The following is a 55,057-nucleotide window of genomic DNA, read 5'->3' as shown; positions in this document are numbered from 1 at the left end:
AGGCCGTGTTCACCTTTGTGGCCATTGACGAGGCAGGCAAGCCGAGGGTTGTGCCAGAGGCGTAAGGCGCGGCGGGCAAGGCCGTCAACGCAGCAGTCTCTCACCACAGCAAACCACCATTCGGGTGCACAATCTGACCGCGCCCGAACCGACGGGGCTCTTGGGGTGCGACCATCGTCGCGCCCGCCCCGTGGGGGCGGTTCGGGCGCGGTCAGATTTGCTTTGGGCAAATCTGACGGGGCGTCGCGATATAAAGCATCTGGCCTTACTGTGGCTTCACCTGAATCAATCCACCCGCCATTGCAGAGACCGTGCCAACGCCCCCCCAATCGCGGTTCGCAAACATCACAGTGGCATTCGAGAGAAAGACAGCCGCGCCAGTAAGATGGTTGGCGGACTAAACTGGCACTTTCGAAACAAGGGGCAGGTTGGAGTTATTGGCGTCACACTCTTCTTCCAAAAGGAAAAACGACAAAATCAAAAGCCGCGCGCGACTTTCGGATACGTTCAACCTTGGTTCCGATATGCGTGACGCCAGTCCCCCTTAGCGGCTAAACCGCTTATACTTCGCGCGCTTTGGCTCCAAGGCATCTGGGCCCAGACGGCGGATTTTGTCTTGCTCATAGGCTTCAAAGTTGCCCTCGAACCATTCGACATGGGCGTCGCCTTCAAAGGCCAGCATATGGGTGCAGAGCCGGTCGAGGAAAAAGCGGTCGTGGCTGATGATGATCGCGCAGCCAGCGAAATCTTCGATCGCACTTTCCAGCGCTTGCAGGGTTTCGACGTCCAGATCGTTGGTCGGCTCGTCGAGCAGCAGCACATTGCCGCCCGAGCGCAGCAGTTTCGCCATATGCACGCGGTTGCGTTCGCCGCCCGACAACAGCCCGACCTTTTTCTGCTGGTCGGTGCCTTTGAAGTTGAACGCGCCGGTATAGACCCGGCTGTTCATCTGCATGTCGCCCAGCTGGATGATCTCGGATCCGCCCGAGATTTCTTCCCAGACGTTTTTCGCAGGGTCCAGCGCGTCGCGCGACTGATCAACAAACGACAGTTGCACCGTGTTGCCCATGGTGATGGTGCCCTCGTCCGGCTGTTCTTGGCCGACGATCATCCGGAACAGCGTCGATTTGCCCGCGCCATTTGGCCCGATCACACCGACAATCGCCCCCGGTGGAATGGTGAAGGACAGATCTTCGATCAACAGCTTGTCGCCCATGGCTTTTTTCAGCCCGACGACCTCGATCACCTTATTGCCCAGACGTTCGCCGTTGGGGATGATGATCTGCGCCGAGGACGAGCGTTCCAGCACAGTCTGGCCCGCCATCTCGTTATAGCGCGCAATACGGGCCTTGCCCTTGGATTGACGCGCCTTGGCACCCGAACGGATCCACTCGAGTTCTTTTTCCAGCGCTTTCTGCTTGGATTTGTCTTCGCGCGATTCCTGCTGCATCCGCTTGGCCTTTTGGTCCAGCCAAGCCGAATAGTTGCCCTCGTAAGGGATGCCACGGCCGCGGTCCAATTCCAGAATCCAAGAGGTGATGTCATCAAGGAAATAGCGGTCGTGGGTGACGATCAGGATGGTGCCCTTATAGGCGATCAGGTGCTTTTGCAGCCAAGCGATGGATTCCGCGTCCAAGTGGTTGGTCGGTTCGTCCAGCAGCAGCATATCGGGGGCTTCAAGCAACAGCTTGCACAGCGCCACGCGGCGACGCTCGCCGCCCGAAAGGTCTTCAACCATGGCGTCATCGGGCGGGCAGCGCAGCGCGTCCATCGCGACGCCAACGCTGGCTTCCAGCTCCCACAGATTGCCCGCGTCGATCTGGTCTTGCAGATTTGCCATCTCGTCGGCGGTCTCGTCCGAGTAGTTCATCGCCAATTCGTTATAACGCTCGAGAATCGCGGTTTTATCCGCCACGCCCAGCATGACGTTTTCTTTCACCGTCAAGGCAGGGTCCAGATGCGGTTCTTGCGCCAGATAGCCCACCTTGGCGCCCTTGGCTGCCCAAGCCTCGCCTTTGAAATCCTTGTCCATACCGGCCATGATTTTGAGCAGGGTCGATTTGCCCGCACCATTGACGCCAACGACGCCGATTTTCACGCCGGGCAGAAAGTTCAGGTGGATATTCTCAAAGCATTTCTTCCCGCCCGGATAGGTCTTGGAAACGCCTTCCATGTGGTAGACATATTGATACGAGGCCATGTGGATGCTCCTGCGGGTGGGAATAGGGTTGCGGGCTATGTAGCGATAAGGGCGCTTGGCCGCAACTATGCCAGCGACTTTGACATCCAGATATCGGCTGGAAAGCTGGTGTAGGGCGCGCAATCTGCCCAGCCTGTGGCGCGATAAAGCTCGATGGCAGGGGTCAGGCTGGAATTGCTGTCAAGTTTCAGCTGGGCAAAGCCCATGCTGCGGGCGCGGGATTCGATTTCTGCCATCAGGCGGCGGGCAAGACCGCGGCCACGGGCATGGGGGGCCACCCAGAGCCGTTTGACCTCGGCCGTCGTGGCGTCAAGGCGGCGCAAGGAAACGCAGCCGATGGCGTCACCTGCCGCCCAAGCGAGCAGAAAAGCCCCTTCGGGCGCGCGGTATGTGCCGGCCTCTGGCAGCGGCAGGGCCAGCATCTGCGGCGTAAGACCCGCGATGTTTTCCAGCAGCAGATCGTAATAGGCACTCAGGCAGGCAAGGGATTGCGCGGCATCTGGGTCAGCATCGGTGATGGTGATTTGCATGATCAGCCTTGGTGGTGGCGCAAAATTGCGGCCTGAGGGGGTTCTAAGCCATTGTATCGGCGACAGGCATGGGGTCAATTGGCGTGACAACGCGGGAGGCCATGGTGAGCAAAGGCGGATATGTGCAAGGATCTGACCGCGCCGCTTTGGCGGAGTTTTGAGCCATGCGCGCGGGTTTCCCCATTGCAAGCAAGGGCATGGTGATTGGCCTTTTGGGCGGGTCGTTTGATCCTGCACATGAGGGGCATGTGCATCTGACGCGGCAGGCTTTGGCGCGGATGGGGTTGGACCGGGTTTGGTGGCTGGTGACACCGGGAAATCCGCTGAAAGCGCGGCAGCCGGCTCCGATGGCTGCGCGGCTGGCCCGCGCCCGGGCGCTGATGACGGACCCACGCGTCAAGATCACCGATCTAGAGGCGAAGTTGGGCACGCGGGCCACGATAGACACGCTCGAGCGGTTGCAGGCGATCTATCCCGGCGTGCATTTTGTTTGGCTGATGGGGGCGGATAACCTTGTGCAATTTCACAAATGGAGCCGCTGGCGCGATATTTTGCGCGCGGTGCCGGTGGGGGTCTTGGCGCGGCCGGGGCTTGGGTTGGCTGCGCGCACCAGCGTCGCGGCGCGGGCTTTTGGTGTGAACCAGATCGCGCGGGGCGAGAATTTGCGCGGCAAGGCAGCGCCGGCGTGGTGTTTTGTCAATATGCCGATGAAGGCGGCCTCGAGCAGCGCCATTCGGGCGCGCGGGGCATGGAAGCGGTAGGATATTTGGCCGGCGGCGCAAGGGGGGCTTTCTGCCCCCCAAGCTGCGATTGCATCGCAGCCCCCCCGAGGATATTTTGACCAAGATGAACGGGAGGGGCGGGTTTGGGTCAGCTGACACGACGCGGCGTTTTGGCGGGGCTTTTGGCGGGGGCGGCGGGTGCTGCCTGGGCCGAGGCGCCGCTGGTGTCGTTGCGACCAAGGCCGCGCGGGGCCGTCACGCCGGATGCGGCGGCTGCGGCTTTGGTCAAGGCGGCGAAGCTGGGGGGGCGTCTGGGCTATATCGTTGCTGATGCAGCGACGGGGCGGGTGCTGGAGGCAGTGGAAGAGACGGTCGAACTGCCGCCTGCTTCGGTCACCAAAGTGATGACGGCCCTGTTTGCCTTGGAAAAGCTGGGGGCGGGGCATCGCTTTGCGACGCGGGTGATGTATCGCGGCAGCTTTGCACAGGGGCGGCTGGAGGGCGATCTGATTTTGGCGGGCGGCGGTGATCCGGAATTGGACACCGACGCTTTGGCCGAACTGGTGGCAGCGCTTGCGGCGGCGGGGCTGCGTGAGGTGACAGGGCAATTTCTTGTTTACACCGGCGCTTTGCCAGAGCGAGAGAGGATTGCCAGCGATCAGCCCGATTATGTTGGCTATAACCCTTCGGTTTCGGGAATGATGTTGAATTTTAATCGCGTCAATTTCGGCTGGAAGCAGGCGGGCGCGGGTTATGACATGGCAATGACGGCCGAAGGCGCGCGGGTTGCCCCGCCTGTGCGCATGGCGACGATGACACTGGCCGAGCGGGATCTGCCGGTCTTTGCCTATAAGGCAGCGGCGGCGGCGGATCACTGGAGTGTGGCACGCGGGGCTTTGGGCAAGGCGGGTGGACGTTGGTTACCGGTGCGCCATCCGGGGATTTATGCCGGCGAGGTGTTTGCTTGGCTGGCCGCGGCGCAGGGCATTGCGCTTGGCCCGCCGCAGCTGCGCCGCGATTTGCCCGCAGGTGCGGTGGTGCTGGTACAACGCGAGGGTGCGCCCTTGCCAGAGCTGCTGCGCCGGATGTTGAAATTCTCGACCAATCTGACGGCAGAGGCGGTTGGCTTGGCCGCATCAGCTGCGACATCGCAGGAAGCCTCGGGGGCTGCGATGACGGCTTGGGCGCGGGCGCGCTTTGGCGTGAGCGGGCGCTTTGGTGATCATTCCGGACTTGGGCCGATGACACGGCTTTCGGCGGCCGAGATGGTCTCGGTGCTGATCCAAGCGCGACAGGATCCGACTGGCGTACAGCTGTTGGGGTTGTTGCGCGAGGCCGGAGTGCCCGATGCGACAGGCAAGCCGCAAAGCAAGGCTGCCATGCGGGTGCAGGCCAAAAGCGGGACGATGAACTTTGTCTCGAATCTGGCTGGTTATGTGACAGCGGCCAATGGCAAGACATTGGTGTTTGCGATTTTTGCCGCCGATGTAGCGCGGCGCGAGGCGGTGCCGGTTGCCCAGCGCGACCAGCCCAAGGGCAATAAGGCTTGGGTTGGCCGCGCGCATCGGCTGCAAGGGCAGTTGCTGCACCGCTGGGCGGGCTTGTATCTCTAACGGGTTGCGCCGCTTACAGCGTCAAATGCCGCACCCTTGCGCCCCATTCGATGGCGGCGGCGTGCAGGCGGTCGATGTTCAGCTCTTCGCGGACCTCTTCCAGCATGCGCAGCTCGACCTCGCGCAGGTTGCCATCGGCGGCGGCGACGTCGCAGGCCAGCGCATAGGCGGTTTCGTGCAGCTGTTCGGGCAGCGCATCGCGGATCAGACCAAAAAGCGCGTCCAGCCCGTCTTCTTCCTCGAACAAATCAAAAACGGTATTGGCCACCACGCCGATGCGGTCGGCATCATAGCCGCCAAACACCGGCATATAATTCACCGTCTGCTGGATCGCGACCAGTTCCGAGGTACGCATATTCTCATCCGAGGCGGACACCGCGATCATCACGGCAACCAACGCGTCTTGGGGGGAAAGCGAGGCGGGGGTATCTTGCACGAGAGCACTCCTGTTGTTGCAGCGCAGAATATTGACCTAAGCCCGCTTGAGCAATAGAGGAAGGGGTCGGCGCGAATATAGGGTTTGCGCCAGAAGGAGACGACGCGATGACTGCTTTGCGCGATGCTGGAATGAAATCCAAGGCTTGGCCCTTTGAAGAAGCGCGCGCGCTGCTGAAACGCTATGAAAAAAAGGCGCCTGAAAAGGGCTATGTGCTGTTTGAAACCGGCTATGGCCCCTCGGGTTTGCCGCATATCGGCACCTTTGGCGAGGTTGCCCGCACCACGATGATCCGCCGCGCCTTTGAGGCGATCTCGGATATTCCGACACGGCTGATCTGTTTTTCCGATGATGTTGATGGCATGCGCAAAGTGCCCGAAAACGTGCCGCAGCAAGAGATGCTGCGCAACCACATGCAGCAGCCGCTGACCACTGTGCCCGACCCCTACGGGCTTTATGACAGCTTTGGTGCGCATAACAACGCCATGTTGCGGCGGTTTTTGGATACCTTTGGCTTTGAGTATGAATTCATCTCGGCCACTGAATTCTATAAATCGGGCAAGTTCGACGACACCCTGAAACTGGCCACCGAACGCTATGATGCGATCATGAAGATCATGCTGGCCTCCTTGCGTGAAGAGCGTCAGCAGACCTATTCCTGCTTTTTGCCGATCCACCCCGAGACCGGCCGCGTGATGTATGTGCCGATGAAGCATGTCGATGCGGTCAATCACACCATCACCTTTGACGACGAAGATGGCCGCGAATGGACCCTGCCGGTCACCGGCGGCAATGTGAAATTGCAGTGGAAGCCCGACTTTGGCGCCCGCTGGGCGGCGCTGGACGTTGATTTCGAGATGTATGGCAAGGACCACTCGACCAACACGCCGATCTATGACGGCATTTGCGAAGTGCTGGGCGGCAAAAAGCCCAACCACATGAGCTATGAGCTGTTCTTGGACGATCAGGGGCAGAAAATCTCGAAGTCCAAGGGCAATGGCCTGACCATCGATGAATGGCTGACCTATGCCTCGGCCGAAAGCCTGTCGTATTTCATGTATCAAAAGCCCAAGACCGCCAAGCGGATGCATTTTGATGTGATCCCGCGGGCGATGGATGAATATCACCAACAGCTGCGCGCCTATCCGACCCAAGATATTGATCAGCAAGTGAATAACCCGGTTTGGCATATTCACCAAGGCAACCCGCCTGCGTCGAAAATGGTGGTGCCTTTCTCGATGTTGCTGAACCTTGCCAGCGTCTCGGCGGCGCAAGACGCCAAGGGGCTTTGGGGCTTTATCAAGCGCTATGCCCCCGATGCCTCGCCCGAGGCCAATCCTGATCTGGATGCGGCAGCGGGCTTTGCGGTGCGCTATTTCGCCGACCGGATTGCGCCCACGCGCAGCTTCCGCCTGCCAAGCGATCAGGAACGCACTGCAATGGAAGATCTGCGTGCGCGTCTGGCGGTTTGGGACGGTGGTTTGGACGACGAGGCGCTGCAATCCATGGTCTTTGCTGTCGGCAAAGATCACGGCTTTGAACCGCTGCGCGATTGGTTCAAAGCCCTGTACGAGGTGCTTTTGGGCGCCAGCGACGGCCCGCGCTTTGGCGGCTTTATCGCACTTTATGGCGTCGAAGAAACCATCGCGCTGCTGGACCGTGGCCTTGGCGGGGCGCTTGTCGGCTAGGCGCGCGCGCTCCTCAAAACCCCAAAAGCGGGCGGCAGCCTGTCGCCCGCTTCACGCTAAGAAAAACCCATCCACCTGCCGCCAATAGGTCAGCAGATCGTGACAGGTTGCACAGCGCAGGCCGCGCAGCTGCATCATATGCAGATCAACGCTTAACAGCGCAGCCGCCCGCCAGCTTTCCACCGCAAGACGCTCCATCTGCGGGCCTGAAAAGGTTTCCTCAATGCCAGAAGCGGTGATCGACAGCAAAAACACCACTTCAAGCGGTGGGCTCTGCGGCATTTTCTGAGCAAGCTGCACGGCAAGCTGACGCGATGTCCCATGCCCCGAGAGCAGGAAGTTCACGGCAAACTCACTCAGATCCTCAACACTCATCAAAACATCAACTGCTGTGCAACAAGACTTCATGAAGCGGTGCAGCAGTATTTGTCACGCAATTCTTCAACACAATTGTATTAATTAAAGTTAACGTGCGGAGAATCCGCAGCACATTTCAACCCATGGCTGAAAAACCTTGGCGCAGGACCCACTTCGCCGGCCCAGCGGCTTTAGCAGATCACTTCAATTACATAGGGACCCTTGCGCGCCAGACCTGCGGCAAAGGCTGCGTTGAACTGATCGGTATCGGTGACGCGAACGGCCTCGACACCATGACCTTTCGCAAGCGCCACCCAATCCAGACTGGGTTCAACCACATCAAACATCCGCACCGCGTTGCGGCCGACATCTGTTACCCCCACATTCGCCAATTCGCCGCGCAAAATCTGATAGCCGCGGTTTGATAGCACCACGATCAGCACATCCAGCCCTTCGCGCGCCATCGTCCACAGCGATTGCAAGGTATACATGCCCGAACCGTCACCCTCGAGGCAAACCACCTTGCGGTCTGGGCAGGCCACCGCCGCCCCCACGGCGGCAGGCAAGCCGTAGCCAATCGCGCCGCCCGTGACCGCAAGCCAGTCATGCCCACGCGCAGCCGCACTGGCCGCGATGAAATAGCGCGAAGATGAGATCGCCTCATCCACCACCACCGCGTCTTCGGGCAACAGCGCTGCAAAGGATTGGCCGATTTTCGCAAGGCTCATGCTGCCCGTGGCGCATGGCGGCAGATCCAACGCGATGCCTTCCACCGCCAGATCCTCGGCAATGCCCAGTTCGGCGGCAAGGGCCTGCAAGCTCCAGCCATAATCGCCGCCAATATCGCCCAGATGCAGGATGCGGCAATCAGGCGGCGTTGGCAGGCTGGGCTTGTTGGGATAGGCGAAAAAGCTGGTCGGATCTTGCGTGCCACACAGCACAAGCGCGGTGACGCCCGCCAGCACCGCGACGTTTTCTTCCACCACATAGGCCAGCCGTTCAAAGTCAACTGCCCCCGCGCCGCGCCGCACCCGTGCCGCCAGACAGGGCGCCAGCAATCGGCAGCCCGTCGCCTTGGCAATCCGCGCCGCAATCTGCCCAAGCGGGCCGTGCAGCGCCGTGCCATCAACCAAAAGTGCCGCACCTTTTGTGCGCAAGGCCGCCGCCGCCGCCTGCACCTGCCCCAGATTTGGCCGCGCAAGCGCCGCAGGGGCCTCGGCAATCTGCGGGCCAACCGCGCTGTCCCAAGCGGTATCGGCGGGCAAGATCAGCGTGGCGATTTGGCCGTTTTTCGAGCGTGCCGCGCGAATGGCCTCGGCACCATCGCGCGCAACCGAGCCTGCATCGCTGGCGGTGCGGGTCCAATGCGACACCGTGCGGCTGATGCCTTCGGTATCGCCCTTCAAGGGGGCCTCGTATTGCAAATGATAGCTGGCGTGTTCGCCCATCACATTGACAACGCCCGACTGCGCCTTGCGGGCATTGTGCAGATTGGCAAAGGCATTGCCAAAACCGGGGGCCAAATGCAGCAGCGTGGCCGCCACCCGCCCCGACATGCGGTAATAGCCATCCGCCGCCCCTGTGGCCCCGCCTTCAAACAGACACAGGATGCAGCGCATCTCGGGGTGGCTATCAAGGGCGGCAACGAAATGCATCTCTGACGTACCCGGATTGGCAAAACACACCTCGACACCCGAAGCCAGCATGGTTTTTACCAAAGTTTCCGCACCATTCATCGCATGCCCTTTCAATGACTTACACTTAAGCTTGCCCCCCTAAGGCCGCCAAGACAAGGGCCGAAGCCCGCCACAGAGCCCAGAGATCAATCCCTGCGGCGCACCTCAAGACTGTTGCCGCCGCCTTGGCGCAGCTCGAACGCCTCTGAGCGTTTCAGCATATCCGACAGCTTGGCACTGCCATAGGTGCGCGGGTCGAAATCGGGGTTTTCGCGTTGGATGAACTGGCCCAAGGGCCCCAGCGAATACCACTCGCCATCAGGATCGATGGTGTTCATCGCTTTGCGCACCAGCGGCATGACATTGGCCAAAGCCAGCCTTTCGCGCGCCGCCGCAGGCTTGGCCACGGGCAGATCTTGCGGCTTGGGCGCTGGCTTGCCCGCCACCTCTGGCGCATCGGTTTCGCGCAGGATGTTTTCGATAAACACAAAGCGATTGCAGACATTGCGCAGCGCCGGCGGGGTTTTTTCCTCGCCGATGCCGATCACCTCTAGTCCGTCTTCGCGGATCCGGCTGGCCAGACGGGTGAAATCGCTGTCTGACGACACCAAGACAAAGCCGTCAAACTTGCCACCATGCAAGATATCCATCGCATCAATCACCAGACCAATATCCGAGGCATTCTTGCCCTTGGTATTGGCCGATTGCTGATGCATCACCAGCCCCAGATCAAGCGCGACCTTTTTCCAAGCCGCAAGCGCTTGGCTGGACCAATCGCCATAAACCCGCCGCAAGCTTGGCTCGCCATAAGCGGTAATCTCGCGCAGAATCGCCTCGGCCGCATGGGCCGAGACATTGTCCGCATCAATCAAAACTGCCAGAAGTTTCGTGCCTTCACGCGGCATCAATACACCACAACGGCGCGGATGCTTTCGCCCGAATGCATCAGCTCAAAGCCTTTATTGATGTCTTCCAGCTTCAGCACATGGGTGATCATGCTGTCGATCTCGATCTTGCCGTCCATATACCAATCGACAATCGTTGGCACATCGGTGCGACCGCGCGCGCCGCCAAAGGCAGTGCCTTTCCAGATCCGGCCCGTGACCAATTGGAAGGGGCGGGTTTCAATGACAGCACCTGCGGGGGCGACGCCGATGATGATGGATTGGCCCCAGCCGCGGTGGGTGCATTCCAACGCGTCGCGCATCACCTTGACGTTGCCAGTGCAATCAAAAGAATAATCCGCGCCGCCGATCTGATCGAAGGGCGTTTTGGTCAGATCGACAATCGCTTGCACCACCGAGCCTTCGATTTCCTTAGGGTTGACAAAGTGGGTCATGCCGAATTTCTCGCCCCACTCTGCCTTGCTGTTGTTCAGATCGACACCGATGATCATATCGGCCCCCGCCATCTTCAGGCCCTGAATAACGTTCAGCCCGATGCCGCCCAGACCAAAGACCACGGCCTTGGCGCCGATCTCGACCTTTGCGGTGTTCAAAACCGCACCGATGCCAGTGGTGACCCCGCAGCCGATGTAGCAAATCTTCTCAAACGGCGCGTCCTTGCGCACTTTGGCCAGCGCGATTTCGGGCACCACCGTGTGGTTGGCAAAGGTCGAGCAGCCCATATAGTGATAGATCGGCGTGCCATCCAGCATCGAGAACCGCGTCGTGCCATCGGGCAGCAGGCCCTGGCCTTGGGTAGAGCGAATGGCGGTGCAAAGGTTGGTTTTGCGCGACAGGCAGGACGGGCATTCGCGGCATTCGGGCGTGTAGAGCGGGATAACGTGATCGCCGACCTTCAGGCTTTTGACACCGGGCCCAACGGCAATCACCACGCCCGCGCCCTCATGCCCCAAGATCGCCGGGAACAGCCCCTCGGGATCCGCGCCTGAAAGGGTGAACTCATCCGTGTGACAAATACCCGTGGCCTTGATTTCAACCAGAACCTCGCCTTCTTTGGGGTCAGCCAGATTGACCTCCATGATTTCAAGCGGTTTTCCGGGGGCAATGGCGACGGCGGCACGGGTGCGCATGAGATATCCTTTCAAAATAATTTGCCCAGAACCTGCGACAGCAACGGGTAAATTGCAACGCGGGAAACGCCCCTTAGCGACGAATTGGCGGCGCAAAACGGTTTTGCAATTGCGCGGCAGGCGGGCTCGGGCCAGAGTAACGTCAAAGCTGTGTTTAAAGAGTGTGATGCCGCGTGCGTTTACAGATGGGGATGGGGCTGCGGCAGGGCGCGGCACAGGCGGCTTTGCTGCTCACGCTTTTGGGCTGCGTGGCCGCGCGCGGCACCCAGCTCGGGCCAGTCAGCCGAATGATCCCTCCGCAGCCAGACCATTGCGGCGCCAAAGCGCTTGGCGCGCTACAAGGCCAAACTTTTGTGCTTCTGGCCGATGAAAATCTGATCGGGCAATTGCGGGTGATCTGGCCACGCCAAGAGGTCAGCGGTGATCTTGTCGCCACAAGGCTGAACGCACAGGTAAGCGATACAGGCCGCATCACGCGGTTGTTTTGCGGCTAAAGCCAAAGCCTGCGGCAGTTGCGTGCCACGGCTTTGGCCAAAGGCGGTGGCGGATTACTTCAACCGATACAGCGTGTGGCAATCCTTGCAGCTGCCGCCAATCGCACCCATTCCGGCACCGATGGTTTCGGCTGACGCAAGATCAAGGCTGGCCGCAGCATCGCCCAGCGCCTTACCCTTTGCCAAGAAATCATCCCAGTTTTTCCAGACATCAGGGCTGGTTTTATCGGCCGGATCCATGGTCGGAGCAGCAAAGGTAGCGGCGATTTCGGCCGCACCCGAGATCAAGGCCGCCTTTGCCGTCTCTGCGGCAGCAGCGTCATAGGCGGTCTTGCCTCCCGCCATTTCACCCAGAGTCTTGGCCGCACCACCAAAACTCTTCATCAGATTTTCGCGCGCAATTGCTGCGGGATCGGTAGGCTCGGTCTCGGCAAAAGCAGCGCCGGCGCAAAGGGCCATACCAAGGACAATTGCTTTGGTCATCATCGACATCTCAAAACTCCTCATGGGGTCAATAGAGATCAGCTTACCGCAAGCCAGCATTCTGCATAGCCCTGCGCTGGGCTTTGCCTGCCCGTTCACGCAAATGTCATCGCCCAGATCAGCAGGCCGCGGCAGCGCCGTTTTGCGGGGCTCGATGCCCCGCAAAACGGCCCCCGCGTCTATGTCAGGGTCAGAGTCAGGGCAGGCGCAGCGCCTCTAGCACCGGCAGGCAAGGATAGCCATCGACCAGACCACCGCCGCTGCGCTGAAACGCCTTGACCGCCGCCACTGTCAGCGGCCCGATCTTGCCATCTGCCGCGCCCGACATCATGCCGCGCGCCAAAAGCCGCTGCTGCATCTCGATCTTCTCGGGCAGGGTCAGCGCACGCAGATCGCGCGGCCAGGCCTGTACAAAGCCAGCCCCTCCGCGCAAGCGGTCCGACAAATGCCCCACCGCAATCACATAGGCATCAGCTTTGTTATAGCTCTCAATCGCGGCGAAATTGTCATAGACCATAAAGGCCGGCCCGCGCGCGCCAGCCGGCAAGATCACCGCGCCCCAATTGGCCTCGGGCAGTGCCGCACCCTCTGCTGCCACCACCCCCAGCCCCCGCCAAAACGCCATCGGCCTTTGAGTGCGGCTGCCTGCCAGATCATAGTCAAACCCCGCCGGCAAGCGCAGCTCTTGCCCCCAGGCCTGCCCCGGCCTCCAGCCCGCATCCGCCAGATAAGCGGCGGTCGAGGCCAGCGCGTCGGTCGGGTCGTCATCCCAAATATTGCGGCTGCCATCGCCGTTAAAATCCACCGCAAGCCGTTCATAAGAGGATGGCATGAACTGCGTATGCCCCATCGCCCCCGCCCAAGACCCGCGCAACTGCGCAGGCTTTGCCGCGCCGCGCTGCAAGATCTTCAGCAGTATCAGCAGCTCGGCTTCAAAAAACTCAGCCCGCCGCCCCTCGTAAGACAACGTCGCAAGTGCTGAAAGCGTGTCGATATCGCCGCGCACCGCGCCATAGGCACTCTCTAAGCCCCAAATCGCCAGAACGGTATATTTATCAACGTGGTAGCGTGCCTCGATCCGGTCAAACAGCGCAGCGTTCTTGCGCAGCGCCCGCTGGCCTGCCGCAATGCGGTCCTCCGAGACGGCCTTGTCCAGATAGTCCCAAATCGTCTTGGAAAACTCATTTTGCTTGCGGTCACGCTCGACCACCTCGGGCAGAAAGCGGGTCTGCGCCATCGCCTGATCAAACAGGCCAGCCGAGACACCCTGCGCCAAGGCCCGCGGGCGAAAGCCTGTGCGCCACGCCTCAAAGCCCGCCACGCTGCCCAGATCGTCCATCATGCTTTGCCCTGCCTCTGCCTGCGGTTCCAGATCCTGCGCAAGTGTGACGGGCGCGCAAAGCCCCGCCGCCAACGCCACTGCACAGATCCCCAAAGACCGCCGCATGCCCTACCCTTTTGCCTGCCAAAGCAAGCCTAGCGGTCTGGCGCGATCCTGCCAAGTCAGCGCCGGCTGCGATGCACCTTGCGCGCGGTTTTTGCAGCCTTTTCCGCCGATTTGCCGGGCTTGCGCGGCTGATACCGCCCGCCCCTGCGCCCGCCTTGCGGCAGCGGCCCGTCTTCCAGCCCGACCAGATCCAGCATCAAGCCTCCGGTCAGCGGGCTTGCCTCGGCCAGCCGCACCGTCACGCGCAGCCCGATCCCCAAAACCAAACCGCTGTCTGAACCCGTCAGCGTCTGCGCGTCTTGGTCGTAATGGAAAAACTCGCGCCCGATCGAGCGGATCGGCACCAAGCCATCCGCGCCGGTTTCTTGCAACCGCACGAACAGACCAAAGCGCTGCACACCCGAAATCCGGCCCGCAAATTCATTGCCCACCCGTTCAGACAAGAACGCCGCCAGATAGCGGTCGGTGGTGTCGCGTTCGGCGACCATGCTGCGCCGCTCGGTGTCGGAAATCTGCTTGGCGGTGTCGTCAAGATTTTCGATATCCCAAGCCGACAGCCCATCGTCGCCCCAGCCGTGGCCAGAAATCAGCGCGCGGTGCACGATCAGATCGGAATAACGCCGAATCGGCGAGGTGAAATGCGCATAGTTGCGCAGCGCCAAACCAAAGTGGCCAAAGTTTTCGGCGTTGTAATAGGCCTGCGTCATAGACCGCAGCGTCGAGATATTCATCAGCTCGTCAAATTCGGTGCCCGCCGCCTGCGACAGCAATCGGTTCAGGTGCATGGTCTTCAGCACCTGCCCCTTGGCCAGCGTAAAGCCCGAAGCCTCGGCCACCTCGCGCAGGCTTTCCAGCTTGTCTTGCGAAGGTTCCTCATGCACGCGGAACAACAAGGGCCGCTTCAGCCCAACCAGCTCTTCTGCCGCCGCCACATTGGCAAGGATCATGCATTCTTCGATCAGCTTATGCGCGTCAAAGCGTTCATAAAACGACACCGAGGTGACTTTGCCGTCGTCATCCAGAATGATCTTCCGCTCGGGCAGTTCCAGATCCAGCGGCTGGCGCAAGGCACGGGCGTGCTTTAAGGCAGCATAGGCCGCATACAAAGGCCGCAGCACATCGTCCAGCAAAGGCGCGGTTTTGGCATCGCTGCGCCCGTCAATCGCGTCTTGCACCTGCGCATAATTCAGGCTCGCCTGTGACCGCATCAAGCCACGGGTAAAGCGGTGGCCCAGCTTTTGGCCCTGCGCGTCGATGCGCATTTCGACCGCCATACAGGCGCGGTCCACATGTTCGTGCAAACTGCACAGATCGCCCGACAACACATCGGGCAGCATCGGCACCACGCGGTCAGGAAAATAGCTAGAGTTGCCGCGCTTGCGGGCCTCGCGGTCCAGCGCCGAGTTGGGGCGGACGTAATGCGCCACATCGGCAATCGCCACCCAGATCACAAAGCCACCGGGATTTTTCGGGTTTGGGTCTGCCATGGCATAGACCGCATCATCACGGTCGCGGGCATCGACGGGGTCGATTGTCACCAAGGGCAGGCCGCGCAGGTCTTCGCGTTTGCCCAAGGCCACAGGCTTGGCGGCCTCGGCTTCGGCAATCACCGCGTCGGGGAAATGGTCGGGAATGCCGTGCTGATGGATCGCAATCAGGCTGACCGCGCGCGCACCCGAAGGGTCGCCCAGCCGCGCCGTGATCTTGGCTTGCGGCAGGCCAAAGCGTTTGGGGCCGATCTGCTCGGCCTCGACCAACTCGCCGTCCTTGGCGCCGCCGTCATGGTCGCGCGCAACACGCCATTCTTTGTCCGAGCCTTTGTCGACCGGCAAAATCCGCCCGCCTTCGGAAGCGGCACGGTAAACCCCGATCACCTTCAGCGGGTTCGAGCCCAGCGCTCGGATCAACCGCGCCTCATAGCCGTAATCCTGCCCGCCAACCGGCGTCAGCCGTGCAAGGATCTTCATCCCCCCCGCCAAAGCGGTGTCGCCCTTTTGTGGCATGATCAAAATGCGCGGCGGCGTGTCGGTATCCCCCGCCTCCAGCGGCTGGGCGAACAGATCGCCATTGCTGTCAGGCGGCAAAACCAGCAGCACCGAGACCGGCGGCAGCGCGCCCTCTTCACGGTAGCGGCGCGATTTCTTTTCAACCGCGCCCTCGGCCTCCAGCTCGCGCAGCATCCGTTTCAGGTCGATGCGACCATCGCCGGTGATGCCGAAAGCCTTCGCGATATCGCGCTTGCCCGTCAGGGTCGGGTTGTCGAGGATCCACTGACGGATCTGATCTTTTGTGGGAAGCATTTTCATCCCCTGCCCCTAGCACGGAGTGGGGCGGGCGGGAAGGGCGCGCATGCAGGCCGCGCTAAAGCGCCGCTGCCGCCGCCATGCCTGCCCAGCGCCCCGTGGCCCAAGCCCCCGTCAGCAGATAGCCGCCGGTGGGGGCTTCCCAATCCAGCATCTCGCCGCAGACAAACACGCGCGGGATCGCGCGCAGCTCTAGCCCTTCGGTCACCGCAGCCTGCATCACCCCGCCTGCAACCGAGATCGCCTCGTCAATCGGGCGCGGGCCTGCAAGCCGCAGATCAAGCTGTTTGATCGCCTCGACCGGCGGGCGGCCCTTGCCAAACTCCATCACCAAAGCCACGGCGGCAGGCGGCAGACCCAGCTTGCGCAGCTTATTGACCAAGGTTTCCGCAGGTTTCATCCGCGACAGCCGCGCCGAAATCTCATCGCCCGAAACATCCGGCATCAGATCCAGCGTCAGTTGGCCGCCTTCGCGCAGATCGCGGCTGACCGCGTAGATCCCGCCGCCCTCGACCCCGCGGGCCGAGATCACGAATTCGCCCCGCTCGACACGCCCGCCAACATGCAGCGCCGCCCCCTTGATCGCTGCGCCAAAATGCTTGGCCATATGCGGCGACCATTCGACGGCAAAACCCATATTGGCCGGACGGAACGGCGCGATCTGCACGCCTTTTTCTGCCAGCCACGGCAGCCAAGCCGCATCCGACCCCAGCCGCGCCCAAGAGGCCCCGCCCAAGGCCAGCACCGTCACCGCAGGTTGCAAGACCTGCCGACCCTCGGGCGTGTCAAAGACAAAGCCTTGGTCCGCAAACCCCGCCCAGCGCCAACGGCTGCGCAGCTCGACCCCCATGCCCGCAAGCCGCGCCAGCCAAGCCCGCAACAGCGGCGAGCCCTTCATGCTGCGCGGAAACACCCGATCAGACGAGCCGGTAAACACCTCTTGCCCCAAACCACGCGCCCAGATCACCACCTGCGCCGGACCAAAACCCGCGATCATCGGCGCCAGCCAGGCATCGCCGTAAGCTGCGATAAAGCTGTCGCTTTCTTCATCTTTGGTGATGTTCAGCCCCGACTTGCCAGCCATCAGGAATTTGCGCGCAGGGCTGGGCTTGGCCTCGCAGACCAATACCTTGCGACCAGCACGCGCCAATTCTTCCGCCGCCATCAGCCCCGCAGGGCCTGCGCCAATGACCAAAGCGTCAAACATGGCGCATCTCGATCACACGGCGCGGATAGGGGATCTCGATTCCCTCGGCCTTAAGCGCGTTCCAGATCGCAAACAGCACTTTGCTTGCGTATTTGTTTTTGCCGTCGTCGATGCCGTTCACCCAATATTCCACTGCAAAGTCAACCGAGCTGTCGCCAAAACCACGCAATTCGCAATCAGGCCGATCGGGGTCGGTCAGCACAAAAGGCAGCGCCGCCACCGCCGACTCTATCACCGCAGGCACGCGGTTAATATCGGTTTCATAAGCCACCGAAAACAAAGCCTCATAGCGGTTGGCAGAGCCTTGGTCGGAATAATTCACCACACGGCTGGTGATGAAATGTTCGTTCGGCACCACGATCCACTTGCCGTCAAAGGTTTCCAAAATGCAGGCGCGGGCGGTCATCTTGACGATGGTGCCCCGCTCGCCGCCATCAAGTTCAACATAATCGCCGACGGTGGTTTGCCCCTCGATCAATAAAATGATCCCCGAGATGAAATTCGCAGCAATCTGCTGCAAACCAAGGCCAATCCCAACACCCAAGGCACCACCCAAAACCGCAACGGCGGTCAGATCGATGCCCATGATGCTCATCAGCAGCAAAAACGCCGCGCCAAAGATCGCCACTTCAATCGCCTTGACCGCCAATTCGCGGGTGGCAGGGCGCAGCTCGTCTTGCGCTTTGATATAGCCCGCACTTTGCCGGTTCGACCAAGACCCCAGCCAAAACAACAGGCTGCCCGCAACCAGGCCTCGGATCAGCGCCAAAATCGAAAAGCGGATATTGCCCAAGGCGATGATGCTGTCATCCAGCCGCTGCAAAATCAGGTCTAGCAGGCCAAACATATAAAGCGCCGCACAGGGGATCAGCACATATTTCCCCAACAGTTTCAAGAAGCTGTCGGTCAGCACCTCGCGTACGAAACTTTGCGCGGCAAGGAATAAGAACAGCCGCTTGCCCAAGGCCACCACCTCGCCCGACCCAAAGACCGAACGCGTGACCTCTTCCCCGCCTGCGGTCAGCGCATAGGCAAAAAGCGGCATCAGCAAGGGCACGAAGCCAAGCGAAAAGCGGCGCAGTTTGGCAAGCAGGCTGTCTTTTTGCCCCGGCTCAAGCAGGCGCGTCAGCAGTGGCCCCAAGCGTTTCGCCCCTGCGCGCGCCAGCAGATAGGCCAGCGCCAGCAGAATAAATTGCGACCAAGCGGCAGGCGACAGCAGCCACCCCAAAGCGATATCACTGGCCGATTGCGCCCAGCCCATCAATGTGACGACCCATTGCGAGTTCATAGTTTAGCACCCCTTACTTCACACCTTTGCGCGCAGTCAGCCGATCAGCGCCTTAATCGCGGCACTATGCCCCGCTTTGGCGGCCAAAGCATCGGCCATCAGCGCCCGCGCGGTCGCCATCAAAGCCTCGGGGGCGCAAATCCGCTCGATCAGCCCCCAAGCCTGCGCCTCTTCGGCCTCGATCCGCGCGCCGGCCAGCAAAATCATCTTGGCGCGCGCAGGCCCGATCAGCGCGGCCAGCCGTGCAGGATCAGAGGGCTGCGGCAAAAACCCAAGCCGCATCACCGGATAAAAGAACTTCGCCCCCGTCACCGCCAGCCGCATATCGCAAGCCAACGCCAAGCCCATCGCCCCGCCCGCCAGCGTGCCGTTCAACGCGGCAATCGTCGGGCAGGGCAGCGCTGCAATCGCCGCCGAGACCCGCTCCCACGCCGGATTGCGGCCAAGCCCCGCCTGCATTTCTTCTAGATCCGCGCCAGCCGAAAACACCTTGCCGACACCTGTCAGGATCAACGCCGCAGGGGGCGGGCCCGCCAAGGCGGCCTCAAGGTCCGCCAGCATCGCAGCCGTCAGCGCATTAGCCTTTTCTGGCCGGTTCAAGGTCAGCGTAAGCAGACCGCCGTCTTTGGTAACCTCGATCATGCCAGCAACCCCACAGCGCGCTGCACCACATCTTCGCGCAGCGACACATCACGGCCAAGCCAAGCATCCGCCGCCGCTGTACACATCCAAACCAGCGTTTTGGCGGGCCATTCGGGCGCAATATGCACGGAAGGATCCAATTGACTGACCGGATTAACCCCCGAGGCCTTGATCTTGACCTGCATCTGCGTCGCCACCGTTCCGGGTGACAGGCCCAGCACCCGAATGCCATGCGCAGCCTCTTCCAGATGGCCGACGCGCGTCAGCATCAGCGCCGCCGCTTTGGTGGAACAATAGCCCCCCCAGCCTTCCAGCGGATTGGTCGCAGCACCGGACGAGATGTTGATGATGGTGCCATAGCCCTGCGCACGCATCTGCGGCAATGCAGCCCGCATGCCATAAAACACCCCGTTCAGATTGATCTGCACCGCGCGGGCAAATTCGGCAGGATCCGCCGTTGCCAGATGCGCAATCGGGTCGATCACTCCAGCATTGTTGATCAAAACATCCAAGCGCCCCCAGCGCGCAACAACCGCCGCCAGAGCCGCCTGTACTTGGTCGAATTCTGCCACATCGCAGGTTAAGGCCACCGCCGCTTCGCCCAGCTCTGCTGCCAGCGCTGCGATCTCGGGCTCTGATCGCGCCAGCAGCGCAACCTTTGCCCCCAAGCCGCAAAATGCACGCGCCGCAGCCGCGCCAATGCCACGACTTGCCCCGGTAATCACAACAACTTTGCCCTGCATGATGATGCCTCCTTCGCCTTGATAACAATTGCGTCGATTGTCTATTGCGCACATCAGAAACCCTTGACCGCCCCGATGCAAGCAGGGATGCTTGGGCCAAAGAGAGTTCCAAGGGGCCGATTTATGAAACGCATGCTTTTGGCGGGTAGCGCCGCGACAGTCGCAGTCTTTACGGCCAGCTGTGCCTTGGCAGATGTCACAGCCGAAGAGGTTTGGGCAAATTGGCAAGAAATGATGTCCGCCTCGGGCCAAACGCTGCGCACCACCGATGTCAGCCGCAACGGCAACCGGCTTGTGGTCTCGGGTCTGACCCTTGATCAAAAAAGCGACCATAGTTCGGCGGCACTGTCGATTGATGAAATCGACTTTAGCGAAAATGGCGATGGCAAAGTGACTGTCACCTTTTCTGACAGCATCCCAATTCTGATCAAAACCACGCCGCCCCCGGGGCTGATGGACGCAAAACCAAGTGACCTGAAAATCACCCTGTCGCAGCCAGGGCTTGCGCTGGTCGCAAGCGGGCAGGCCGATGCGCTGACCTATGTCATCACAGCACCCAAGCTTACCGCCACGCTGGAAGCGCTGAACGGCATTGACAGCGCGCTTGTTGATCTGACGATGAATGCAACGCTGACCAATATCGCGGCAAACTATCTGGTCGAAGGCGTGGGCGCGGCGAAAAAGATTGCCAGCAGCTTTACTGCCGACAGCATGGCACTGGTAGCCTCTAGCAAAAACAGCGACACTCAGTCCGCCTTTGACATGACCGCGCAGATCGAGGCGATTTCCGGCCAATCCAGCGGGACTTTGACCGATATGGCCGATATGGCCAAAGCCCTCACGGCTGGCTTTGCGGTGACCTCGAGCTTTGACTATGCTTCAGCGAAATTCGATGTCTCTGCCAACACCAAGGGCGTCGGCAGCCATGTCAGTGGCGCGACCTTGGCAGGAGGGCTGGCCTTTGCGATGGACAAGATGCATCTACGCTACGATCTGCACAACAGTGGCACCGCTCTCAGCTTTTCTGGCCCCGATCTGCCAGTGCCGCAGGTTGATGTGACCTATGATGAACTTGCGTTCATGATTGATATGCCCACCGGCAAATCTGACACGCCCTCGGACTTCGCCTTCCTAAGCAAGCTCGTCGGCTTTAACGTGTCAGAGCCGGTCTGGGCGATGGTCGACCCCGCTGGCGTGCTGCCGCATGAGGGTGCAACGGTGATTTTGGATGCCAAGGGCAAAGCCTCGCTGAACACCGATCTGTTTGATGAACTGCAACAGGGCACCTCGGGCGAGGCCGCCAAGGGCGAGCTGAACGCGCTGGACCTCTCGCAGCTGCAACTCTCCTTTGCCGGAGCAGAGCTGACCGGCACCGGCGCTTTGACCTTCGACAATTCCGATCTGGAAACCTTTAGCGGGCTGCCTGTGCCCACGGGCAAGATCGACTTGAAACTGACCGGCGCAAACAGTCTTCTCGATAAGATCGTCGCGATGGGCTATCTGAATGAGCAAGACGTCATGGGCTATAAGATGATGATGGCGATGTTTACCAATTCTGCGCCCGACAAAGACGAGCTGACCTCGGTGCTGGAGTTCAAGGACAAAGGCTTTTACGCCAACGGCCAGCGCCTGCAATAACACGCCTTATTCCCTGCAAACGCCGCCCCAGCCTGCTTGGGCGGCATTTGTTTTGATAAAACCTGTGCCTAGCGCTTGAAACTGGCGGCGAAAGCATGACTTTGACTGCAAATGCCGCAAAAGGATACGCCATGACCCGCCTTGCCACGCTGACCCAAGCCCTGCTGGACGCCGCCAAAGCTGCGGGGGCAGAGCAGGCCGACGCCATGGCGCTGTCGGGCGTGTCGCAAAGCATTGATATTCGGGCGGGCGCGCTGGAACAGGCCGAACGCTCTGAGGCGACCGAGATCGGGTTGCGGGTGCTGATGGGCGGGCGTCAGGCCTGTGTCTCGGCCTCTGACACCTCGCCCGCGACGCTGGCGCGGCTGGCCGAACGCGCGGTGGCTATGGCGCGCGAGGCCCCCGCCGACCCCTATGCGGGCCTTGCCAGCCCCGAGCAAATCGCCACATCCTGGGATCTGGCCGCTTTGGAACTGGTGGAAGACGCGCCCGAACCCAGCGCCGCCGACCTAGAGGCGATGGCGCGCGCCGCCGAGGCCGCCGCGATGGATTCCGCAGGCATCACCCAGGTTGAGGCTTCGGCAGGCTATGGCCGCCGCGAGGTGCATATGGCCGCCAGTAATGGTTTTTCGGGCGGTTACGCGCGCAATTCGCATTCGGTTTCCGCCGTGGCCTTCACCGGATCGGGCACGGGGATGGAGCGCGATTACGCAGGCGAAGGCCGGATCTTTGCCGCCGATATGCCCTCGGCCGCAGGCATTGGCGCGCTTGCCGCCGAACGCGCTTTGGCGCGTGCAGGCGCTGTGCAGCCCAAAACAGGCACCTATCCGGTGCTGTTTGACGAACGCGTTGCCTCGTCTTTGATCGGGCATCTGACCTCGGCGATCAACGGGGCCGCGATTGCGCGTGGGCAGTCTTGGCTGCTGGATGCCTTGGGCCAACAGGTTTTGCCTGCTGGCCTGTCCTTGGTGGAAGACCCGCTGCGCCCGCGCATTTCGGGCTCGCGGCCCTTTGATGGCGAGGGGCTGCCCTCGGCCCGCCGCATGGTGGTGGAAAACGGTATCCTGCTGGGCTGGACGCTGGATCTTGCCACCGGGCGCAAGTTGGGCATGGCCAGCACCGGCAATGCCGCGCGCGGCACCTCGGCACCGCCAACGCCGTCGTCGTCGAACACCGATCTGACCCAAGGCCAGCTTAGCCGCGCCGATCTGATCCGCGATATGGGCACGGGGCTTTTGATCACCTCGATGATCGGTTCGACGATCAATCCAAACACCGGCGATTATTCGCGCGGTGCCTCGGGCTTCTGGGTCGAGAATGGCGAGATCAAATATCCGGTGAACGAATGCACCATCGCGGGCAATCTGCGCGAGATGCTGCTGCGGATCATCCCTGCCAATGACGCGCGCGCGCATCTGTCGACCCGCGTGCCCAGCCTGTTGATCGACGGGATGACCCTTGCCGGCGCATGACCTTGCCCTTTTGACCCAAGCCGCCCGCGCTGCTGGCGAAATCGCTTTGCGGTATTGGCAAAACACGCCTGCGGTTTGGGAAAAGGGCGATCAAGGTCCGGTGACCGAGGCCGATATTGCTGTCAACGACATGCTGAAATCGACCCTGCGCGCGGCGCGGCCCAGCTATGGCTGGCTGTCCGAGGAAACCCCTGACGATAGCGCGCGGCTGCAATGCGAACATGTGTTCATTATTGACCCAATCGACGGCACGCGCGCCTTTATTGCGGGCGAACCCTATTTCGCGCATTCGCTGGCCGTGGCGCATCGGGGTGAAGTGGTGGCCGCTGCGGTCTATCTGCCTGCCAAAGATCTGTTGTTCACCGCCAGCCATGACGCGCCTGCGATGCTGGACGGCATGGCAATTTCGGCCACAGCAACGCGGCTGCAAGACGGGGCTAACATCCTGACACCAAAGGCGAACTTGCTGCCCGATTTCTGGCAAGGCGCGCCGCCCGCCTTTCAGCGCAGCTTTCGCGCCTCGCTGGCTTATCGGCTGTGTCTGGTGGCCGAGGGCCGGCATGACGGCATGCTGACCTTTCGCCCGACATGGGAATGGGACATCGCCGCAGGGGCTTTGATTGCCAGCAAGGCCGGCGCGCGGGTGACAGATCGTCATGGCCAAGCACTGCGGTTTAACAATGCCACGCCCCAAACGGCGGGGGTTCTGGCGGCAAACCCAGCGCTGCATGGCGAAATCTTTGGCCATATAAAAGCATAAGGCCGCCCGAAGGCGGCCCTATGTGAACTTTATGTCAGATTACTTTTTCTTTGGCGGCACGAACCGCTTAGAGGTATCTGCTGCGCGCGGGCCTGCGGGCTTTGGCTTGCCAAAGCTTTTGCCCTCGGCGCTGTGCGATTTGAAACCAGTGGCCTTGCCGGGCTTGCCTTCACCGCCGCCATGCGACTTGAAACCAGCCGAGCGCGGGGCTGCCGCTTTGTCATCGGATTTCCAACGTGGCTTTGGCTCGGCATCGCGGGGCGCATAGGGCTTTGCGCCTTCGGCACGCGGGGCATAGGGCTTACGCTCGCCATCAGCGCGGGGTGCGTAGGGCTTTTTGTCACCATAAGCAGGCTTTGCGCCATAAGCGGGCTTGTCGCCGTAAGCCGGTTTTGCACCGTAAGCTGGCTTTTCACCATAAGCAGGCTTCGCGCCATAGGCCGGTTTATCGCCACGCGGCGCATAGGGCTTTTTGTCGCCATAGGCAGGCTTTGCGCCATAAGCGGGCTTGTCGCCGCGCGGAGCGTAGGGCTTGGCGCCTTCGGCACGTGGCGCATAGGGTTTGCGCGGCTGCGGGGCTTCGGCCGGAGGCGCGTCATTGCCACGGATCGGGTCGTAACCATCGGCACGCGCCTCTTCCAACAAACGCGAGGGTTTTGGCACATAGGCTGGCTTGTCGCGCTTTTCATAAGGCGCTTTTTCGGCGCGATCGGCCCGCTCTGGGCGATCACCGCGCGGAGCAGGGGCTTTGCGCGGCGCGCGCTCGGGACGGTCCATCGAAGGTTCGCCCGCCATCCGCGCCATCACGACGCCGTTTTCAAGCTCCAGCGTCTGGCCGAATTTGCCCGCCAAACCTTCAGCGATCTGCACATAGGTCACTTCGGATTGCACGCGAATCGCACCGATGCCGTCCTTGGAAATGCCGCCTGCGTCACAGATTTTTGGCAACAACCAGCGCGCTTCGGCGCGGCCGGTATGACCAACCGAAAGTTCAAACCAGACCGAGGCGCCAAATTCACTGCGCTCGCGCGGAGGAGCTGCGGCATCGCGTGGCGCTGCGGTTTCCGTCAGCACTTCGGGGGCCGAACGGCCCGAGCGCCAGGATTTCACATAGGCGGCGGCAATCTGCTCGGGGCCAAAGCGCGCGATCAGCTGGCTCGCCATATCCATCTCTTCGGTCAAATCCTGACCAAAGACGGGGTTTTCAAAGATCCGCAGATCGTCGCGCGATTGTACGTCTTCGGCCGAAGGCGCCGCACCCCATTCCGCCACAACCTTCGCACCTTGCAGCAAACGCTGGGCTTTTTTGAATTCAGACGGGGCCACGATGAGCGCCGAGACGCCTTTCGATCCCGCACGACCGGTGCGGCCCGAGCGGTGCAGCAGGGTTTCCGAGTTTGACGGCAGATCGGCGTGGATCACCAATTCCAGACCCGGAAGGTCGATGCCGCGCGCGGCCACATCGGTGGCGATACAGACATTCGCCCGCCCGTTGCGCAGCGCGGTCAGCGCGTTTGTGCGCTCTTGCTGGCTGAGTTCACCCGAAAGGGCGACGACCTTAAAGCCACGGTTGCCCATGCGCGCCATCAGATGATTGACGTTCACGCGGGTTTTACAGAACACGATGGCGGTTTGCGCTTCGTAAAAGCGCAGGGCGTTAAAGATCGCATGTTCGCGGTCGCGCACGGCCACCGAAAACGCGCGGTATTCGATATCAACGTGCTGTTTTGCTTCGCCTTGGGCGGCAATGCGCAGCGCATCATTTTGGAAATCTTGCGCCAGTTTCGCGATTTCTTTCGGCACGGTGGCCGAGAACATCAGCGTGCGACGCTCAGGCGAGGCCGCAGCAAGGATATATTCCAGATCGTCGCGGAAGCCCAGATCCAGCATCTCGTCGGCTTCGTCCAGCACGGCCGCGCGCAGGCCCGACAGGTCCAGCGATTTGCGGTCGATATGGTCGCGCAGACGGCCCGGTGTGCCGACCACGATATGCGCACCGCGATCCAGCGCGCGCTTTTCGGTGCGATAGTCCATGCCGCCGACGCAGGTTGCAATCTGCGCGCCTGCGGGGCCGTAAAGCCACTCCAGCTCGCGCGCCACTTGCAGCGCCAATTCACGGGTGGGGGCAATACACAGCGCCAAAGGCACATCTGCATAAAGCAGCTTGTCCGAGCCTGCCAGAATCTGGTCCGCCATCGCGATACCAAAAGCAACGGTCTTGCCCGATCCGGTCTGTGCCGAAACCAGCAAATCGCGGCCTTGCGCCTCGTCTGCAAGCACTGCCATTTGCACGGCAGTCAGTTTTTCATAGCCTTTAGCGGCCAAAGCTGCGGCCAAAGGCGCAGCAATTCCCAAGTCGATCATGTCTTTTCCTGATGGGGGGCATCGCTTAGATGCGCCCTTGAAGTACCAATTTATGCGGCACCTCATTCCCCATCGCAGACGTGCCTCCCACGGCATCTGCACCGGAACCCTCGGGCCGATCTGCCGCCTCTACAGCAGATCGCAGCGGATGTATAGCAAAAGCTTAGATCATCTTAATGGTGTCTTTGCCAACCGCCAGCATATAGCCGCGCCGCGCCACGGTTTTGACCAAAAGCTCGCTGACCATTTGATTGCCCAGCGCATCGCGCAAGCGTTTGATCCGGGTCGCCCCCGCCGCCTCGTCGCAGTCCGAGGCATCGCGCCCCGAGATCACGCCTTCAATCTGCGCGCCGGTCAGCACATCGTCATCCATCCGCGCTTCGGCCAGCACCGACAGGGTTTCGATCGCGGCTTCGGTCAGGGCAAATTCCATATCGTTGATATAGACCGCCCGCGCCTCGCGGCTGATCAGGATCGACGAGACTTGTATCCCCGAGCGTTGAATGGCCGAAATGCGCCGGTTCAGCGCGATGATGGTCACCAAAAACACCAAGGCCGCGATCATCAGCGCGGTGGCAAAGATCAGCAGCACAAAGATCACCGAGCGATAGCTTTGCAGCACCTCGGAAAAGCTGGTGCCCGATTGCGCCAGAATTTCCAACAGCTTGATCTCGGCCCCCGAGGTCAGGTCGTTATTATCGACAAACAGCTTTTCCACGCGGGCGTTAAAGGCATTGGCGTCAGGCAGGTTCAAAAACAAGAACACCGCAGCGCCCAGCAAAATCAGCACAATCGCCGCAATACCGTAGCCCACCACGCGGTTGCCCGCCCGCAATGTCTCAGTAGCGGAGGAAGTATTGCCCTGCACTTTCTTTCCTTTCGTCCAAGCCCTCTGGCCCAAAGGTCGACACCACGTTTAGCACCGTCCAGCCATCAGCCGCCAGTCTGGGCGCAAGTTCGCCTTTGGCGGCGTCATTTGATCCGCAGGCCGCATCCGACACTTGTGCCACACCGTAATGCAGCCGCAAGGGCGCATCCTGTTTGGCCTTATAATCGGCATAGCACGCCGCATCTGCGGGCAGAGCCAGACCTATAAGGGCCATCGCGAAGATTAGGCGCATCATGCTGCACACTCCTGTTCAATACCGCTTTATCCTGCGCAAAGCCCTGCGGTTATTCAATATCCAAAGGGGTTTATTGCCCTGCTATCGCATAACAAGGCATGGTTCCCGCCCTTGGCCCAGGATCGCCCCGCCTTTTGCTTGCCTGCCACCCCCCTTTTTAAGCGCCGTATTTTGCGCTAGGCAAAGCCATGCAAAAAGCAACCGCAGACCTTAGCTCTGAAATCGCCGCCCAAGCGCGTGGCTTTGCCCTGATCGCAGGGGTGGACGAAGTCGGCCGTGGCCCGCTTGCAGGCCCGGTGACCGCCGCCGCTGTGATCTTGGACCCCGCGCGCATTCCCGAAGGCTTGTCCGATTCCAAGACCTTAACCGCAGCCAAGCGTGAAAAACTCTACGATCTGATCCTTGGCGCGGCGCAGTGCTGCATCGCCCATGCCTCGGTGGAAGAGATCGACCGCCTGAACATCCTGCGCGCCAGCCATCTGGCGATGGAGCGCGCGGTCGCAGGCCTGCCGATTGCGCCAGACCATTGCCTGATTGACGGCAATCTGATCCCGACACAACTGGCCGGGCGCGCCACGGCCATCGTCAAAGGCGATGCCAAATCCCTGTCGATTGCCGCAGCCTCGATCATCGCCAAAGTGGCGCGCGATCGCATCATGGTGGATTTGGCGCAACAGCATCCAGGTTATGGCTGGGAGGTAAACGCCGGATACCCGACAAAGTTGCACCAGCAAGCGCTGCTAAATCTTGGGGTAACCCCTTGGCATAGACGTTCGTTCAAACCTATCCACAAGATGTTGTATCAAGCGAAAACTGTAACCCCTTGATTCAATAAAGAATTTGACTGTGATTCGCCAATGACTCATTCTTATCCACAACAAGCGGTGGCAAACACCGAGGTAAGAGGCAGTACAGATGGCAACGAAAACAAAAGCGGCTGAGGCGGTTTCGCTTCCGCTGAACCAAATTCTTGATGGCGATTGCATTGAACGGATGAACGCATTGCCTGCTGGCAGCGTTGATCTGATTTTCGCAGATCCTCCCTATAACTTGCAGTTGAAAGGCGATCTGCATCGCCCCGACAATTCCAAAGTCGATGCGGTTGACGATCACTGGGACCAATTCGCCAGCTTCGCCGCCTATGACAAATTCACCCGCGACTGGTTGGCCGCTGCGAAACGGCTGTTGAAACCAAACGGCGCGATTTGGGTGATTGGCAGCTATCACAACATCTTTCGTGTCGGCTCTGCGTTGCAAGACCAAGGCTATTGGATGCTGAACGATGTGGTTTGGCGCAAATCCAATCCGATGCCGAACTTTCGCGGCAAACGCCTGACCAATGCGCATGAAACCCTGATCTGGGCCTCGCGCGATGAGGATTCGAAATACACCTTCAACTACGAAGCGCTGAAGGAATTGAACGACGGCGTGCAAATGCGCTCGGATTGGGTTTTGCCAATCTGCACGGGGCACGAGCGTCTGAAAGACGAACACGGCGACAAGGCGCATCCAACGCAAAAGCCCGAAAGCCTGCTGCACCGCGTGCTGATCGCCACCACCAACCCCGGCGATGTGGTGCTTGACCCGTTCTTTGGCACCGGCACCACCGGCGCGGTTGCCAAGATGCTGGGCCGCGATTTCATCGGGATCGAGCGGGAAGAGGCTTACCGCAAAGTCGCCGCCGCCCGCATCGAACGCGTGCGCCGCTTTGACGCCTCGGCGCTGGAAGTAACCGGATCAAAGCGCGCCGAACCCCGCGTGCCCTTTGGCCAAGTGGTCGAACGCGGCATGTTGCGCCCCGGTGAAGAGCTTTATTCCATCGGCAGCCGCCACTCCGCCAAGGTGCGCGCTGATGGCACGCTGATCGGGCTGGACGTCAAAGGCTCGATCCACCAAGTCGGCGCCAAGATGGAAGGTGCGCCCTCCTGCAACGGCTGGACCTATTGGCACTTCAAGCGCGATGGCAAGATGATCCCAATCGACATCCTGCGCCAACAAATCCGCGCCGAGATGGAGGCCGACACAGGTCGTCGCCACTGACCGGGCTGCGCTTTGGCGCAGCCTTCCCGCGAAATTTCAGGTTTACGCCGTGCCACGGTCCGCCCATGGCACCACTGCCCCAGCGTGCTTGCACGCTGGGGATTTTTGCCTTTAATCACTCCGATGCGCCTTTACAGCAAAGCAGACCCCAGCCGATGCAAAACGCCCTGATCCTGACCAGCAGTCTGCTGATCGCCGCCATTTTGCTGTATCCGCGGCTGTCGCATGCGCCCTTGTGGCGGGCGACGATGACGCCGCTGGCCTCGATCATCGGATCGGGGTTTCTGGTGCTGGGGCCGATCTTGCATCAATCTTGGGGGGCCAGCGCTCCCTTGGTGATGGCAGCGCTTTGCGCGGGCGCTTGGGCCTTTGGCGCCGCCATTCGCAGCAATATCGCCCATCGCAGCACCCAGCCCCGCCCGATCATCGAGCAAGGCTTGGAAACCGCCGCCTCTTGGGTCTTGTCCTTTGCCTATGTGATTTCGGTGGCCTATTACCTGAACCTGTTCGGCGCTTTTGGTGTCAGCCTGACGCCCTACGGTGATGCGCTGCATGCGCGGTTGCTGACCTCGGCGATGTTCTTGCTGATCCTTGGCGTCGGCTGGCTGCGCGGGTTTGACGCGCTGGAACGGCTGGAACAAGTCACCGTCGGCGTGAAACTGGTGGTGATCGCGGGGCTTTTGGCCGGGCTTGCGGGCTATTTTGTGACCCAAGCGCAGGCGGGTGCCTTGCAGATCATTCCGCCGCAGGTTTCGCTGTGGCAAAGCCTGACCTTGGGCTTTGGCCTGATCGTCACCGTGCAAGGGTTCGAGACCTCGCGCTATCTGTCCGAGAGTTATGACGCGCGGGTCCGCATCAGATCCATGCAATGGGCGCAGGCGATCTCGACCGTGATCTATATGATTTACATCACACTTCTGGCCTATGCCTTTGCCCCCGCCACCGGCGCGCTTAGCGAGACCGCGATCATTGCGATGATGGCTGTGGTCGCGCCGATCTTGCCCGCGATGCTGGTGGCCGCAGCGCTAAGTGCGCAGTTTTCCGCAGCCATTGCAGACACCAGCGGCGCGGGCGGTCTGATCGCCGAGCTGACGCGCAGCCGCGTCTCGTCGCGTCAAGCCTATGCGGTTTTGGTCGGCGCGGGCCTTGCCCTGACATGGAGCGCCGATGTCTTTCAGATCATCGCCTATGCCTCGCGCGCCTTTGCGCTTTATTACGCGCTGCAGGCCGCGATTGCCGCCAGCCACCGCGACCAGAGCGCTTTGCGCGTCACCGCCTATGCGGGGCTTGCGGTTTTTGGGCTGGCGATTGCGGTCTTGGGCACGCCTGTCGAATGATCACAGCGGCGCGCCTTTGGGGGCGGGGTTCAGCGCTTTGTTATAGGGCTTCCAATCGGTGATATCGGGGTAATACTGCCGCCGCCACGCCCGCACGCGCGGGTTCATGATGCGCCGCCAGATCGGCGGCAGCATCGCCGCCACCGTCATCACCGGATAGCCATAAGGCATCTGCGGCGCATCGTTTGCCGCATAGGTTTGCAGCAAGGGAAAGCGGCGGTCGGGTTTGAAATGATGGTCAGAGTGGCGCTGCAAATTTATCAGCAGCCAGTTCGACGCCTTTTGCGTCGCATTCCAGCTGTGATGTGGGCGCACATGTTCATATTTCCCCTCGCCCAGATAGCGCCGCGTCAGCCCGTAGTGTTCGACGTAATTCACCAGCTCAAGCTGCCAGATCGCAACCATGGCCTGAAACAAAAACAACCCCAGCCCCTGCCAGCCCCCCAAGCCAAAGGCCAGACAGATCATCCCCGCTTGCAGGCCCCAATAGCGCCAAAACGGGTTGGATTTATCAAAGGGATTCAGACCTTTGCGCGCCAGCATCGCCACCTCGGCCCGCCAAGCAGAGCCGTAGCAATGCCGCAGCACACGCGGAAAAAACCGATGAAAACCTTCGTTATAGCGCGCCGTCACCGGATCGCGCGGGGTGCCGACATAAAGATGATGCACCCGCAGATGTTCGCTGCGAAAATGGCCGTAAAACACCATGGCCAGCAGCAGATCGGCCAACCAACGCTCGGCCACGGGTTTTTGGTGCATCAGCTCGTGGCTATAGTTGATACCAACCGTGCCCGAGACGATGCCCGCGCCAAAGAACAGCACCAGCTTTTCCAGCCCGCCCAAATGCGCCGCCTGCGGCACATACCAGACCATCCAAAACAGCAGCACAGCTTGCAGTGGAAACCAGATCAGCGTGATCGCGCGGTAATAGGTCAGGTTGGTTTCAGGCGTTTCAGGGTCGGCGTTGTCCTCATTCAGGCCGTTGATCGCATCCAAGATCGAAAACAGCACCCAAGAATAAAGCGGCAAGCCCGCCACCCAGACCCCGCCCCAAAGCGCGCCTAAAACCGCCACCGGAAGCATGCCCAAAGACAGCCAGAACGGCAGGGCATTTTGCAGCTTTTGCACCTCAGAGATCGGAATTTGACGCATGGAACCCTCTCAGTTCAGCACAGTGTATCGAAAAAAACCAAGGCCTCAACGCGGCTTTTGGGTGGTGAACGCAAGGTCATAGGCCTTGCGCATCACCGTTGGCAGATCGTCGGGGTTAAGATCTGCGTAACTACCGCGTTCGGGGTTGCCGCGCGCTTTGGCCCAATGCACGGTCAGAAACAGATGGAAATGCGTGAAGGTGTGCTTGACCTCGCCCAAGATCTGCCACTCGGCCTGAAACGGCGGGCCACCGCCTGCACCGTCCCAGCCATCGCCGACAAAGCCCAACATGCCGCCCAACAAACCTTTGTCGCGCCGCCGCTCGACCAGCATTTGGCCAGCATTTTCCGCCAGCCAAACCGCGCCGCGCCGCACCGGCTTTTCCGGTTTTGGCAGCTTGCGCGGCAGCTCTGCCGCGATGCCGGCCTTGCGCGCCAGACAAAGCGCCATCAGCGGGCAAATGCCACAAGCAGGGTTGCGCGGGCTGCAAATCGTCGCCCCCAGATCCATCACCGCTTGGGCATAATCCCCAGCCCGCAGGCGCGGGGTCAGCCGGGTTGCATGCGCGATCAGCGCAGGCTTTGACAGCGGCAAAGGCGTCTCGACCGCGAACAGCCGCGCCATCACGCGCTCGACATTGCCATCCACCACCACCGCAGGCTCGTCATAGGCAATCGAGGCCACCGCCCCCGCCGTATAGGGCCCCACGCCGGGCAAAGCCCGCAGCCCCTCAGCCGTGGCAGGAAACACCCCGCCATGATCGCGCACCACGGCGCGCGCGCAGGCCAGCAGATTGCGCGCGCGGGCGTAATAGCCAAGCCCCGCCCATTCGGCCATGACGTCTGCATCCGCAGCTGCCGCCAGATCCTGCACGCTGGGCCAGCGCGTGACAAAGCGGGTGAAATAGCCGCTGACCGCAGCGACGGTGGTCTGTTGCAGCATCACCTCAGACAGCCAGATCCGGTAGGGATCAGGCCGCGCGCCCGCAGCCCGTGCCGCAGGCCCAATCCGCCAGGGCATCACCCTTGCGGCGCCATCATACCACGCCAAAAGCTGCTCGCTCACCGCTGCGTCACGCAATCTTTATCCCCCTTTGGCTGCCAAAGCTCTGGCATGCCAGCACCCTGCCCCTTACAATAGAGCCAGATCTTGAAAGGACCAGATGGCCCGCGCATCCGCACCACCGCCCACGCCCAAGCGCCGCTTTCGCGGTTTTGAGGCAACCTCTGGCCTGCTGCGCGAACAAATCCGCACGGTGGGCGAAAAGCGTGGCTTTGCCGTGGCCCGCGTGCTGACGCATTGGGATGAAATCGCAGGCGCGCAGATGGCCGCCATCACCCGCCCGGTGAAAATCGGCTATGGCCGCGAGGGCATGGGCGCGACCCTGACCCTGCTGGTCACCGGCGCCAACGCCCCGATGATCGAGATGCAAAAAGAACAGCTGCGCGAAAAGGTAAATGCCGCTTACGGCTATGCCGCGATCTCGCGCATTATCCTGACCCAAACCGCAGCCACCGGCTTTGCCGAAGGTCAGGCGCAGTTTTCCCACGCACCCCGCGCCAAACCCGCCGCCTCGGCTGCGGTCAAGCAAGAGGCCGCAAGCCTTGCAGCGCCGGTAAAGGACGAGGCGCTGCGCAATGCGCTTGAATCTCTGGTGCAAAACTTCTTAACTCGCCGCAAATCCAAGGAAGGTTCCTCTTGATGGCCAATCTCTTTACAACCGCTGCTGCAACTTTGGCGCTGACCTTTGGCCTTGGCCTTGGGGCAGTTAATGCCGACACCACCGCCACGCCCGCCCCAGCTGCTGCGGCGATCGAAATTCAAGACTTTGGCATTGGCGCGGCTGACGCCAAGGTGGTGATCGACGAATTCGCCTCTTTCACCTGCCCGCATTGCGCGCATTTTCACGAGACGGTTTACCCGCTGCTGAAGGCAGAGTTTATCGACACCGGCAAAGTGCGTCTGGTCTACCACGAGGTTTATTTTGACCGCTACGGCCTTTGGGCGGGCATGATGGCGCGTTGCGGCGGCGAGATGCGCTATATCGGCATCACCGACACGCTTTATTCTACGCAAAAAGACTGGGCTGCCAGCGACAAGCCAACCGAAGTGGTTGAGAACCTAAAGAAAATCGGTCGCGCAGCTGGGATGGATGACGCGACGCTTGATGCCTGCATGAAAGACAATGACATGGCCAAGGCGCTGGTTGACCATTACGAAACCAGCTTCAAAGCTGCTGGCATCGAAGGCACGCCGACCTTTTTGATCAATGGCGAAAAGCATACCAATATGGCCTATCCTGACCTGAAAGCGCTGATCGAGGCAGAACTGGCCAAGTGATGAACACGCCGCTTGCAGGGGTCAAGGTCGTCGAACTTGCGCGGATTCTGGCAGGCCCTTGGGCTGGCCAGACCCTTGCCGATCTGGGCGCGGATGTGATTAAGGTCGAGGCCCCCGAAGGCGATGACACCCGCCGCTGGGGCCCGCCCTTTGTAACCCGCGACGACGAAATCTCTGCCGCCTATTTCCACGCCACCAACCGCGGCAAACGTGGTGTCGTCGCCGATTTCCGCACGCCCGAGGGCAAAGAGATCGTGCATCGCCTGATTGCCGACGCCGATGTGCTGATCGAAAACTTCAAGGTTGACGGGCTGGCGAAATATGGGCTCGACTATGCCAGCCTCCACGCGATCAACCCCAAACTGATCTATTGCTCGATCACGGGATTTGGCCAAACCGGCCCCTATGCGCATCGCGCAGGCTATGATTTCATCATCCAAGGCATGGCGGGGCTGATGTCGGTGACGGGCGAGCCTGAGGGGCAGCCGCAAAAGGTGGGCGTGGCGGTCACCGATGTGTTCACCGGCGTTTATGCCGCCACCGCGATCTTGGCGGCCTTGGTGCAACGCGGCCGCACGGGGATGGGTCAACACATCGACATGGCGCTGATGGATGTCGCAACCAGCGTGATGTCGAACCAAGCGCAGAACTATCTAACCTCGGGGATTGCGCCAAAAAAGATGGGCAATGCGCATCCCAATCTGGTGCCCTATGCGGTGTTTGATTGCGCCGATGGCTGGATCATTCTGGCCACGGGCAACGATACGCAATACCAGCGGCTGTGCGAGATTTTGGGCTTGCACGATCTGGCACATGCGCCACAATTTGCCACAAATGCCGACCGCGTCGCCAACCGCGCCGATCTGACCCAGCGGCTGACCGCAGCCACGCGCGGCTTTGCCAAGGCTGATTTGCTGGCCGCTTGCGAAGCCCAAGGCGTGCCCGCAGGCCCGATCAATGATCTGGCCGAAACCTTTGCCGACCCTCAGGTTGTGGCGCGGCAAATGGAAATCGCGCCCGAAGGCATTAAGGGCGTCCGCTCGCCCTTCCGGTTTTCCGGCGCTGATCTGGCACTGGATCGCCCTGCACCAAAGCTGGGCCAGCATCAGGACGAGATTTTAGGCAAATAGAAGGGGTCACCCCCCTCTTTTACATCGCCAGCGCGGCTCCAATCAAACCCAAAACTGCCAGAACCAAAACGGGGCCAAACGACAGCGCAAAGCCCAAGCTCCGCGTGGAGGGGTCTTTGACATAGGCGCGCCAATAGATCATCCGGCCAACCAGAAACACCGCACCAATCGCAGCAACCAACCAACCAGACCAATGCTGTGCTGCGACATAAAGCGCAGGGAAGAACGCGATCAGCATTTCCAGCGTGTTCATCTGCACCCGATAGGCGCGCTCGAACCCCGCATCACCCGTCACAGCGGGAGCTTTGATGCCCGAGACCATCCGCGCTTTGCCCACCATAATGCCAAAGAACAAAAACTGTAGCACAGCCAGCAGGGCAACGATTTCAACGAAGTGCATGGTATTTCCTTATGTTGCAGCGAAACAGAGCGGAGTCAGCCGCGCCTTAGCCCCAGTTATAATTAAAACTGATCGAAATCCGCTCGTCATCCGACATATTCATCGGCACCTCGTGGCGCAGCCAGCTTTCCCACAACAGCACCTCGCCGGCCTCGGGCTTGGCATAGATAAAGCTGCGCAGATCCTCGCGCGCGGTCTTTTTGCGCGGCGGTGCGGCCATCATCATCGCCAGCCGCGGGTCTTCGAATTTGATCGCGCTGGTGTCTTCGGGCATGGTCACATAGGTGGTGCCGGAAATCACGCTATGGGGGTGGATATGCGAGGCATGGTTGCCGCCTGATCCCAAGATATTGACCCAAAGCGAATCAAGCTTCAGCTCTTTCTCGCCCAGCTCGAAATCCAGCTCTTTCACGAAGGCCGCGACATGCTTGTCCAACAGATCGACCAGCGCCTGAAAGATCGGAAACCGCCAAGGCAGATCATCCAACGAGGCATAAGAGGTATAGCCGGGATAGTCGTTTTCCTCGCACCATCTTTGGCCTGCCTCGTCATCTTCGGCAATCGACAGGCAAGCGCCCTCCAGTTCAGAGCCATCGACACCCGCGCCCATCTCGGACAGATGCGCACGATAAAGCCGGGTTACAAATAGGGTTTTGATCTCTGACATCTTAGCCTCCGTAAGGGGTTTGCGGCGCTATATAACGCCCAAGGCGGCAAGGCGAGCGTCCAATGCCGACCAATCGGCGATTTGCAGCCGCACCGGCAGGGTCAACACCCGCATGCGGTAAGCTTCGGGCAGGCGCACGGCGTCTTTTTCGGTGGTGACAAGCTGGGCGCCGCGCAGGGTTGCCTCGGCCTCAAGCCGCGCCAAAAGCGCGGGTGTCAGCACTTGGTGATCTTCCAAAGCCTCGCCGCGCAGCACATCGGCTCCGGTGGCGCGCAGGGTGGCAAAGAACTTTTCCGGCCGCCCGATGCCAGCAAAGGCCAGCACCCGCTCGCCGTGCCAATCCATCCCCATCTGCAAAACCTCAAGCCTGCCAGACAGCTGCGGCACGGCGGCGGTTTTGACGCGGCCTTCGCCAATCACCAGCACGAAATCTGCCCGCGCCAGCCCAACGGCCACAGGTTCGCGCAAAGGCCCCGCCGGCAAACAGCGGCCATTGCCAAAGCCCACCGCAGCATCGACCACCACAATCGAGATGTCTTTGATCACGCTTGGGTTTTGAAAGCCATCGTCCAAGAGCACCACCTGCGCGCCCGCGGCCTCGGCCATCTGCACCCCTGCGGCGCGATCACGCGCCACAAACACCGGCGCAAAGGCGGCCAGCAGCAAAGGCTCGTCGCCAACATCAGCCGCGCGGTGCCGCTTGGGGTCAACCGCAACAGGGCCCACCAGGCGTCCGCCATAACCGCGCGAGACCACGGCCACCCGCAGCCCGCGTGCTGCCAGCCGTTCGACCAAGGCGATGGCAGTGGGCGTCTTGCCAGTGCCGCCTGCATTGATATTGCCGATGCAAATCACCGGTACTTGCGCGCGATAGCCGGGCTTGCGCAGACGCCGCGCTACGCTGGCGGCATAGATCCAGCCCAGCGGCGCAAGCAGGCGCGCCCAAACCCCAACCGGCTGATGCCAAAACGCAGGCGGCCGCATCACGCCCCCCCCGCGATCAGAGCGCGCAGATCCTGAAACACCCGCTCGCTTGCCTCGCCCCCATCAGAGGACAGCGACCATGCCGCCTGCGCCAGACGGGCGGCACGATCAGGCGCCAGCAAATCGCCCAAGGCCTCGCCCAAATCCGCCGCATCGCCGACCGCCCGCGCCGCCTGCCCTGCCCCAAGCCGGCCAAAAACCGAGCCAAATATCCCCGGCTTTGGCCCATAGATAATCGCCGACCCCATCGCCGCCGCCTCCATTGGATTGCGCGCACAGCCCTGCCCCGACAGGCTGCCGCCCATAAAGCAGACCGGCGCAAGCCGATACCAAAGCCCATATTCACTATCAGAATCAGGGATATAGACGGTGGTTTCCGGATCTGGCTCTTGTTCCAACCTACGCTGTGCCACGGTCCAGCCTTCGGCGACCTCCATCTGCTGCACCAAAGCCTCGGCGCGCGAGAAATCTTGCGGCACAAGGATCAGCAACAAGCGATGCGACAGCCGCAGCGCCGCGCGATGTGCGGCGATCACCGCCGGCTCTTCGGCCTCGGGCACGCCCACCGCGAGCCAGATCGGCCGTGTCGCAAGCAAGGCCGCCAAAGCCGCGCGTTCGGGTTCGTGATGCGGCAGCGCGGCGCTGGGTTCTTCAAGCCGCCCCAAAGCCACGACTTCCTCTGCCCCAGCCCGCCGAAACGCTCGCGCGCCTGCGGCATCAATTGCGAAAACCCGTTGCTGGGCGGTAAGACAGCTGCGCACCAAGCCCGGATACCAGCCATCGCGCTCGCGCAACAAAAATGGATCGCGGGCATTGACCATCAACATCGGAATGCACCGCTCTCTCGCTTCGGCAATCAGCGCTGGACGCAGCTCACCTTCCGAGAAAATCACCAGCTTTGGCTGCCAATGCTGCAAAAAGCTGCGCACCTCGGCATGGCGATCAAAGGGGGCTGAATCGCGCAGCTGCTGCGGAGGCAGCGCGACGTCTTCAGGACAGGTTAGCAAGACCTTGGCCTGCACCTCAGACTCGATCCGCCGCGCCAGACTGGTCAGCCCAACCACCGCAGCGGCACTGGGGGCGTGCAGCCAAATCACATCACCGGAAGGCCGCGCGGGCCGTCGCACATCCACCGCAGGCACGCGCCCCGCAGCCAGATTGTAAAGCGTGCGGCCAAGCGAAAATACCATGATGCGTGGGCGTTAAGCGCCCATTTCCTCGGTCAAAGAGGCGGATTTGTTTTCTTCGCGCAGGCGGTGAATATGCGCGATGAAATAGCGCATATGGGCGTTGTCGACTGTGCGCTGCGCCTCGGCCTTCCAGGCGTTAAAGGCGCTGGCATAATCGGGGAACATGCCAACAATATGGATGTCATTCACATCTTTGAACACGTTCTGATCTGGGGTGACAAGTTCGCCACCAAAGACAAGATGAAGACGCTGCGCCATAGCTGGCTCCTTACTGCTGCACTGCGGCTAGACTAGCCTTTGGGGCGGATCGGGGCAAGGGGCGCTGCGGCAATCGGCATTTGCACAAGCCCGCGCAATCGGATCAAATAGCTTAAAAGTGTTAGGAGGCGCCCATGCAAAAACTTGCCGTCAATGCCGCGACCTTGGTCGCCACCGCCCGCGCGCGGATCACCGAGATTGAAACCCAAGACGCCATCGCCCTGCTGGCCGATCCCGATGTGGTGATCGTCGATATCCGCGACCCGCGCGAGCGCGAGCGCACAGGTTTTATCCCCGGATCGGTGCATGCGCCGCGCGGCATGGTGGAATTCTGGGTCGATCCCGAAAGCCCCTATTTCAAACCGGTGTTTGGCCAAGCGGGCAAACGCTTTGTGTTTCACTGCGCCTCTGGCTGGCGCTCGGCGCTGACGGTGGCGACGCTGCAAGACATGGGGTTTGAAGCCGCACATCTGCGCGAGGGCTTCAGCGCTTGGGTTGCGGCAGGCGGGCCGGTCGAGGGCGTTTGACCCGCCCGCAGCGGTTTTAGGTAAAGCGGTTGTCGCGCGGGAAACCGCGCGGCGCCATCCGTCCAGCCGAGGCCCGCGCGCCGATCCATTCCGCCAGATCGGTTTCCGTGCGGGTGCGGCCAGCGGGGTCTTTCCACGACAGACCTTCGGCCAAAACAAAGGTGGTGGCATCCGACAGCCCGCCGTCTTTGTATTTTTGCAGCCGCACGCCCTTGCCCTTTGCCATTTCCGGCAAATCAGACAGCGGAAACACCAGCACTTTGCGGTTATCGCCGACAACGGCAACATGATCGCCCGTCACCTTGCGACAGACGGCAGTTTTCACACCAGCGCCCAGCGACAGCACCTGTTTGCCCGCCTTGGTCTGCGCCAGCACCTCGTCCGAGGCCACAACAAAGCCGTCGCCCGCCGAAGAGGCAACCAGCATCTTTTCGCCACCCCGGAAGATTTGCAGATCCACGATCTCAGAATCATTAGGCAGATCGACCATCAGCCGCACAGGTTCGCCCATGCCGCGCCCACCGGGCAGATTGACGCCGATCAGCGTGTAAAACCGACCATTGGCACCAACGAGCAAGATTTTATCGGTGGTCTCGGCATGGAAGGCAAAGCGCGCGGCATCGCCATCTTTGAACTTTTGTTCGGTGGTCAGATCGACATGGCCCTTCAGCGCGCGGATCCAGCCCATTTGACTGCAAATCACCGTGATCGGCTCGCGCTCGATCATCGCCTCGAAAGACACCTCTTCCACCTCGCCCGCATCGGCAAATTCGCTGCGACGGCGGCCAAGAACGGTATCTTTGCCGAATTTGTTGCGAATCTCTTCCAGCTCGCGGCCAATCTGCTGCCATTGCAGCGTGTCACTGTCCAACAGATCCACCAGACCCGCGCGCTCGACCATCAGCGCGTCGCGCTCGCGGATCAGCTCGATCTCTTCCAGACGCCGCAAAGACCGCAGGCGCATGTTCAAAATCGCCTCGGCCTGCACCTCGGTCAGCTCGCCTTCGCCACCTTTTGCGGGGGCGATATAGTCTTTTTCCGAACTCGCACGGCGGTGCTTTTTGCCCCAATCCTCGGCCATCAGCGCGGCCTTGGGTTCGTCGTCATAACGGATGATGTCGATCACACGATCCAAATTCAGGAAGGTGATGATGAAGCCTTCCAAAATCTCGAGCCGATGGTCGATCTTTTCCAGACGGTGCTGGCTGCGGCGGCGCAGAACCTCGCGGCGGTGATCCAAAAAGGCGCGCAAGACATCCTTAAGGCTGCAAACCTTTGGTTGCCGCCCGTCGATCAGCACGTTCATGTTCAGGCTAAAGCGGCTTTCCAGATCGGTCGATTTGAACAGCGCCGCCATCAGCATTTCGGGTTCCACCGTGCGGGCGCGCGGCTCCAAAATGATGCGAATATCATCGGCAGATTCGTCGCGCACATCGGCCAGCAGCGGCACTTTTTTGGTTTGAATAACCTCGGCCAGCTTTTCGATCAGCTTGGACTTTTGCACCTGATAGGGAATTTCGGTGACCACGATTTGCCAAGTACCACGGCCCAGATCCTCGACCGACCATTTCGCCCGGGTGCGAAACGACCCGCGCCCGGTGCGATACGCCTCGGCAATCGCTTCGCGGGGTTCGACGATCACGCCGCCGGTGGGGAAATCGGGGCCGGGGATCAGCTTGACCAGCTCTTCATCGCCCAGATCTGGGTTTGCCAGCATCGCGTGGCAGCCCTGAATAAGTTCGTCCAGATTATGCGGCGGAATATTGGTCGCCATACCAACCGCAATGCCCGAGGAGCCATTCGCCAAAAGGTTCGGAAAGGCCGCCGGCATCACAATGGGTTCTTCCAAAGTGCCGTCGTAATTGGGGCGGAAATCGACGCAGTTTTCTGCCAGACCTTCCATCAAGGTTTCGGCAATCGCGGTCAGACGCGCTTCGGTATAGCGCGAGGCGGCTGGGTTATCGCCGTCGATATTGCCGAAATTGCCCTGACCATCCACCAGCGGATAGCGCACGTTGAAATCCTGCGCCAAACGCGCCATCGCGTCGTAAATCGCAGCATCGCCATGGGGGTGATAGTTGCCCATCACATCGCCCGAGATCTTGGCCGATTTGCGAAACGCACTGGTGGCTGAAAGCTTCAGCTCGCGCATGGCATAAAGAATCCGGCGGTGTACCGGCTTTAGGCCGTCGCGCGCATCGGGCAGCGCGCGGTGCATGATGGTGGACAAAGCATAGGTCAGATAGCGCTCGCCGATCGCACGCGCCAAAGGCTCGGCAAGGGTGATCGGCTCAATCTTGGGGTCATCGGCTTCATTTGACATGAATGTTGTGTAGTGCGACGCGGCGCATGGGTCCAGACGGAAAATTGACAGAGGACTATGGGGGGAAAGCGCAGAGATTTTTCTCTTAATCTTTCGGGTAGTTTTATGCTATCCAATTCCAGTGGGTGAGGTGTGAGTATGATGGTTCGATTGACATTGCTTTTGTGCGCGGGTCTTTTCCTTGCGATGTGGGGGGCAGGCGCAGAGCCTGAAATCAAACGCTTTGGCCTGATGGCAAAAGATGCAAACCCCTTGAAACCGCGCGCGCCGCAGCTTCCGTCAAAGTCTGAACCTGTGGAAATTGTAAGCGTGGCTTTTGCGCCGACAGCACCGGTGATGCAGCTGCCCGACCCGCCACAAGCCGACTCGCAACCAGAGATCATCGCCGAGGCTTTGGGACCTATTTTGCGGGTCCGCGCCAGCAGTGCGAATGTGCGCGGCGGGCCGGGCACAAATTACGCGGTCATCGGCAAGCTTCAGCGTGGCGATGAGGTTTTGGTGGTTCTGGAGCCACAAGCGACAGGTGGCTGGGCGCGGATAAGGATTGAAGGCGATGGCGTCGAAGGCTACGTCGCCAGCCGTTTGCTTCGCCAATAGCCAGATTGGCGTTGTCTGACCGCAAGCCGCAGCCTAGGAAGGGCAAACGTTTTTAACAGGGCCTTTCCTCATGCAAAAGACAATTTTGATCACCGGCTGCTCTTCGGGCATTGGTCTGGATGCGGCACGCGGATTGGCGGCACGGGGCTGGCGGGTGTTTGCAACCTGCCGCCAAGAGGCTGATTGCGCCCGTCTGCGCAGCGAGGGGCTGGAAAGCTTTGTGCTGGATTATGCCGATGAGGCCAGCGTTGAGGCCGCCGTGGCCGAGGTGGTCAGCCGCACCGGCGGCACCTTAGACGCGCTTTACAACAACGGCGCCTTCGCCTGCCCGGGTGCTGTCGAAGATCTGCCGCGTGGCGCGCTGCGTGCAATTTTTGAAACCAACCTCTTTGGCTATCACGACCTGACGCGGCGGGTTATTCCGCTGATGCGGGCGCAGGGCCATGGCCGGATCATCAACTGCTCTTCAGTTTTGGGATTGGTGGCGCTGAAATGGCGCGGCGCCTATGTGGCGACAAAATTCGCGATGGAAGGCCTGACCGATGTGCTGCGGATCGAGATGTCTGACACCCCGATCAAAGTGATCCTGATCGAACCGGGCCCAATCGGCACCGCAATCCGCGAAAAGGCGATTCCGCATTTTGAACGTTGGATTGATTGGGAAAATTCGGCGCGCGCCGAGCAATACATCGCCTTGCGCCAAAGGCTTTACCAGGCAGGCCCCCCCGATACATGGGAGCTGCCAGCGGCCGCGGTAACCGCAAAACTGATCCATGCGCTGGAAAGCCCGCGTCCGCGCGCGCGCTACTACGTCACCATGCCGACGCATCTGATGGGCTTTTTGCGCCGCATCTTGCCAACCCGCCTGCTGGATTGGGTGATCGCAAAAGGCTAGGCCGCCGCTTTTTGCCGCAGACCAAGCTCGATATACGTTTTTGCATTCGCTTTTCGCCGACATACGCCTAAGTGAGGGCGAAACGAAAGGACACCCGATGCCCAGCGATCCGATTTTCCTGATAGGCGTGCTTGCCTGCTTTGTCGTGCTGATCATTCTGATGCTTGGCATCGGCAGCTTTGCAAAGGGTGGCGAGTTCAACCGCAAACACTCGAACCGGCTGATGCGTTATCGGATCATCGCGCAGGCTGGGGCGGTTATCATCATTGTGGGCTATGCCTATCTTCACAGCAAAGGCTAAAACATGGTTGTTCTGTCGAAAATCTACACCAAAACCGGCGACGCGGGCGAAACCGCACTGGGCAATGGCGCGCGGGTGGCCAAGCATTCGATGCGGGTCACCGCCTACGGCAATGTCGATGAAACCAATGCCACCGTCGGTATGGCGCGGCTGCATGCCAGCGGCGAGATGGATGCGGCCTTGCAGCGGATCTCGAACGATCTGTTCGATCTGGGCGCTGATCTTTGCACGCCTGACATGCACAATGACGCCACCGCCGCCTATCCGCCGCTGCGGATGATCGCAGCGCAGGTCGCGCGTCTGGAAGCTGAAATTGATGTGATGAACGCCAAGCTGACGCCGCTGCGCAGCTTTATCCTGCCCGGCGGCTCGGCTTTGGCGGCGCATCTGCATGTCTGCCGCACAGTGTCGCGTCGGGCTGAACGCGGCGTCGTCGAACTTGCCACCATGGAAGAGGTCAACAACGAGGCGGTCAAATACCTGAACCGCCTGTCAGATTGGTTCTTTGTCGCGGGCCGCATCGCTAATAATGATGGCAAAGATGATGTGCTTTGGGTGCCGGGCCTGACGCGCTAAGAACCAAGACGCGACGTCTGACCGCGCCTTTGGGTCGGTTTTGGTCTGTTCCCAAAGCGCTTGACGCGATATGACGAAGCCGAGAGCTTGATCGGTCCTTTGGGGCCCTTGGAAATGGAGATATGCGCGATGAAGGTCCTGGTGCCTGTCAAACGTGTGATCGACTATAACGTGAAGGTCCGTGTCAAAGCGGACGGCACGGGCGTCGATCTTGCCAACGTGAAAATGTCGATGAACCCCTTTGACGAGATCGCTGTCGAAGAAGCGATCCGGCTGAAGGAAAAGGGCGTCGCGACCGAGATCGTCGTGGTCTCTATCGGCGTCAAGCAATCGCAGGAAACCCTGCGCACGGCCTTGGCTATGGGGGCAGATCGCGCCATCCTGATCGAAGCCACCGCAGATGTGCAGACCGATATCGAGCCTTTGGCCGTGGCCAAGCTGCTGGCAGCCGTGGTGCGCGAAGAAGCGCCGGGCATCGTGCTTTGCGGCAAGCAAGCCATTGATAACGATATGAATGCCACCGGACAAATGCTCTCGGCTCTGTTGGGTTGGTCGCAGGCGACCTTTGTCTCCGAGCTGGTGATTGACGGCGACAAAGCCACCGTCACCCGCGAAGTTGACAGCGGTTTGCAGCAAATCTCGGTGAAAATGCCAACAATCGTCACGGTTGATTTGCGCTTGAACGAGCCACGCTACGCCAGCCTGCCCAATATCATGAAGGCCAAGGCCAAGCCTTTGGCGATCAAGACGCCGGCAGACTACGGCGTTGATGTCGCGCCACGCCTTAGCATCGTCAACACCACCGAACCCGCAGGCCGCAAGGCTGGCGTCAAAGTGGCCTCGGTGGCCGAGCTGATCGCAAAACTTAAAGACGAAGCAGGGGTGATCTGATGGCCGTTCTTCTTCTCGCAGATATTGTTGACGGCCAATTGGCCACCGATCAGGTCGCAAAGACCCTGACGGCTGTGAAATCCTTGGGCGATGTCACCATTTTGGTTGCAGGCACCGGCGGCGACGCGGCAGCGGCAGAGGCGGCCAAGCTGGACGGCGTGGCCAAGGTGCTGTTTGCCGATGATCACGCCTATTGCCACGCGATGGCCGAACCAACCGCAGCGCTGATCGTCTCGCTTGCCCCCGGTTTCAGCCATATCGCAGCCCCCTCGGGTGCGTTTTCGAAATCGGTTTTGCCCCGCGTTGCGGCTTTGCTTGACGTTATGGTGATTTCCGAAGTCACCGCCGTGATCGACGCCGATACCTTTGAGCGCCCGATCTACGCCGGCAACGCCATTCAGACCGTGAAATCTTCGGATGGCATCAAGGTGATGACCGTGCGCACCGCGACCTTTGACGCGGCGGGCATGGGCGGCGCTGCGGCGGTCGAGAAAACCAGCGCAGCTGTTGACGCAAGCCTGTCGGCTTGGGTTGAAGACCGCGTTGCGACCTCGGATCGCCCCGAGCTGACCTCGGCCGGCATCGTGGTGTCGGGCGGCCGTGGTGTGGGCTCGCAAGCCGACTTTGCGCTGATCGAATCTTTGGCCGACAAACTGGGCGCCGCGGTTGGTGCCTCGCGCGCGGCGGTCGATTCGGGCTATGCGCCGAACGATTGGCAAGTTGGCCAGACCGGCAAAGTCGTCGCCCCCTCGCTTTATGTGGCGGTCGGCATCTCGGGTGCCATTCAGCATTTGGCCGGGATGAAAGACAGCAAGATCATCGTCGCGATCAACAAAGACGAAGAAGCGCCGATCTTTCAAGTGGCAGATTACGGCCTTGTCGCCGATCTGTTCACCGCGGTGCCAGAGCTGATCGAAAAGCTGTAAGATCTGAAAGGGCGCCTGCGGGCGCCCTTTTCAATGCTGGCGCGCCAAAATCGATGCGACCAGCGGCATCAGCTTGGCCGCGATCTCTTGATGCGCCGCAGGGCCGGGCAGTTCAGCCGCAGCCATCGCCTCCATCGGCGCAAAGGCCATGCCCGAACAGCCTTTCGACAGCGCATCGCGGCGATAGACCGCCTCGAGATATTGCGCGGCATGCGGACGCACGGCGGCAACCATCTCGGCATCCACCAAGATCGGCAGACGCTGCAACACCGCGCGTCGCTCGGGGTGAAGCGGAGCAGATTCTGACAGCCAAAGCAAAATCGCCCGACCCTTCAGCGCCGCCAAAACCTGCTGCATCCTTAGCACCCACGCAGCACGCAACTCCTCGGCCAGCACCTCAAACCGATCCCTCGAGTGGGATTGCAGCGCCATCAACAAATGTCGGGTAAAGTTGAATTCGGTAAAATCCACCTCTGGAAACAGCGCTTTCAGCAAAGGAGAGGCCGCCAGAAATCGATCATTGCGGCGCGGATGCACCGTGTAATAGCGGTTCGAGATGTTTTGCGCGCCCATCACCTGCACCACGGCAACCCGCGCTTGCGCGGCAATCCGCAGCAGCTCTGGCTCATTCAAATAAAGATCTGGTCCCGCGTTCATCGAAGCCAAATTGACCGCAGGCAGCGCCATGCCGCGCCCCAGCAACGCGGAAAACGGCGCTTGCACAAACCTGCCATAGCTCTCGGTTCCGCCCAGCAGGGCCAGATAAGCGCCATCCGTCGGCTGTTTCGGCCCGCGAAACAGCACCCGAGAGCTGCCGTATTGGCAAAGCTCATAGTTCAACGATCCTTCGCCAGGAAAGATATAGGCCATAGCCACCCCAATGTCTTAACACCCACTCCCAAACCTGACCGAGTCGGCTTTCTAAAATGTTAAAAACCGGATTTGCCTTAAATACTGTGCAGAACGGCCGCCCTTGCGTTGCCTGCGGCGGGCTGCGATGGTGCTGCACAGCAGCAAAAGGGTGTTTGGTATGGAAATCCGTTCGGTGGGCATCGTGGGCGCAGGGCAAATGGGCAATGGCATCGCGCATGTCTTTGCCTTGGCTGGTTACGAGGTTTTGCTAAACGATGTGAACCCCGAGATGTTGGGCGCCGCCATCGCCACCATTGATAAGAATATGGAGCGCCAAGTCTCGCGCGAGAAGATTTCCGCCGCCGACAAAGCCGGCGCCATGGCGCGCATCAAAACCAGTGCAACGCTCGCCGATCTGGGCCCCTGCGATCTGATCATCGAAGCCGCGACCGAGCGGGAAGAGGTCAAGAACGCCATCTTTGCAGGGCTTGCGCCGCATCTGGCACCGCAGACCATTCTGACCTCGAACACTTCGTCGATCTCGATCACGCGTCTGGCCTCGCGCACAGACCGGCCCGAACGCTTTATGGGTTTTCACTTTATGAATCCCGTGCCGGTGATGCAGCTGGTCGAGCTGATCCGCGGCATCGCCACCGACCGCGAGACCTATGACACCCTGATGGAGGTGGTCCGGCGTCTGGGCAAAACCGCCGCCAATGCCGAAGATTTCCCCGCCTTTATCGTTAACCGCATTCTGGTGCCGATGATCAACGAAGCGGTTTATACGCTTTACGAAGGCGTTGGCTCGGTCAAATCGATTGACGAAGCGATGAAGCTGGGTGCCAACCATCCGATGGGGCCGCTGGAACTGGCCGATTTCATCGGTTTGGACACCTGTCTTGCAATCATGAACGTGCTGCATGACGGCTTGGGCGACAGCAAATATCGGCCCTGCCCGCTGTTGTCAAAATATGTCGAAGCAGGCTGGTTGGGGCGCAAAACCAAGCGCGGCTTTTACGATTACCGCGGCGATGTTCCTGTTCCGACGCGCTAACCTTTTGGCTTTGTGCCTAAATCAAGTGTGTGCTGGCGCAGCCAAGCCAAAAATCCACGCGGGTTGCCATCCCACTGATCCAGCACCGAAGCCGGAATCGGCGCGCCAATAAACGGGCGCTGCGGCTTGAACAATGCGCGTTTGATCTCGTACAACAGCAGACCCTGCCGCAGCGTATCCGACAGCTTATTGGCAATCAGAAACAGCCGCGAGTTTTGCCCGGTGAAATGCATCGGCAGGATCGTGGCCCCCGAACGCTGAATCATCTTATGGGTAAAGACGTTCCATTCGGCCTCGATCGCAGGGCCGAAAAACGTCTCTGACATTGCCACTTTACCGGCCGGAAACAGAATAATCACCCCGCCCGCCTTCAGATGCGCCATGGTTTCGTTGCGCATCTGCAAGCCCAACTCGCGCGCGTTTTCCTCATGCGGAAACGGCACCGGGATCATGAACTGTTCAACTTCTGGAATGCCTGTCAGCAAAGACCGCGTCAAAATCTTGAAGTCAGAGCGGACGCGGTTGACCAATTCGGCGATAATCATGCCATCGACCAGCCCATGCGGGTGGTTTGACACCACCACGACCGGACCCGTCGCCGGAATATGCGCGATTTCCTCGGCCGGCGTGTCGATGCGAATGCCCATCTGCTTGATCGCCTTGGGCCAAAACGGCGCACCAAAGGGCGCACCCGAGCGTTCAAACTCGCGGATCAGCCGCAACAACTGAATTTTCGCGGTCAGCCATTCAATCGCACGAATGCTGCCCGATTTGAACGGGTTGGTAAAAGTTCCCGCATATGACAGCCGCTGCATGTCATATTTACGAGACTTGGCGGCCGGAGCCGCGATTAATTCATTTTGTGGCATATCTTTCACGACGCATAAGCCTTCCTCGTCCCGCGCATCAGAAGTCTTCGCCAAACCGATTGGCGACCAATGCCTCTAAAGCGTCTGCAAGCTCTGCTTCTTGCGCGCCAGCTGTTGTCACCTCAATAGAGGTTCCACGGGACGCTGCCAACATTAAAAGCCCCATGATGCTGTCACCCGAGACCGTCATTCCATCTTTGCTGACCTGTGCGGTTGCGTCAAAGCCCTCGACCACCTCGACAAACTTCGCCGAAGCCCGCGCGTGCAGCCCCTTTTCATTCACAATAGCCAAAGCCCGTCCCGACATATTCAGGCTCCTCCGCCGAGATCCAAAGAATTGATGTATTTCCGCCCCGCATCCAAGGCGTTGCTGACCGCCTCGGCAATCGGCAAATCGCGCGACTTCGCCAGTTTGATCAGCATCGGCAGATTTGCGCCGTAAAGAATGCGCCGCTCTGAGGCCGCGCAGGCCATCAAGGACAGATTCGACGGCGAACCGCCAAACATATCGGTGACCATCACCACGCCTTGGCCCTGATCGACCGCATCGGCAGCCTCGCAAATTTCCGTCTGCTTGGCGGCGCGGTCGTGCGTATCTTCAATCGCGATGGCACGCATGGCGGCCTGAGGGCCGACCACATGCTCGACCGCCGCAAGATACTCGCGCGCAAGCCCCCCGTGTGCCACGATGACAATGCCGATCACGCGCCTGCTACCTCAATGCCTTATCCGACGTCACCGCCGCTTTGCGTTCCAATTCTCGATGCCGTTTTGACACCGGCCAGCCCGCTTGTGCAAGCACATTGCCTAGTTTTTCCGCAACGGCAACAGAGCGATGTTGCCCGCCCGTGCAACCAAAGCCAATGGCCAAGTGTGCTTTTCCCTCGTTTAAATGCGCGGGCAGCAATAACAGGATCAATTCCTGCAACTTTTGGAAGAATTCGGCAAAGCGCGGGTCCGCTTGGATATAGTCAGTGACAGCCCGATCGCGGCCATCGCTGTCACGCAATTCGGCCTGCCAATGGGGATTCGCAAGGAACCGGCAGTCAAAAACCATATCCAACCCGCGCGGCAGTCCACGCTTGTAGCTAAAGGACTGCACTGAGACCGCCATTTTTGCCGAATCATCATGCCTAAAGCGCTGGCCAATCTCGGCCTTCAGATCGTGCGGCGACATCTCGGAGGTATCAATGAGATGGTCCGCCCGCACGCGGATCGGTGCCAGCAGGTCAATTTCGCGGTCGATGCCTTCGCTGGGGGTTTCTGTCGGGGCCAAAGGATGCCGGCGGCGGGTGTCGGCATAGCGCTGGATCAGCTCGGCAATGCCGCAGTCGAGATAAATCACCTCAAGGTTCACCCGCGGATCGCGCGTCAAAATATCGATCAGTTCAATCAAAGTGGTGGCATTGAAATCGCGGTTGCGCACATCAATGCCAAGCCCAATCGGCCGCCCCAGCGATGGCCCGTCAATCACACGCGGTACAAGGCTCAGCGGCAGGTTGTTGATCACCTCAAACCCCAGATCTTCCAGGGCGTTGATCGCCGTCGTGCGCCCAGCCCCCGAAGGGCCAGTGACCAGAACCAATTGATGCTCTGCCAAAACGTCCGATTGTGCCGTCACGAAACACGCCTCTCAGTCCTGCCGCGAGCCCTTCAGATAACACAGGATCGCCGCAGGAAAATGGTTGCCCTGGATTGCAGAAACAAGATCAAGCTCTTGACCCAGCACCACCATCTTTTGACGCGGGGGCAATCTTTCGCTGCTAGAGTGGCTCAAGTCTACTGCCAAGACAAGAGGAACCAATGTCACAGTCGGCGCCCGCAACAGGCCCATGCCGCGCGCCTCGATCAAACCATGGATCGGCACTGGGCAGCTGGCCAACAACTGACCGTCTTGCAAGGTGATTTGCGTGCGATCATCGGCGACCAAATCGGCCCCAAAGGCCATCAGCTGTAGGGCAAGGGCCGACTTTCCCGACCCAGAGGGCCCAAGAATCAAAAGGCCACGGCCCTCAACGGCGATGCAACTGGCATGCAGATTAACGCCGTCTTGCCCCGCCTGCGCGGTCAAATCGGCAGACCAACAACAAAGCGCGCCCCGAGCGGCTCCGAAGTGGGGTCGGCATGGGTCGGGCGAATATTTTCGGCCCAAATCACCCCGCCATGCGCCTCGACAATCTGTTTCGAAATCGACAGTCCAAGGCCAGAATTATTGCCAAAATGCGAGGCGGGCCGGTCTGAATAGAACCGCTTGAACACTTTCGCCAGCGCCTGTTCGGGTATCCCGGGCCCCGTGTCTTCCACCACGATCAGCACGCGGTTTTCGCGCTTGCGTGCCCAGACCCGTACCGCATCGCCATCATCACAAAACGAGACTGCATTGGTGATCAGATTGACAAAAACCTGAGCAAGCCGGCCTTCTAAGCCGTTCACCTTGATCGCTTCGGTCGGAAAATCGGTGATAAACTCGACCCCTTTCAAACGCGCCTGATCGCCAAGATATTCGGTTAGCCCGACTAAGGTTTTGATCAGGTTGAACTCTTCTTCCTGTTCTTTTACCAACTCGCTGTCCAGTCGCGAGGCGTTTGAAATATCGCTAACCAAGCGATCCAGCCGGCGGACATCATGTTCAATGACATCCAAAAGCTTTTCGCGGTGGTCTTCTTTTTTCACCATGCGCAGCGACCCAACGGCAGAGCGCAGCGAGGCCAGCGGGTTCTTGATCTCATGGCTGACATCGGCAGCAAATTGTTCATTAGCGTCAATGCGATCATAAAGCGCGGCCACCATGCCACGCATCGCCACCGAAAGCCGGCCAATCTCATCCGGCCGTGCCGCCAGATCCGGAATCCGCACCCGACCAGGCGACATTTTGCGCGCGTCCCGATCCCGTCCCAATTCCGCAGCCTTGGCCAAATCGGCGAGAGGGTTGGCAATGGTCGAGGCAAGCACCAAAGACAGCCCCACCGAGACCAGCAGCGCAATCACAAACATTTGCAACACCTGTTCGCGCTCATAGCTTACCAGATGGTCAATCTCCCCCTCGGCCGAAGTCAAAACCAAGGCGCCCGCCAGCGTCGAGCCCAGCATAACAGGTGTCGCAACAGAGAACTGCACACCGCCTTCGCCCCCTGTCGCAGTGCCCGAGGCGGTTTTGCCCGCCAAAGCCTGCTCGAACAAAGCGCGGGCTGCGACCTCACCCGAGGCAAGGCTGGCCGCCCTTGGTTCAGTGCCAAAGAGCCCAGAAACAAAGCTCCAAATCTTGCCAAGAAAATCCGAGATCACGGTTGAGCGGTGCGGCGCCTCTTGCACCCGCGCGGCACCGATGGTTTGCGCAACCAGCGCGCCCAAGGGATCAAACAAGAACACCTCTACCCCCGGGCCAACGCCGGTGTTTTGCAAGGTGGCCGGCAAACGGCCCTGAACAGAGGCCTCTGCCGCAATCACCCGCGCCAGCAAGCTGGCTTCGGTGACGATGCCCTGCTCGCGCTGCAACACGAGACTGTCACGGAACGGGTTCATATAAAGCACGCCCGCCACAAGGATGACCAGCGCCAATAGATTGAAAATTATGATTTTTCGCGCCAAGGGCGATTGCTGCAAAGACAGAAAGCTGCGTCTGTCGCGGCCTGCATGCAAGGCATGATCGGCAAGGCCATCGGGGGAAACCCAATCCTCTCCCAACAAAAGCTCGTTGGATTTCGGCTCTGCCGTGTCACCTCGTGTCATGCCAAGCGTCGCTGTCATTCTTCGTTATAGCGATAGCCGATGCCGTAAAGCGTCTCGATTGCCGAGAAATCATCATCAACCGCGCGCATTTTCTTCCGCAGACGCTTGATATGACTGTCGATGGTGCGATCGTCGACATAGACCTGATCATCGTAGGCCACATCCATCAGCTGATCGCGGCTTTTCACAAAACCGGGCCGCTGCGCCAAGGCTTGCAGCAGCATGAATTCGGTCACTGTCAGCGAAACATCCTGCCCCTTCCAAGCCACCGAATGGCGCAAAGGGTCCATGCGCAGATTGCCACGCTCCATAACTTTGGTTTCTTCGGTTACAGCCACTTCTCCGGTTGAAATCGCATCGTTGCGACGCAAAAGCGCGCGGATCCGCTCCACCAAAAGCCGCTGCGAAAACGGCTTTTTAACATAATCATCCGCCCCCATCCGCAGGCCAAGCACCTCGTCAATCTCGTCATCTTTCGAGGTCAGAAAGATCACAGGCATCGTCGATTTCTGTCGCAGACGTTGCAACAGATCCATGCCATCCATCCGCGGCATCTTAATATCCAGCACCGCCATATCGGGCATGCGACGGTTAAAGGCATCGAGGGCTGATTGGCCATCGTTAAAGGTCTCGACCTCGAACCCCTCAGCCTCGAGTGTCATGGACACAGAGGTCAGGATGTTTCGATCATCGTCTACAAGGGCGATCCTTGCCATATGTGGGCTTCCTATTCTGCTCGGCTGCCAGATTTTTTTCCCATAATCTGTTTTTCAACGGTTCTGCGCAACAATTAACTGCGAATCAGCCTCCATTACCTCTCCATTTGAGTATTAATTTATCTACGAATGACTAATTTGCCGCACATAAGGATAGTTTTAGACATTGATTGCGCTAACCTGAAAATGGTTGCGCTAACTGTGCCAAAGCGTCCTATTCCCCCGAAAATCTCCATGTTATAGCGGGCTTATAGGGGACGGCCCTTCGCCCCCTGCCATGCGCCCTTGGCCCGGGCGCGCTTTAATCTGAGAAAACTCGCTAAATTTTGGCGAAAATGGGAGCGGATAGAATGACAAATGGACGTGTGAACCCTGCGCAGCGGTTGCAAGACCAAGGCTTTGTTGGCTTGGGAAACGTCTATTATAACTCTATCGAGCCGGCGCTGGTCGAGGCCGCGGTGCAGCGCGGCGAAGGCACCCTGGGCAAGGGTGGCGCATTTTTGTGTACCACGGGGCAATTTACCGGCCGCTCGCCGAAAGACAAATTCGTGGTGCGCACCCCTGCGGTGGAAGGCTCGATCTGGTGGGAAAACAACGCGCCGATGGCGCCTGACGCCTTTGACCGGCTGCATGCCGATATGCTGGACCACATGAAGGGCCGCGATTACTTCGTGCAAGACCTGTTTGGGGGCGCCGATCCTGTCCACCGTCTGGATGTGCGGGTGGTGACCGAGCTTGCTTGGCACGGCCTGTTCATCCGCCACATGCTGCGCCGTCCCGAGCGCGCCGAGCTGGACAGCTTTGTGCCAGATTGGACCATCGTGAACTGCCCCAGCTTTGAGGCCGATCCTGCCAAGCACGGCTGCCGTACCTCGACGGTGATCGCGCTGAACTTTGACAAAAAGATGATCCTGATCGCCAATACCGCCTATGCTGGCGAAAACAAAAAGGCGGTGTTCACGCTGCTGAACTATCTGCTACCCGAAAAAGGCGTGATGCCGATGCATTGCTCGGCCAATCACGCGATTGGCAATCCGGTCGATACGGCGATTTTCTTTGGCCTCTCGGGCACTGGCAAAACCACGCTTTCGGCAGACCCTGCCCGCACCCTGATCGGCGATGACGAACATGGCTGGTCGGACCGCGGCACCTTCAACTTTGAAGGCGGCTGCTATGCGAAAACCATCAACCTCTCGGCCGAGGCAGAGCCTGAAATCTATGGCACCACCTCGAAATTCGGCACCGTGGTTGAAAATATGGTGTTTGATCCCGAAACACTGGAGCTTGATTTCGACGACGCAAGCCTGACGCAGAACATGCGCTGCGCCTATCCGCTCGAGTATATCTCGAATGCCTCTGCGACCGGCATGGGCGGCTTTCCTAAGAATGTGATCATGCTGACCTGTGATGCCTATGGCGTCTTGCCGCCGATTGCGCGGCTGACCCCGGCGCAGGCGATGTATCACTTCTTGTCCGGCTTCACCTCGAAAACTCCGGGGACCGAGCGCGGCATTGTTGAGCCAACCCCGACGTTTTCAACCTGCTTTGGCGCGCCCTTCATGCCACGCCGGCCCGAGGTTTACGGCAAGCTGTTGCAAGAAAAGATCGCCAAACATGGCGCGTCCTGCTGGTTGGTCAACACCGGCTGGACCGGCGGCGCCTTTGGCACCGGCAAGCGGATGCCGATCAAGGCGACGCGGGCCTTGCTGACAGCGGCGCTTGACGGCTCGCTTGCAGCAGGCCAGTTCCGCCGCGATCCGAACTTTGGCTTTGACGTACCGGTGGCTGTGGCTGGCGTGGACAGCACGCTGTTGGACCCGCGCGCGACTTGGGGCGACAAGGCGGCCTATGATGCGCAGGCGCAAAAGCTGGTTGGCATGTTTGCCGAGAATTTCGGCCAATACCTGCCCTTCATCGACGCCGATGTAAAAGCCGCCGCAATCGGCTGATCTGCGGCCAAGCGAAACCGGGGGTCGCAGGCAATGCGGCCCCCTTTTTTACGCCAGGCTTAAACGCCAAAAGCCCGGCGCAGCAGGTTCAGCCCTGTCAGCAGCAGCAATATCTGCGTCCAGCGCCGAAAC

56 protein-coding genes (1 of these 56 cut by a window edge) are annotated in these 55,057 nt (G+C 60.2%); 22 read left to right on the top strand and 34 right to left on the bottom strand.

The features are described 5' to 3' along the window. Positions 1–544: 544 nt before the first annotated feature. Positions 545–2,200, bottom strand: a complete 1,656-nt coding sequence (gene ettA / locus V7Q10_RS01020) for an energy-dependent translational throttle protein EttA (RefSeq protein WP_333867161.1) — start codon at positions 2,198–2,200, stop codon at positions 545–547. Between the two features lie 65 nt (positions 2,201–2,265). Continuing rightward, complete coding sequence (locus V7Q10_RS01015; protein WP_333867160.1) at positions 2,266–2,730, bottom strand: GNAT family N-acetyltransferase; 465 nt, start codon at positions 2,728–2,730, stop codon at positions 2,266–2,268. Between the two features lie 164 nt (positions 2,731–2,894). Between V7Q10_RS01015 and V7Q10_RS01010 the strand changes: the two genes are divergently transcribed. Both V7Q10_RS01010 and dacB read left to right on the top strand, forming a co-directional pair. Beyond that, on the top strand, positions 2,895–3,491 hold the full coding sequence (locus V7Q10_RS01010) for a nicotinate-nucleotide adenylyltransferase (RefSeq protein WP_333867159.1): 597 nt from the start codon (positions 2,895–2,897) through the stop codon (positions 3,489–3,491). A 104-nt stretch (positions 3,492–3,595) separates the two neighbouring features. Continuing rightward, complete coding sequence (dacB, locus tag V7Q10_RS01005) at positions 3,596–5,065, top strand: D-alanyl-D-alanine carboxypeptidase/D-alanyl-D-alanine endopeptidase (protein ID WP_333867158.1); 1,470 nt, start codon at positions 3,596–3,598, stop codon at positions 5,063–5,065. 13 nt (positions 5,066–5,078) lie between these two features. On the opposite strand, the gene V7Q10_RS01000 is transcribed toward dacB, so the two are convergent. Beyond that, positions 5,079–5,501 (bottom strand): tellurite resistance TerB family protein, encoded by a 423-nt coding sequence (locus V7Q10_RS01000; RefSeq protein ID WP_333867157.1) that lies wholly within the window; start codon positions 5,499–5,501, stop codon positions 5,079–5,081. A 107-nt stretch (positions 5,502–5,608) separates the two neighbouring features. On the opposite strand from V7Q10_RS01000, the gene V7Q10_RS00995 reads away from it, so the two are divergent. Further along, the gene (locus V7Q10_RS00995; RefSeq protein WP_333867156.1) at positions 5,609–7,189 is read left to right on the top strand and encodes a lysine--tRNA ligase; all 1,581 of its coding nucleotides are present in this window, start codon (positions 5,609–5,611) and stop codon (positions 7,187–7,189) included. Positions 7,190–7,240: 51 nt separating this feature from the next. Here V7Q10_RS00995 and V7Q10_RS00990 read toward each other — a convergent pair whose 3' ends face one another. From V7Q10_RS00990 to V7Q10_RS00975, 4 genes are all read right to left on the bottom strand, one after another. After that, positions 7,241–7,564 (bottom strand): hypothetical protein, encoded by a 324-nt coding sequence (locus V7Q10_RS00990; RefSeq protein ID WP_333867155.1) that lies wholly within the window; start codon positions 7,562–7,564, stop codon positions 7,241–7,243. Between the two features lie 173 nt (positions 7,565–7,737). After that, positions 7,738–9,282 carry an acetolactate synthase large subunit gene (locus V7Q10_RS00985; RefSeq protein ID WP_333867154.1) on the bottom strand — a complete coding sequence of 515 codons (1,545 nt, stop codon included), beginning with the start codon at positions 9,280–9,282 and terminating at the stop codon, positions 7,738–7,740. 86 nt (positions 9,283–9,368) lie between these two features. After that, positions 9,369–10,127 (bottom strand): NYN domain-containing protein, encoded by a 759-nt coding sequence (locus tag V7Q10_RS00980; RefSeq protein WP_333867153.1) that lies wholly within the window; start codon positions 10,125–10,127, stop codon positions 9,369–9,371. Next, complete coding sequence (locus V7Q10_RS00975) at positions 10,127–11,257, bottom strand: S-(hydroxymethyl)glutathione dehydrogenase/class III alcohol dehydrogenase (protein ID WP_333867152.1); 1,131 nt, start codon at positions 11,255–11,257, stop codon at positions 10,127–10,129. Before V7Q10_RS00975 ends, V7Q10_RS00980 begins: the two co-directional genes overlap by 1 nt. A gap of 173 nt (positions 11,258–11,430) precedes the next feature. Here V7Q10_RS00975 and V7Q10_RS00970 point away from each other — a divergent pair, with 173 nt between their 5' ends. Further along, on the top strand, positions 11,431–11,751 hold the full coding sequence (locus V7Q10_RS00970; RefSeq protein ID WP_333867151.1) for an I78 family peptidase inhibitor: 321 nt from the start codon (positions 11,431–11,433) through the stop codon (positions 11,749–11,751). 54 nt (positions 11,752–11,805) lie between these two features. On the opposite strand, the gene V7Q10_RS00965 is transcribed toward V7Q10_RS00970, so the two are convergent. The 7 genes from V7Q10_RS00965 to V7Q10_RS00935 form a co-directional block, all read right to left on the bottom strand. Continuing rightward, a complete protein-coding gene (locus V7Q10_RS00965; RefSeq protein ID WP_333867150.1) occupies positions 11,806–12,243 on the bottom strand; it encodes a cytochrome c in 438 nt (145 codons plus the stop codon). Positions 12,244–12,430: 187 nt separating this feature from the next. Further along, positions 12,431–13,681: a lytic murein transglycosylase gene (locus V7Q10_RS00960; protein WP_333867149.1), complete on the bottom strand. Its 1,251-nt coding sequence runs from the start codon at positions 13,679–13,681 to the stop codon at positions 12,431–12,433. Positions 13,682–13,737: 56 nt separating this feature from the next. After that, positions 13,738–15,987 carry a ribonuclease R gene (rnr, locus tag V7Q10_RS00955; protein ID WP_333867148.1) on the bottom strand — a complete coding sequence of 750 codons (2,250 nt, stop codon included), beginning with the start codon at positions 15,985–15,987 and terminating at the stop codon, positions 13,738–13,740. Between the two features lie 55 nt (positions 15,988–16,042). After that, entirely contained in the window at positions 16,043–17,191 is a 1,149-nt protein-coding gene (locus V7Q10_RS00950; protein ID WP_333867147.1) for a TIGR03862 family flavoprotein, read from the bottom strand. Then, positions 17,184–18,479 carry a mechanosensitive ion channel family protein gene (locus tag V7Q10_RS00945; protein ID WP_333867146.1) on the bottom strand — a complete coding sequence of 432 codons (1,296 nt, stop codon included), beginning with the start codon at positions 18,477–18,479 and terminating at the stop codon, positions 17,184–17,186. Before V7Q10_RS00945 ends, V7Q10_RS00950 begins: the two co-directional genes overlap by 8 nt. A 36-nt stretch (positions 18,480–18,515) precedes the next feature. Further along, positions 18,516–19,121: an enoyl-CoA hydratase/isomerase family protein gene (locus tag V7Q10_RS00940; protein WP_333867145.1), complete on the bottom strand. Its 606-nt coding sequence runs from the start codon at positions 19,119–19,121 to the stop codon at positions 18,516–18,518. Beyond that, entirely contained in the window at positions 19,118–19,864 is a 747-nt protein-coding gene (locus tag V7Q10_RS00935) for an SDR family oxidoreductase (RefSeq protein ID WP_333867144.1), read from the bottom strand. Before V7Q10_RS00935 ends, V7Q10_RS00940 begins: the two co-directional genes overlap by 4 nt. 123 nt (positions 19,865–19,987) lie before the next feature. Between V7Q10_RS00935 and V7Q10_RS00930 the strand changes: the two genes are divergently transcribed. From V7Q10_RS00930 to V7Q10_RS00920, 3 genes are all read left to right on the top strand, one after another. Then, positions 19,988–21,502 carry a DUF2125 domain-containing protein gene (locus tag V7Q10_RS00930; RefSeq protein WP_333867143.1) on the top strand — a complete coding sequence of 505 codons (1,515 nt, stop codon included), beginning with the start codon at positions 19,988–19,990 and terminating at the stop codon, positions 21,500–21,502. A 131-nt stretch (positions 21,503–21,633) separates the two neighbouring features. Continuing rightward, positions 21,634–22,974 (top strand): TldD/PmbA family protein, encoded by a 1,341-nt coding sequence (locus V7Q10_RS00925; RefSeq protein ID WP_333867142.1) that lies wholly within the window; start codon positions 21,634–21,636, stop codon positions 22,972–22,974. Beyond that, a complete protein-coding gene (locus V7Q10_RS00920; RefSeq protein WP_333867141.1) occupies positions 22,961–23,734 on the top strand; it encodes a 3'(2'),5'-bisphosphate nucleotidase CysQ in 774 nt (257 codons plus the stop codon). Before V7Q10_RS00925 ends, V7Q10_RS00920 begins: the two co-directional genes overlap by 14 nt. Positions 23,735–23,773: 39 nt before the next feature. Here the strand turns inward: V7Q10_RS00920 and V7Q10_RS00915 are convergent, their stop codons facing one another. The 3 genes from V7Q10_RS00915 to V7Q10_RS00905 form a co-directional block, all read right to left on the bottom strand. Next, positions 23,774–26,098 (bottom strand): DEAD/DEAH box helicase, encoded by a 2,325-nt coding sequence (locus V7Q10_RS00915; protein ID WP_333867140.1) that lies wholly within the window; start codon positions 26,096–26,098, stop codon positions 23,774–23,776. Positions 26,099–26,261: 163 nt separating this feature from the next. Next, positions 26,262–26,966, bottom strand: a complete 705-nt coding sequence (locus tag V7Q10_RS00910) for a winged helix-turn-helix domain-containing protein (RefSeq protein WP_333867139.1) — start codon at positions 26,964–26,966, stop codon at positions 26,262–26,264. Then, positions 26,938–27,222 (bottom strand): hypothetical protein, encoded by a 285-nt coding sequence (locus tag V7Q10_RS00905; protein WP_333867138.1) that lies wholly within the window; start codon positions 27,220–27,222, stop codon positions 26,938–26,940. Before V7Q10_RS00905 ends, V7Q10_RS00910 begins: the two co-directional genes overlap by 29 nt. Positions 27,223–27,410: 188 nt before the next feature. On the opposite strand from V7Q10_RS00905, the gene V7Q10_RS00900 reads away from it, so the two are divergent. From V7Q10_RS00900 to V7Q10_RS00890, 3 genes are all read left to right on the top strand, one after another. Then, complete coding sequence (locus V7Q10_RS00900; protein ID WP_333867137.1) at positions 27,411–28,049, top strand: ribonuclease HII; 639 nt, start codon at positions 27,411–27,413, stop codon at positions 28,047–28,049. 88 nt (positions 28,050–28,137) lie between these two features. After that, on the top strand, positions 28,138–29,262 hold the full coding sequence (locus tag V7Q10_RS00895) for a site-specific DNA-methyltransferase (protein WP_333867136.1): 1,125 nt from the start codon (positions 28,138–28,140) through the stop codon (positions 29,260–29,262). A gap of 155 nt (positions 29,263–29,417) precedes the next feature. Then, positions 29,418–30,599, top strand: coding sequence for a hypothetical protein (locus V7Q10_RS00890; protein WP_333867135.1), 1,182 nt, complete (start codon positions 29,418–29,420; stop codon positions 30,597–30,599). Here V7Q10_RS00890 and V7Q10_RS00885 read toward each other — a convergent pair whose 3' ends face one another. Next, positions 30,600–31,751 (bottom strand): alkane 1-monooxygenase, encoded by a 1,152-nt coding sequence (locus tag V7Q10_RS00885; protein ID WP_333867134.1) that lies wholly within the window; start codon positions 31,749–31,751, stop codon positions 30,600–30,602. Positions 31,752–31,796: 45 nt separating this feature from the next. Further along, positions 31,797–32,831: an A/G-specific adenine glycosylase gene (locus V7Q10_RS00880; protein WP_333867133.1), complete on the bottom strand. Its 1,035-nt coding sequence runs from the start codon at positions 32,829–32,831 to the stop codon at positions 31,797–31,799. Positions 32,832–32,913: 82 nt separating this feature from the next. Between V7Q10_RS00880 and V7Q10_RS00875 the strand changes: the two genes are divergently transcribed. From V7Q10_RS00875 to V7Q10_RS00865, 3 genes are read left to right on the top strand one after another with little or no spacing between them, the layout of a single operon-like run. Beyond that, on the top strand, positions 32,914–33,453 hold the full coding sequence (locus V7Q10_RS00875) for a DUF721 domain-containing protein (RefSeq protein ID WP_333867132.1): 540 nt from the start codon (positions 32,914–32,916) through the stop codon (positions 33,451–33,453). After that, positions 33,453–34,091, top strand: coding sequence for a DsbA family protein (locus V7Q10_RS00870; protein WP_333867131.1), 639 nt, complete (start codon positions 33,453–33,455; stop codon positions 34,089–34,091). The genes V7Q10_RS00875 and V7Q10_RS00870 overlap by 1 nt, the downstream gene beginning before the upstream one ends. Next, on the top strand, positions 34,091–35,221 hold the full coding sequence (locus V7Q10_RS00865) for a CaiB/BaiF CoA transferase family protein (protein ID WP_333867130.1): 1,131 nt from the start codon (positions 34,091–34,093) through the stop codon (positions 35,219–35,221). The genes V7Q10_RS00870 and V7Q10_RS00865 overlap by 1 nt, the downstream gene beginning before the upstream one ends. 19 nt (positions 35,222–35,240) lie before the next feature. Here the strand turns inward: V7Q10_RS00865 and V7Q10_RS00860 are convergent, their stop codons facing one another. From V7Q10_RS00860 to V7Q10_RS00840, 5 genes are read right to left on the bottom strand one after another with little or no spacing between them, the layout of a single operon-like run. Further along, positions 35,241–35,621, bottom strand: coding sequence for an MAPEG family protein (locus V7Q10_RS00860; protein ID WP_333867129.1), 381 nt, complete (start codon positions 35,619–35,621; stop codon positions 35,241–35,243). Positions 35,622–35,667: 46 nt separating this feature from the next. Then, on the bottom strand, positions 35,668–36,288 hold the full coding sequence (locus tag V7Q10_RS00855) for a TIGR02466 family protein (RefSeq protein ID WP_333867128.1): 621 nt from the start codon (positions 36,286–36,288) through the stop codon (positions 35,668–35,670). 27 nt (positions 36,289–36,315) lie between these two features. Next, the gene (gene lpxK, locus V7Q10_RS00850) at positions 36,316–37,272 is read right to left on the bottom strand and encodes a tetraacyldisaccharide 4'-kinase (protein WP_333867127.1); all 957 of its coding nucleotides are present in this window, start codon (positions 37,270–37,272) and stop codon (positions 36,316–36,318) included. Continuing rightward, positions 37,272–38,462, bottom strand: a complete 1,191-nt coding sequence (locus V7Q10_RS00845) for a 3-deoxy-D-manno-octulosonic acid transferase (protein WP_333867126.1) — start codon at positions 38,460–38,462, stop codon at positions 37,272–37,274. The genes lpxK and V7Q10_RS00845 overlap by 1 nt, the downstream gene beginning before the upstream one ends. Positions 38,463–38,474: 12 nt before the next feature. After that, complete coding sequence (locus V7Q10_RS00840; RefSeq protein WP_333867125.1) at positions 38,475–38,720, bottom strand: DUF4170 domain-containing protein; 246 nt, start codon at positions 38,718–38,720, stop codon at positions 38,475–38,477. Between the two features lie 134 nt (positions 38,721–38,854). Between V7Q10_RS00840 and V7Q10_RS00835 the strand changes: the two genes are divergently transcribed. Next, the gene (locus V7Q10_RS00835) at positions 38,855–39,247 is read left to right on the top strand and encodes a rhodanese-like domain-containing protein (protein ID WP_333867124.1); all 393 of its coding nucleotides are present in this window, start codon (positions 38,855–38,857) and stop codon (positions 39,245–39,247) included. Between the two features lie 16 nt (positions 39,248–39,263). On the opposite strand, the gene V7Q10_RS00830 is transcribed toward V7Q10_RS00835, so the two are convergent. Continuing rightward, a complete protein-coding gene (locus tag V7Q10_RS00830; RefSeq protein ID WP_333867123.1) occupies positions 39,264–41,570 on the bottom strand; it encodes a DNA topoisomerase IV subunit A in 2,307 nt (768 codons plus the stop codon). A gap of 138 nt (positions 41,571–41,708) precedes the next feature. Between V7Q10_RS00830 and V7Q10_RS00825 the strand changes: the two genes are divergently transcribed. From V7Q10_RS00825 to V7Q10_RS00800, 6 genes are all read left to right on the top strand, one after another. After that, positions 41,709–42,167 carry an SH3 domain-containing protein gene (locus V7Q10_RS00825; protein ID WP_333867122.1) on the top strand — a complete coding sequence of 153 codons (459 nt, stop codon included), beginning with the start codon at positions 41,709–41,711 and terminating at the stop codon, positions 42,165–42,167. 70 nt (positions 42,168–42,237) lie between these two features. Further along, positions 42,238–43,062, top strand: a complete 825-nt coding sequence (locus tag V7Q10_RS00820; RefSeq protein ID WP_333867121.1) for an SDR family NAD(P)-dependent oxidoreductase — start codon at positions 42,238–42,240, stop codon at positions 43,060–43,062. A 97-nt stretch (positions 43,063–43,159) separates the two neighbouring features. Then, positions 43,160–43,363 carry a twin transmembrane helix small protein gene (locus V7Q10_RS00815; RefSeq protein ID WP_333867120.1) on the top strand — a complete coding sequence of 68 codons (204 nt, stop codon included), beginning with the start codon at positions 43,160–43,162 and terminating at the stop codon, positions 43,361–43,363. 3 nt (positions 43,364–43,366) lie between these two features. After that, positions 43,367–43,939 (top strand): cob(I)yrinic acid a,c-diamide adenosyltransferase, encoded by a 573-nt coding sequence (locus tag V7Q10_RS00810; protein ID WP_333867119.1) that lies wholly within the window; start codon positions 43,367–43,369, stop codon positions 43,937–43,939. Between the two features lie 129 nt (positions 43,940–44,068). Continuing rightward, entirely contained in the window at positions 44,069–44,830 is a 762-nt protein-coding gene (locus V7Q10_RS00805; protein ID WP_333867118.1) for an electron transfer flavoprotein subunit beta/FixA family protein, read from the top strand. Continuing rightward, entirely contained in the window at positions 44,830–45,756 is a 927-nt protein-coding gene (locus V7Q10_RS00800; RefSeq protein WP_333867117.1) for an electron transfer flavoprotein subunit alpha/FixB family protein, read from the top strand. Before V7Q10_RS00805 ends, V7Q10_RS00800 begins: the two co-directional genes overlap by 1 nt. A gap of 30 nt (positions 45,757–45,786) precedes the next feature. Here the strand turns inward: V7Q10_RS00800 and V7Q10_RS00795 are convergent, their stop codons facing one another. After that, positions 45,787–46,626 (bottom strand): DUF6473 family protein, encoded by an 840-nt coding sequence (locus V7Q10_RS00795; RefSeq protein WP_333867116.1) that lies wholly within the window; start codon positions 46,624–46,626, stop codon positions 45,787–45,789. Between the two features lie 160 nt (positions 46,627–46,786). On the opposite strand from V7Q10_RS00795, the gene V7Q10_RS00790 reads away from it, so the two are divergent. Continuing rightward, a complete protein-coding gene (locus V7Q10_RS00790; RefSeq protein ID WP_333867115.1) occupies positions 46,787–47,662 on the top strand; it encodes a 3-hydroxybutyryl-CoA dehydrogenase in 876 nt (291 codons plus the stop codon). On the opposite strand, the gene V7Q10_RS00785 is transcribed toward V7Q10_RS00790, so the two are convergent. Genes V7Q10_RS00785 through V7Q10_RS00755 form a run of 7 tightly spaced genes read right to left on the bottom strand, consistent with a single transcriptional unit; the run spans position 47,659 to position 52,976 of the window. Beyond that, positions 47,659–48,531, bottom strand: coding sequence for a lysophospholipid acyltransferase family protein (locus tag V7Q10_RS00785; RefSeq protein WP_333867172.1), 873 nt, complete (start codon positions 48,529–48,531; stop codon positions 47,659–47,661). The two genes, V7Q10_RS00790 and V7Q10_RS00785, sit on opposite strands and share 4 nt — an antisense overlap. Before the next feature lie 37 nt (positions 48,532–48,568). Then, positions 48,569–48,838: an HPr family phosphocarrier protein gene (locus tag V7Q10_RS00780; protein WP_333867114.1), complete on the bottom strand. Its 270-nt coding sequence runs from the start codon at positions 48,836–48,838 to the stop codon at positions 48,569–48,571. Between the two features lie 2 nt (positions 48,839–48,840). Next, a complete protein-coding gene (locus V7Q10_RS00775; RefSeq protein WP_333867113.1) occupies positions 48,841–49,236 on the bottom strand; it encodes a PTS sugar transporter subunit IIA in 396 nt (131 codons plus the stop codon). Between the two features lie 7 nt (positions 49,237–49,243). Beyond that, positions 49,244–50,131, bottom strand: a complete 888-nt coding sequence (gene rapZ, locus V7Q10_RS00770; RefSeq protein ID WP_333867171.1) for an RNase adapter RapZ — start codon at positions 50,129–50,131, stop codon at positions 49,244–49,246. 33 nt (positions 50,132–50,164) lie between these two features. Continuing rightward, entirely contained in the window at positions 50,165–50,602 is a 438-nt protein-coding gene (locus V7Q10_RS00765) for an HPr kinase/phosphorylase (RefSeq protein WP_333867112.1), read from the bottom strand. Continuing rightward, on the bottom strand, positions 50,599–52,278 hold the full coding sequence (locus tag V7Q10_RS00760) for a sensor histidine kinase (RefSeq protein ID WP_333867111.1): 1,680 nt from the start codon (positions 52,276–52,278) through the stop codon (positions 50,599–50,601). The genes V7Q10_RS00765 and V7Q10_RS00760 overlap by 4 nt, the downstream gene beginning before the upstream one ends. Next, positions 52,275–52,976: a response regulator transcription factor gene (locus V7Q10_RS00755; protein ID WP_333867110.1), complete on the bottom strand. Its 702-nt coding sequence runs from the start codon at positions 52,974–52,976 to the stop codon at positions 52,275–52,277. Before V7Q10_RS00755 ends, V7Q10_RS00760 begins: the two co-directional genes overlap by 4 nt. Before the next feature lie 350 nt (positions 52,977–53,326). Here V7Q10_RS00755 and V7Q10_RS00750 point away from each other — a divergent pair, with 350 nt between their 5' ends. Further along, positions 53,327–54,925 (top strand): phosphoenolpyruvate carboxykinase, encoded by a 1,599-nt coding sequence (locus V7Q10_RS00750; RefSeq protein WP_333867109.1) that lies wholly within the window; start codon positions 53,327–53,329, stop codon positions 54,923–54,925. Between the two features lie 59 nt (positions 54,926–54,984). Here the strand turns inward: V7Q10_RS00750 and V7Q10_RS00745 are convergent, their stop codons facing one another. Beyond that, positions 54,985–55,057, bottom strand: the final stretch of a protein-coding gene (locus V7Q10_RS00745; RefSeq protein WP_333867108.1) for a sulfite exporter TauE/SafE family protein. It continues 698 nt past the right edge of the window; only the last 73 of its 771 coding nucleotides appear in the window; its start codon lies beyond the right edge, outside the window — the gene reads right to left on this strand; the stop codon is at positions 54,985–54,987.

Origin of the sequence: Cypionkella sp., assembly GCF_036782355.1 — a bacterium.
Lineage (GTDB): Bacteria > Pseudomonadota > Alphaproteobacteria > Rhodobacterales > Rhodobacteraceae > Cypionkella.
The sequence above is the reverse complement of the archived record's forward strand: the minus strand, read 5'-3'. Positions and strand labels throughout refer to the sequence as shown.

Excerpts from the sequence above, each read along its gene's own strand:
- ettA (WP_333867161.1), bottom strand. The coding sequence starts at position 2,200 with ATGGCCTCGTATCAATATGTCTACCACATGGAAGGCGTTTCCAAGACC.
- V7Q10_RS01015 (WP_333867160.1), bottom strand. The coding sequence starts at position 2,730 with ATGCAAATCACCATCACCGATGCTGACCCAGATGCCGCGCAATCCCTT.
- V7Q10_RS01010 (WP_333867159.1), top strand. The coding sequence starts at position 2,895 with ATGCGCGCGGGTTTCCCCATTGCAAGCAAGGGCATGGTGATTGGCCTT.
- V7Q10_RS00995 (WP_333867156.1), top strand. The coding sequence starts at position 5,609 with ATGACTGCTTTGCGCGATGCTGGAATGAAATCCAAGGCTTGGCCCTTT.
- V7Q10_RS00990 (WP_333867155.1), bottom strand. The coding sequence starts at position 7,564 with ATGAGTGTTGAGGATCTGAGTGAGTTTGCCGTGAACTTCCTGCTCTCG.
- V7Q10_RS00985 (WP_333867154.1), bottom strand. The coding sequence starts at position 9,282 with ATGAATGGTGCGGAAACTTTGGTAAAAACCATGCTGGCTTCGGGTGTC.
- V7Q10_RS00980 (WP_333867153.1), bottom strand. The coding sequence starts at position 10,127 with ATGCCGCGTGAAGGCACGAAACTTCTGGCAGTTTTGATTGATGCGGAC.
- V7Q10_RS00975 (WP_333867152.1), bottom strand. The coding sequence starts at position 11,257 with ATGCGCACCCGTGCCGCCGTCGCCATTGCCCCCGGAAAACCGCTTGAA.
- V7Q10_RS00965 (WP_333867150.1), bottom strand. The coding sequence starts at position 12,243 with ATGTCGATGATGACCAAAGCAATTGTCCTTGGTATGGCCCTTTGCGCC.
- V7Q10_RS00960 (WP_333867149.1), bottom strand. The coding sequence starts at position 13,681 with ATGCGGCGGTCTTTGGGGATCTGTGCAGTGGCGTTGGCGGCGGGGCTT.
- rnr (WP_333867148.1), bottom strand. The coding sequence starts at position 15,987 with ATGAAAATGCTTCCCACAAAAGATCAGATCCGTCAGTGGATCCTCGAC.
- V7Q10_RS00950 (WP_333867147.1), bottom strand. The coding sequence starts at position 17,191 with ATGTTTGACGCTTTGGTCATTGGCGCAGGCCCTGCGGGGCTGATGGCG.
- V7Q10_RS00945 (WP_333867146.1), bottom strand. The coding sequence starts at position 18,479 with ATGAACTCGCAATGGGTCGTCACATTGATGGGCTGGGCGCAATCGGCC.
- V7Q10_RS00940 (WP_333867145.1), bottom strand. The coding sequence starts at position 19,121 with ATGATCGAGGTTACCAAAGACGGCGGTCTGCTTACGCTGACCTTGAAC.
- V7Q10_RS00935 (WP_333867144.1), bottom strand. The coding sequence starts at position 19,864 with ATGCAGGGCAAAGTTGTTGTGATTACCGGGGCAAGTCGTGGCATTGGC.
- V7Q10_RS00930 (WP_333867143.1), top strand. The coding sequence starts at position 19,988 with ATGAAACGCATGCTTTTGGCGGGTAGCGCCGCGACAGTCGCAGTCTTT.
- V7Q10_RS00925 (WP_333867142.1), top strand. The coding sequence starts at position 21,634 with ATGACCCGCCTTGCCACGCTGACCCAAGCCCTGCTGGACGCCGCCAAA.
- V7Q10_RS00915 (WP_333867140.1), bottom strand. The coding sequence starts at position 26,098 with ATGATCGACTTGGGAATTGCTGCGCCTTTGGCCGCAGCTTTGGCCGCT.
- V7Q10_RS00905 (WP_333867138.1), bottom strand. The coding sequence starts at position 27,222 with ATGATGCGCCTAATCTTCGCGATGGCCCTTATAGGTCTGGCTCTGCCC.
- V7Q10_RS00900 (WP_333867137.1), top strand. The coding sequence starts at position 27,411 with ATGCAAAAAGCAACCGCAGACCTTAGCTCTGAAATCGCCGCCCAAGCG.
- V7Q10_RS00895 (WP_333867136.1), top strand. The coding sequence starts at position 28,138 with ATGGCAACGAAAACAAAAGCGGCTGAGGCGGTTTCGCTTCCGCTGAAC.
- V7Q10_RS00890 (WP_333867135.1), top strand. The coding sequence starts at position 29,418 with ATGCAAAACGCCCTGATCCTGACCAGCAGTCTGCTGATCGCCGCCATT.
- V7Q10_RS00885 (WP_333867134.1), bottom strand. The coding sequence starts at position 31,751 with ATGCGTCAAATTCCGATCTCTGAGGTGCAAAAGCTGCAAAATGCCCTG.
- V7Q10_RS00875 (WP_333867132.1), top strand. The coding sequence starts at position 32,914 with ATGGCCCGCGCATCCGCACCACCGCCCACGCCCAAGCGCCGCTTTCGC.
- V7Q10_RS00870 (WP_333867131.1), top strand. The coding sequence starts at position 33,453 with ATGGCCAATCTCTTTACAACCGCTGCTGCAACTTTGGCGCTGACCTTT.
- V7Q10_RS00865 (WP_333867130.1), top strand. The coding sequence starts at position 34,091 with ATGAACACGCCGCTTGCAGGGGTCAAGGTCGTCGAACTTGCGCGGATT.
- V7Q10_RS00860 (WP_333867129.1), bottom strand. The coding sequence starts at position 35,621 with ATGCACTTCGTTGAAATCGTTGCCCTGCTGGCTGTGCTACAGTTTTTG.
- V7Q10_RS00855 (WP_333867128.1), bottom strand. The coding sequence starts at position 36,288 with ATGTCAGAGATCAAAACCCTATTTGTAACCCGGCTTTATCGTGCGCAT.
- lpxK (WP_333867127.1), bottom strand. The coding sequence starts at position 37,272 with ATGCGGCCGCCTGCGTTTTGGCATCAGCCGGTTGGGGTTTGGGCGCGC.
- V7Q10_RS00845 (WP_333867126.1), bottom strand. The coding sequence starts at position 38,462 with ATGGTATTTTCGCTTGGCCGCACGCTTTACAATCTGGCTGCGGGGCGC.
- V7Q10_RS00840 (WP_333867125.1), bottom strand. The coding sequence starts at position 38,720 with ATGGCGCAGCGTCTTCATCTTGTCTTTGGTGGCGAACTTGTCACCCCA.
- V7Q10_RS00835 (WP_333867124.1), top strand. The coding sequence starts at position 38,855 with ATGCAAAAACTTGCCGTCAATGCCGCGACCTTGGTCGCCACCGCCCGC.
- V7Q10_RS00830 (WP_333867123.1), bottom strand. The coding sequence starts at position 41,570 with ATGTCAAATGAAGCCGATGACCCCAAGATTGAGCCGATCACCCTTGCC.
- V7Q10_RS00825 (WP_333867122.1), top strand. The coding sequence starts at position 41,709 with ATGATGGTTCGATTGACATTGCTTTTGTGCGCGGGTCTTTTCCTTGCG.
- V7Q10_RS00820 (WP_333867121.1), top strand. The coding sequence starts at position 42,238 with ATGCAAAAGACAATTTTGATCACCGGCTGCTCTTCGGGCATTGGTCTG.
- V7Q10_RS00815 (WP_333867120.1), top strand. The coding sequence starts at position 43,160 with ATGCCCAGCGATCCGATTTTCCTGATAGGCGTGCTTGCCTGCTTTGTC.
- V7Q10_RS00810 (WP_333867119.1), top strand. The coding sequence starts at position 43,367 with ATGGTTGTTCTGTCGAAAATCTACACCAAAACCGGCGACGCGGGCGAA.
- V7Q10_RS00805 (WP_333867118.1), top strand. The coding sequence starts at position 44,069 with ATGAAGGTCCTGGTGCCTGTCAAACGTGTGATCGACTATAACGTGAAG.
- V7Q10_RS00800 (WP_333867117.1), top strand. The coding sequence starts at position 44,830 with ATGGCCGTTCTTCTTCTCGCAGATATTGTTGACGGCCAATTGGCCACC.
- V7Q10_RS00795 (WP_333867116.1), bottom strand. The coding sequence starts at position 46,626 with ATGGCCTATATCTTTCCTGGCGAAGGATCGTTGAACTATGAGCTTTGC.
- V7Q10_RS00790 (WP_333867115.1), top strand. The coding sequence starts at position 46,787 with ATGGAAATCCGTTCGGTGGGCATCGTGGGCGCAGGGCAAATGGGCAAT.
- V7Q10_RS00785 (WP_333867172.1), bottom strand. The coding sequence starts at position 48,531 with ATGCCACAAAATGAATTAATCGCGGCTCCGGCCGCCAAGTCTCGTAAA.
- V7Q10_RS00780 (WP_333867114.1), bottom strand. The coding sequence starts at position 48,838 with ATGTCGGGACGGGCTTTGGCTATTGTGAATGAAAAGGGGCTGCACGCG.
- V7Q10_RS00760 (WP_333867111.1), bottom strand. The coding sequence starts at position 52,278 with ATGACAGCGACGCTTGGCATGACACGAGGTGACACGGCAGAGCCGAAA.
- V7Q10_RS00755 (WP_333867110.1), bottom strand. The coding sequence starts at position 52,976 with ATGGCAAGGATCGCCCTTGTAGACGATGATCGAAACATCCTGACCTCT.
- V7Q10_RS00750 (WP_333867109.1), top strand. The coding sequence starts at position 53,327 with ATGACAAATGGACGTGTGAACCCTGCGCAGCGGTTGCAAGACCAAGGC.